At 54.1% G+C, this 56,909-nt stretch carries 58 protein-coding genes and 1 tRNA gene (1 of these 59 running past the window's edge); 24 read left to right on the top strand and 35 right to left on the bottom strand.

Annotated features, from left to right (window positions below; all coding sequences use genetic code 11):
• Positions 1–207 carry the 5' portion of a glutamine-hydrolyzing GMP synthase gene (guaA, locus tag Q0683_RS05020; protein ID WP_298976582.1) on the bottom strand. 1,401 nt of this gene lie to the left of the window's left edge, so 207 of the gene's 1,608 nt are visible here — the first part of the coding sequence; the start codon lies at positions 205–207; its stop codon lies off the left edge, out of view.
• A 210-nt stretch (positions 208–417) separates the two neighbouring features.
• Between guaA and Q0683_RS05015 the strand changes: the two genes are divergently transcribed.
• Entirely contained in the window at positions 418–1,497 is a 1,080-nt protein-coding gene (locus tag Q0683_RS05015; protein ID WP_298611830.1) for an Mrp/NBP35 family ATP-binding protein, read from the top strand.
• A complete protein-coding gene (gene lspA, locus Q0683_RS05010; RefSeq protein ID WP_298617076.1) occupies positions 1,494–1,970 on the top strand; it encodes a signal peptidase II in 477 nt (158 codons plus the stop codon). The genes Q0683_RS05015 and lspA overlap by 4 nt, the downstream gene beginning before the upstream one ends.
• On the opposite strand, the gene Q0683_RS05005 is transcribed toward lspA, so the two are convergent.
• Positions 1,967–2,698 carry a metallophosphoesterase family protein gene (locus tag Q0683_RS05005; protein WP_298611836.1) on the bottom strand — a complete coding sequence of 244 codons (732 nt, stop codon included), beginning with the start codon at positions 2,696–2,698 and terminating at the stop codon, positions 1,967–1,969. The genes lspA and Q0683_RS05005 overlap by 4 nt on opposite strands.
• A gap of 4 nt (positions 2,699–2,702) precedes the next feature.
• A complete protein-coding gene (locus Q0683_RS05000) occupies positions 2,703–4,370 on the bottom strand; it encodes a DUF3370 domain-containing protein (RefSeq protein ID WP_298976579.1) in 1,668 nt (555 codons plus the stop codon).
• 482 nt (positions 4,371–4,852) lie between these two features.
• Here Q0683_RS05000 and Q0683_RS04995 point away from each other — a divergent pair, with 482 nt between their 5' ends.
• A complete protein-coding gene (locus Q0683_RS04995; RefSeq protein ID WP_298611842.1) occupies positions 4,853–5,590 on the top strand; it encodes a response regulator transcription factor in 738 nt (245 codons plus the stop codon).
• Here Q0683_RS04995 and Q0683_RS04990 read toward each other — a convergent pair.
• From Q0683_RS04990 to Q0683_RS04930, 13 genes are all read right to left on the bottom strand, one after another.
• Positions 5,587–7,452: an NYN domain-containing protein gene (locus Q0683_RS04990; protein WP_298976577.1), complete on the bottom strand. Its 1,866-nt coding sequence runs from the start codon at positions 7,450–7,452 to the stop codon at positions 5,587–5,589. The genes Q0683_RS04995 and Q0683_RS04990 overlap by 4 nt on opposite strands.
• Positions 7,453–7,505: 53 nt before the next feature.
• Positions 7,506–8,519, bottom strand: a complete 1,014-nt coding sequence (gene rlmN, locus Q0683_RS04985) for a 23S rRNA (adenine(2503)-C(2))-methyltransferase RlmN (protein WP_298611848.1) — start codon at positions 8,517–8,519, stop codon at positions 7,506–7,508.
• 139 nt (positions 8,520–8,658) lie between these two features.
• Entirely contained in the window at positions 8,659–9,798 is a 1,140-nt protein-coding gene (locus tag Q0683_RS04980) for a TPR domain-containing glycosyltransferase (protein ID WP_298611851.1), read from the bottom strand.
• Positions 9,799–9,810: 12 nt separating this feature from the next.
• Positions 9,811–10,026, bottom strand: a complete 216-nt coding sequence (sipA, locus tag Q0683_RS04975) for a regulatory protein SipA (protein ID WP_298611854.1) — start codon at positions 10,024–10,026, stop codon at positions 9,811–9,813.
• Between the two features lie 99 nt (positions 10,027–10,125).
• A complete protein-coding gene (locus tag Q0683_RS04970; protein WP_298611857.1) occupies positions 10,126–10,500 on the bottom strand; it encodes a cytochrome c in 375 nt (124 codons plus the stop codon).
• 94 nt (positions 10,501–10,594) lie between these two features.
• Entirely contained in the window at positions 10,595–11,929 is a 1,335-nt protein-coding gene (locus Q0683_RS04965) for a four-carbon acid sugar kinase family protein (protein WP_298976574.1), read from the bottom strand.
• 52 nt (positions 11,930–11,981) lie between these two features.
• Positions 11,982–12,137: a hypothetical protein gene (locus tag Q0683_RS04960; RefSeq protein ID WP_298611863.1), complete on the bottom strand. Its 156-nt coding sequence runs from the start codon at positions 12,135–12,137 to the stop codon at positions 11,982–11,984.
• Between the two features lie 259 nt (positions 12,138–12,396).
• Positions 12,397–13,398: a biotin synthase BioB gene (gene bioB, locus Q0683_RS04955; protein WP_366142483.1), complete on the bottom strand. Its 1,002-nt coding sequence runs from the start codon at positions 13,396–13,398 to the stop codon at positions 12,397–12,399.
• A gap of 21 nt (positions 13,399–13,419) precedes the next feature.
• Complete coding sequence (pheT, locus tag Q0683_RS04950) at positions 13,420–15,882, bottom strand: phenylalanine--tRNA ligase subunit beta (RefSeq protein WP_298611869.1); 2,463 nt, start codon at positions 15,880–15,882, stop codon at positions 13,420–13,422.
• Positions 15,883–15,917: 35 nt separating this feature from the next.
• Positions 15,918–16,565 carry a ribonuclease HII gene (locus tag Q0683_RS04945; protein ID WP_298611872.1) on the bottom strand — a complete coding sequence of 216 codons (648 nt, stop codon included), beginning with the start codon at positions 16,563–16,565 and terminating at the stop codon, positions 15,918–15,920.
• Between the two features lie 2 nt (positions 16,566–16,567).
• Positions 16,568–17,947: a UDP-glucose/GDP-mannose dehydrogenase family protein gene (locus Q0683_RS04940; protein ID WP_298611876.1), complete on the bottom strand. Its 1,380-nt coding sequence runs from the start codon at positions 17,945–17,947 to the stop codon at positions 16,568–16,570.
• A 14-nt stretch (positions 17,948–17,961) separates the two neighbouring features.
• Positions 17,962–18,918 carry a UDP-glucuronic acid decarboxylase family protein gene (locus tag Q0683_RS04935; protein WP_298611879.1) on the bottom strand — a complete coding sequence of 319 codons (957 nt, stop codon included), beginning with the start codon at positions 18,916–18,918 and terminating at the stop codon, positions 17,962–17,964.
• A gap of 105 nt (positions 18,919–19,023) precedes the next feature.
• Positions 19,024–20,337, bottom strand: a complete 1,314-nt coding sequence (locus Q0683_RS04930) for a dihydroorotase (protein ID WP_298611882.1) — start codon at positions 20,335–20,337, stop codon at positions 19,024–19,026.
• 205 nt (positions 20,338–20,542) lie between these two features.
• Here Q0683_RS04930 and nuoH point away from each other — a divergent pair, with 205 nt between their 5' ends.
• The 7 genes from nuoH (at position 20,543) to Q0683_RS04895 (ending at position 27,199) form a co-directional block, all read left to right on the top strand.
• On the top strand, positions 20,543–21,661 hold the full coding sequence (nuoH, locus tag Q0683_RS04925; RefSeq protein WP_298611885.1) for an NADH-quinone oxidoreductase subunit NuoH: 1,119 nt from the start codon (positions 20,543–20,545) through the stop codon (positions 21,659–21,661).
• Between the two features lie 28 nt (positions 21,662–21,689).
• The gene (gene ndhI, locus Q0683_RS04920) at positions 21,690–22,289 is read left to right on the top strand and encodes an NAD(P)H-quinone oxidoreductase subunit I (protein WP_298611888.1); all 600 of its coding nucleotides are present in this window, start codon (positions 21,690–21,692) and stop codon (positions 22,287–22,289) included.
• Positions 22,290–22,300: 11 nt separating this feature from the next.
• Entirely contained in the window at positions 22,301–22,903 is a 603-nt protein-coding gene (locus Q0683_RS04915) for an NADH-quinone oxidoreductase subunit J (RefSeq protein WP_298611893.1), read from the top strand.
• A 9-nt stretch (positions 22,904–22,912) separates the two neighbouring features.
• On the top strand, positions 22,913–23,218 hold the full coding sequence (gene nuoK, locus Q0683_RS04910) for an NADH-quinone oxidoreductase subunit NuoK (RefSeq protein ID WP_011056517.1): 306 nt from the start codon (positions 22,913–22,915) through the stop codon (positions 23,216–23,218).
• Positions 23,219–23,294: 76 nt separating this feature from the next.
• On the top strand, positions 23,295–24,467 hold the full coding sequence (locus Q0683_RS04905; protein ID WP_298976569.1) for an HhoA/HhoB/HtrA family serine endopeptidase: 1,173 nt from the start codon (positions 23,295–23,297) through the stop codon (positions 24,465–24,467).
• 1 nt (position 24,468) lies between these two features.
• Positions 24,469–25,482 carry a DUF3326 domain-containing protein gene (locus Q0683_RS04900; RefSeq protein WP_298611904.1) on the top strand — a complete coding sequence of 338 codons (1,014 nt, stop codon included), beginning with the start codon at positions 24,469–24,471 and terminating at the stop codon, positions 25,480–25,482.
• A gap of 637 nt (positions 25,483–26,119) precedes the next feature.
• On the top strand, positions 26,120–27,199 hold the full coding sequence (locus Q0683_RS04895; RefSeq protein ID WP_298611907.1) for a PIN/TRAM domain-containing protein: 1,080 nt from the start codon (positions 26,120–26,122) through the stop codon (positions 27,197–27,199).
• Between the two features lie 424 nt (positions 27,200–27,623).
• Here Q0683_RS04895 and Q0683_RS04890 read toward each other — a convergent pair whose 3' ends face one another.
• Genes Q0683_RS04890 through Q0683_RS04860 form a run of 7 tightly spaced genes read right to left on the bottom strand, consistent with a single transcriptional unit; the run spans position 27,624 to position 31,521 of the window.
• Complete coding sequence (locus tag Q0683_RS04890; protein ID WP_298617081.1) at positions 27,624–28,283, bottom strand: Na(+)/H(+) antiporter subunit B; 660 nt, start codon at positions 28,281–28,283, stop codon at positions 27,624–27,626.
• Positions 28,280–28,810 carry a DUF4040 domain-containing protein gene (locus tag Q0683_RS04885; RefSeq protein ID WP_298611914.1) on the bottom strand — a complete coding sequence of 177 codons (531 nt, stop codon included), beginning with the start codon at positions 28,808–28,810 and terminating at the stop codon, positions 28,280–28,282. The genes Q0683_RS04890 and Q0683_RS04885 overlap by 4 nt, the downstream gene beginning before the upstream one ends.
• Positions 28,803–29,081 carry a monovalent cation/H(+) antiporter subunit G gene (locus Q0683_RS04880; RefSeq protein WP_366142495.1) on the bottom strand — a complete coding sequence of 93 codons (279 nt, stop codon included), beginning with the start codon at positions 29,079–29,081 and terminating at the stop codon, positions 28,803–28,805. Before Q0683_RS04880 ends, Q0683_RS04885 begins: the two co-directional genes overlap by 8 nt.
• A gap of 15 nt (positions 29,082–29,096) precedes the next feature.
• On the bottom strand, positions 29,097–29,357 hold the full coding sequence (locus Q0683_RS04875; protein WP_298611919.1) for a hypothetical protein: 261 nt from the start codon (positions 29,355–29,357) through the stop codon (positions 29,097–29,099).
• Complete coding sequence (locus Q0683_RS04870) at positions 29,354–29,743, bottom strand: Na+/H+ antiporter subunit E (RefSeq protein WP_298611922.1); 390 nt, start codon at positions 29,741–29,743, stop codon at positions 29,354–29,356. The genes Q0683_RS04875 and Q0683_RS04870 overlap by 4 nt, the downstream gene beginning before the upstream one ends.
• Positions 29,740–31,170, bottom strand: a complete 1,431-nt coding sequence (locus tag Q0683_RS04865; protein ID WP_298976565.1) for a cation:proton antiporter — start codon at positions 31,168–31,170, stop codon at positions 29,740–29,742. The genes Q0683_RS04870 and Q0683_RS04865 overlap by 4 nt, the downstream gene beginning before the upstream one ends.
• A 9-nt stretch (positions 31,171–31,179) precedes the next feature.
• Complete coding sequence (locus Q0683_RS04860) at positions 31,180–31,521, bottom strand: NADH-quinone oxidoreductase subunit K (protein WP_298611925.1); 342 nt, start codon at positions 31,519–31,521, stop codon at positions 31,180–31,182.
• Positions 31,522–31,853: 332 nt separating this feature from the next.
• Between Q0683_RS04860 and Q0683_RS04855 the strand changes: the two genes are divergently transcribed.
• From Q0683_RS04855 to Q0683_RS04835, 5 genes are all read left to right on the top strand, one after another.
• Complete coding sequence (locus tag Q0683_RS04855) at positions 31,854–33,455, top strand: NAD(P)H-quinone oxidoreductase subunit 4 (RefSeq protein WP_298976563.1); 1,602 nt, start codon at positions 31,854–31,856, stop codon at positions 33,453–33,455.
• Positions 33,456–33,686: 231 nt separating this feature from the next.
• Positions 33,687–33,914: a Calvin cycle protein CP12 gene (locus tag Q0683_RS04850; RefSeq protein ID WP_298611930.1), complete on the top strand. Its 228-nt coding sequence runs from the start codon at positions 33,687–33,689 to the stop codon at positions 33,912–33,914.
• Between the two features lie 11 nt (positions 33,915–33,925).
• The gene (locus Q0683_RS04845) at positions 33,926–34,792 is read left to right on the top strand and encodes a fructosamine kinase family protein (RefSeq protein WP_298976560.1); all 867 of its coding nucleotides are present in this window, start codon (positions 33,926–33,928) and stop codon (positions 34,790–34,792) included.
• Positions 34,793–34,924: 132 nt separating this feature from the next.
• Complete coding sequence (gene lepB / locus Q0683_RS04840) at positions 34,925–35,572, top strand: signal peptidase I (RefSeq protein WP_298611936.1); 648 nt, start codon at positions 34,925–34,927, stop codon at positions 35,570–35,572.
• A complete protein-coding gene (locus Q0683_RS04835) occupies positions 35,569–37,308 on the top strand; it encodes an FAD-dependent oxidoreductase (RefSeq protein WP_366142494.1) in 1,740 nt (579 codons plus the stop codon). Before lepB ends, Q0683_RS04835 begins: the two co-directional genes overlap by 4 nt.
• Positions 37,309–37,334: 26 nt before the next feature.
• Here Q0683_RS04835 and Q0683_RS04830 read toward each other — a convergent pair whose 3' ends face one another.
• From Q0683_RS04830 to rpsN, 3 genes are read right to left on the bottom strand one after another with little or no spacing between them, the layout of a single operon-like run.
• Positions 37,335–37,517 carry a hypothetical protein gene (locus Q0683_RS04830; protein ID WP_298976558.1) on the bottom strand — a complete coding sequence of 61 codons (183 nt, stop codon included), beginning with the start codon at positions 37,515–37,517 and terminating at the stop codon, positions 37,335–37,337.
• A 14-nt stretch (positions 37,518–37,531) separates the two neighbouring features.
• Complete coding sequence (locus Q0683_RS04825; RefSeq protein WP_298611944.1) at positions 37,532–37,819, bottom strand: 4a-hydroxytetrahydrobiopterin dehydratase; 288 nt, start codon at positions 37,817–37,819, stop codon at positions 37,532–37,534.
• A gap of 42 nt (positions 37,820–37,861) precedes the next feature.
• Positions 37,862–38,164 (bottom strand): 30S ribosomal protein S14, encoded by a 303-nt coding sequence (rpsN, locus tag Q0683_RS04820; protein WP_298611946.1) that lies wholly within the window; start codon positions 38,162–38,164, stop codon positions 37,862–37,864.
• 98 nt (positions 38,165–38,262) lie between these two features.
• Here rpsN and cysS point away from each other — a divergent pair, with 98 nt between their 5' ends.
• On the top strand, positions 38,263–39,729 hold the full coding sequence (gene cysS / locus Q0683_RS04815) for a cysteine--tRNA ligase (protein ID WP_298976556.1): 1,467 nt from the start codon (positions 38,263–38,265) through the stop codon (positions 39,727–39,729).
• Between the two features lie 14 nt (positions 39,730–39,743).
• Positions 39,744–40,346, top strand: coding sequence for an orotate phosphoribosyltransferase (gene pyrE, locus Q0683_RS04810; protein ID WP_298611952.1), 603 nt, complete (start codon positions 39,744–39,746; stop codon positions 40,344–40,346).
• On the opposite strand, the gene purB is transcribed toward pyrE, so the two are convergent.
• The 4 genes from purB to ftsH all read right to left on the bottom strand — a co-directional run bounded on the left by purB (position 40,314) and on the right by ftsH (position 46,865).
• Positions 40,314–41,609 carry an adenylosuccinate lyase gene (gene purB, locus Q0683_RS04805; protein ID WP_298976553.1) on the bottom strand — a complete coding sequence of 432 codons (1,296 nt, stop codon included), beginning with the start codon at positions 41,607–41,609 and terminating at the stop codon, positions 40,314–40,316. The two genes, pyrE and purB, sit on opposite strands and share 33 nt — an antisense overlap.
• 63 nt (positions 41,610–41,672) lie before the next feature.
• Positions 41,673–42,761, bottom strand: coding sequence for an LOG family protein (locus Q0683_RS04800; RefSeq protein ID WP_298611958.1), 1,089 nt, complete (start codon positions 42,759–42,761; stop codon positions 41,673–41,675).
• A 31-nt stretch (positions 42,762–42,792) separates the two neighbouring features.
• Positions 42,793–44,994: an ATP-binding protein gene (locus Q0683_RS04795; protein ID WP_298976551.1), complete on the bottom strand. Its 2,202-nt coding sequence runs from the start codon at positions 44,992–44,994 to the stop codon at positions 42,793–42,795.
• Entirely contained in the window at positions 44,952–46,865 is a 1,914-nt protein-coding gene (ftsH, locus tag Q0683_RS04790; RefSeq protein WP_298611963.1) for an ATP-dependent zinc metalloprotease FtsH, read from the bottom strand. The genes Q0683_RS04795 and ftsH overlap by 43 nt, the downstream gene beginning before the upstream one ends.
• A gap of 137 nt (positions 46,866–47,002) precedes the next feature.
• On the opposite strand from ftsH, the gene Q0683_RS04785 reads away from it, so the two are divergent.
• Together Q0683_RS04785 and Q0683_RS04780 are read left to right on the top strand one after the other, a co-directional pair.
• Positions 47,003–48,802, top strand: a complete 1,800-nt coding sequence (locus Q0683_RS04785) for an aspartate kinase (protein WP_298976549.1) — start codon at positions 47,003–47,005, stop codon at positions 48,800–48,802.
• Positions 48,789–49,703, top strand: coding sequence for a DMT family transporter (locus tag Q0683_RS04780; RefSeq protein ID WP_298611968.1), 915 nt, complete (start codon positions 48,789–48,791; stop codon positions 49,701–49,703). Before Q0683_RS04785 ends, Q0683_RS04780 begins: the two co-directional genes overlap by 14 nt.
• On the opposite strand, the gene Q0683_RS04775 is transcribed toward Q0683_RS04780, so the two are convergent.
• Positions 49,700–50,050, bottom strand: coding sequence for a hypothetical protein (locus tag Q0683_RS04775; protein WP_298611971.1), 351 nt, complete (start codon positions 50,048–50,050; stop codon positions 49,700–49,702). The two genes, Q0683_RS04780 and Q0683_RS04775, sit on opposite strands and share 4 nt — an antisense overlap.
• Positions 50,051–50,128: 78 nt before the next feature.
• Here Q0683_RS04775 and prmC point away from each other — a divergent pair, with 78 nt between their 5' ends.
• A complete protein-coding gene (prmC, locus tag Q0683_RS04770; protein ID WP_298976546.1) occupies positions 50,129–51,004 on the top strand; it encodes a peptide chain release factor N(5)-glutamine methyltransferase in 876 nt (291 codons plus the stop codon).
• Here prmC and Q0683_RS04765 read toward each other — a convergent pair.
• A complete protein-coding gene (locus Q0683_RS04765) occupies positions 51,001–51,264 on the bottom strand; it encodes a DUF3493 domain-containing protein (protein WP_298611975.1) in 264 nt (87 codons plus the stop codon). The genes prmC and Q0683_RS04765 overlap by 4 nt on opposite strands.
• Before the next feature lie 106 nt (positions 51,265–51,370).
• Here Q0683_RS04765 and Q0683_RS04760 point away from each other — a divergent pair, with 106 nt between their 5' ends.
• On the top strand, positions 51,371–51,949 hold the full coding sequence (locus Q0683_RS04760) for a M23 family metallopeptidase (RefSeq protein WP_298611978.1): 579 nt from the start codon (positions 51,371–51,373) through the stop codon (positions 51,947–51,949).
• Between the two features lie 7 nt (positions 51,950–51,956).
• Here Q0683_RS04760 and Q0683_RS04755 read toward each other — a convergent pair.
• Positions 51,957–52,030, bottom strand: a tRNA-Asp gene (locus tag Q0683_RS04755).
• A 192-nt stretch (positions 52,031–52,222) separates the two neighbouring features.
• Between Q0683_RS04755 and purD the strand changes: the two genes are divergently transcribed.
• Together purD and Q0683_RS04745 are read left to right on the top strand one after the other, a co-directional pair.
• Positions 52,223–53,515 (top strand): phosphoribosylamine--glycine ligase, encoded by a 1,293-nt coding sequence (gene purD / locus Q0683_RS04750; protein ID WP_298611981.1) that lies wholly within the window; start codon positions 52,223–52,225, stop codon positions 53,513–53,515.
• A gap of 8 nt (positions 53,516–53,523) precedes the next feature.
• Positions 53,524–53,817 (top strand): DUF3082 domain-containing protein, encoded by a 294-nt coding sequence (locus Q0683_RS04745; RefSeq protein ID WP_298976543.1) that lies wholly within the window; start codon positions 53,524–53,526, stop codon positions 53,815–53,817.
• Here the strand turns inward: Q0683_RS04745 and Q0683_RS04740 are convergent.
• Positions 53,814–54,500, bottom strand: a complete 687-nt coding sequence (locus tag Q0683_RS04740; protein ID WP_298976541.1) for an ABC transporter ATP-binding protein — start codon at positions 54,498–54,500, stop codon at positions 53,814–53,816. The genes Q0683_RS04745 and Q0683_RS04740 overlap by 4 nt on opposite strands.
• A 26-nt stretch (positions 54,501–54,526) precedes the next feature.
• Entirely contained in the window at positions 54,527–55,714 is a 1,188-nt protein-coding gene (locus tag Q0683_RS04735; protein ID WP_298976539.1) for a TRC40/GET3/ArsA family transport-energizing ATPase, read from the bottom strand.
• 268 nt (positions 55,715–55,982) lie between these two features.
• Here Q0683_RS04735 and psbA point away from each other — a divergent pair.
• On the top strand, positions 55,983–56,909 hold a 927-nt coding region (psbA, locus tag Q0683_RS04730), incomplete at its 3' end, for a photosystem II q(b) protein (RefSeq protein WP_298976537.1).

Here is a 56,909-nt window from a genome sequence, read left to right as displayed (position 1 = left end):
GGAGAGAATAATGCCCTTGGGTGCCAATTGCGCCAGTTGCTCAGCGGTGGTGCGGTAGGAAATGACCTCGGAATAGACCTGGGTTTCCCGAATGCGGCGGGCAATGAGTTCGGAGTATTGTGACCCAAAATCGAGAATGACAATGAGTTGGCGTTGCAGGCCTTGGCCGGCGGCTGTGGCAGGTTGGTGGAGGGTGGAGTGAGTCAACGTTGCAGTCCTTCTGATCCCAAATAGCTAATATTTTCCAGAATACCGCCCTTTTCTGAAATAGTGTAATCCTGTCTGAGAGCCGTTTTAGCTCTCTTAGGCCTATGGCATTCTCGGGCACAGGGCTGTATCACTGCTGTGGTGGGCGGGGGAATCTGCCCAACAGTGGTACGATCGCTATCTAAGTAGCCACTGTAATGAATCATCTGCATGAGTGCCCCTCTTACCGTTGAGTCTGTGTTGGCCGTGCTCCGTCCCGTGGAAGATCCCGAGCTGCGGCGATCGCTGGTGGAGTTGAACATGATCCGCGATGTCGCCATTGAGGAGGGCACGGTTCGCTTTACCTTGGTGCTGACAACCCCCGCCTGCCCTCTGCGGGAATTTATTGTGGAGGATTGCAAAAAAGCCGTCTTTACTCTGCCGGGGGTGATGGATGTGCAAGTGGCGGTTACCGCCGAAACGCCGCAGCAAAAAAGCCTGCCCGATCGCACCGATATACCGGGGGTCAAGAACATCATTGCCGTCTCCAGCGGTAAAGGGGGGGTCGGCAAAAGTACCGTTGCCGTGAATTTAGCCCTTGCCCTTGCCCAAGCCGGCGCAGCGGTTGGCATGATTGATGCCGACATCTATGGCCCCAATGTACCCACAATGCTGGGACTAGAGGAGGCCATTGTCGAAGTACGCAAGGAAGCCAGAGGAGAGGTCCTGGTACCCCCAGTTGCCCACGGCCTAAAGGTGGTCTCCATGGCCTTCCTGATTGAGCGCGATCAGCCGGTGATTTGGCGCGGTCCTATGCTCAATGGCATTATTCGCCAATTTCTCTACCAAAGCGATTGGGGAAGTCTAGACTATCTGATTGTGGATTTACCCCCCGGCACTGGGGATGCGCAACTCACTCTGGCGCAGGCAGTGCCCATGGCAGGGGTGGTGATTGTGACTACACCGCAACCCGTTGCCCTTGGGGATGCCCGGCGCGGCTTGCGGATGTTTCAGCAACTGGGGGTAACGGTTCTCGGTCTGGTGGAAAATATGAGCTACTTTATCCCCCCCGATCTGCCCAATCGTCGCTATGACATTTTTGGCAGTGGCGGCGGCGAAGCCCTAGCGGCAGAGATGGGAGTGCCCCTTTTGGGACAGGTGCCCTTGGAGTTGCCTGTGCGGGAAGGGGGAGATTTGGGTCAGCCGATTCTCATCAGTGATCCACAGTCAGCTTCCGCTCAAGCCCTGCGGGCGATCGCCCAACAGGTAGCAGCACGGGTCTCCGTGGCCGCCCTCAGTGCCGTGGGATGAGTAGTCAGCAACTCAAGATCAAGAACCCCCTCTTTTGGTGGGCTTCTAGCCTTGCCTTAATCAGCGATCGCCTGACCAAAGAGTGGATTTTGGCTACTTATGCCCTAACAGTGCCACCGCAAACAACGCCAATTATCCCCGGTGTTTTTCATATTACTTACGTCGCCAATACCGGCGCGGCTTTTAGCCTCTTTGCCAACGGCAGTCTCTGGTTACGCTGGCTGTCCCTCATTGTTAGCTTAGGTCTGATCATTTGGGCAGTCCTAGGTCCGCGCTTAGATCGCTGGCAGCAGGTGGGCTATGGCTGTTTACTCGGCGGTGCTTTAGGCAACGGTATTGATCGCTTTCTCACCGGCGAGGTCGTTGACTTCTTAGATTTTCGCTTAATTCAGTTTCCTGTCTTTAACGTAGCCGACATTGCCATTAACATCGGCATTGCCTGTCTGCTGTGGTCGGCGTGGCGCCAGCGTTAGCTGGTACTGCAAGAAAAATCCGCTAAATCCACCAAAAACTGGGTCAATTCCCCTTGGCGGGTACCGCCGTAGAGCACATTGACTTGATACACCCACTGATTTGTCCAGTCGAGCGCTGTTAACCAACCACTACGGCGATGGTAGGCACCAGTTTCAATCCCTAACCAGCCGGTACCGCGCACCAGCTGTCCTGGTTCAACACCAGAAAATGTAAATGTAATGGTATGGCCGACAACAATGGTCTTATCCCTAAAGTAGGGCGTCGGGTGAGTGAAAAAGGGTTCGCGGATCCAGCAGCATTCCCGGCGCGTTTGTTGTTCTAGAGGAAGACATGGATGCAGACCCGCATGGACAACAAACACATCCCCTAAATCTTGATAGAGGGGAACCGTATGCAGCCAGTCGAGATGTTGCCAAAGCAAATCGGTGGACGTGTAGCTGGCAAGGGTCGCATCACCGCCACTATTGCACCAGGCAAAGAGCCGCGCAGCATTGATTTGTTTGCCCTCAAAGGTGAGGAGCATCATGTCTTCGTGGTTGCCCCGCACAGCACCATAGCTACACTGACGCACTAATTCCACGACAGAGGCACTACTCGATCCTCGATCCACAAGGTCGCCAAGGAAGTACAGGCGATCGCCCACCCTCGGTGAGAGGAGATCCAGGAGGCGGCACAGCCCTTCGTAGTGGCCGTGGACATCTCCGATCAGGATCAGGCGATCGCCCACTCGCTTACTCCTGAGGTACCGTTGCAGGAGTCAAAGACAGAGATCGAGATGCCGAGGGGACTTGGGTGGTGTTCTCATAGCTAGAGCCGAGCAAGGTAGCCACTGTCAACACCTGGGGCGGAGTTGCATCGGGTGGGTAGAGTAAATCCACCGTTACATCCCGTTTTTCACCTGGACGCATATTTAATGTAACTAATGGTTCTCCCCGCTGACCACGTCGCTGCACCAAGTGGACATAGCGCTCTTGCCTCTGTCCTAAATCATCTACAAAGCGAACCCGCACCGTCCCTCGGAAAAAGACTTGGGGCGGCGGCGGCTCCAAAAACCGGAGGGTGACACTGCGGTGATCTTGCTTGACCGGAGTTTGCAGTGTTAACACCACTGACTGAAATTGGCGGGTCTGATTGATTAAAGGTAAAGTCAAGCTGTAGTGAACCCCATAGTTGCCGTGGGCATAGTAAGCAGTGTCAGGATAGCGCACCAACATGGGGGCACTTTGAATTTGACCGGTGCCCAGTGTGCCTCGGTGGAGCGTACTAATCCCATAGGAGATAGCTCGTCCGGGAGCTGGGATATGCAGAACAGTCCTTTCAGCATCCGTCAGGGTGGCCTGCCATTGAGATCCCTGACTTACTCCAGCAACGCGACCATAAAAGAAGCGGCCAAACTGACTACTCTTCGGGGGAGTGGGTGGGATGTCACGGGGGGTAACCAGTTGACCCCGATGGAGCATCGCCCACCATTCCTCTAGGGTAGGTGCCCGTTCTGTGCCCTGCTCGTTCAGGCGGGCAAACATTGACATTTGTGCCAAGTAAATCGGGCCACTGCTTTCTAAATACATCAAAGTAGAGCGGCCATTGGAGGAGGAGACCTCCCCAAAGGGACTTGGATCCGGAATTAAAGGCAACCTGGAGCCAACCGTGGCATCGGCATTGAGTATAAACTCTGCGCGGGCACGATTGAGTACCGCATTGGGAAATTGAGTAGGCAACGGCAGTGGCAGATTAGCTAGCATCCGCGCTTCGCGAGGGGGAATGGTCACCTGGGAGGGAAAGAAGGTTTGCCGCACCCCCCGCAGCACTTGGTTAGTCACTCGACTGCCGGGTCCTGAGAAGACAAAACCAGTCGGGTTATCGAGTATGGCGGGCAAATTGCGGAAAGGAGCATCCGGAGTACTCAAGAAACTAGCAGCTTGATGAAATCTCACCGTGACATAGTGATTTGTTGGGTTATAGGCCAGCAGCCCCAGGTAGAGAGTGGGCCTACTTACTGCCCGATTGGATTGAGTAATGTGGTGGGCAAAGACATCAAAGCGCCCCTCTAGGGGGTAGTTGAGGTGAGCCGCCGGTTGCCATTTCCCTTGGGGTGGAAATGTTGAAAGGAGAATCCCCTCAGAGCGCACCATCTCTGGACTGTTGCTGTTAAATACCGGCACATTATCTAATTGCCCAGGCAGTGGACGGATGTCTTGGGGAAAATAGGCGAAATTGGTTGGTGTGACGTAGGCTGTTGCAGAGGGGGGCGCAGAGACTCGCGGCGGCACTGCCTTTGCGGGTAGAGCATTGGCTTGAACAACAACATTTGAGCGGGACGAATATTCCTGCACAACGGTGGATGAATGTTGGGGTGGAGTGGCTAAAGCGGCTTGTGCCACAAGAATGGGAGCCAGCATATTCAATCCAAACCACAGCATTACACGAGTGAGCAGTTCGCAAAAGTCAGGACAGGATCATCGTTTCTGCCCAAAAGTTGCATTCCCAAAGTATAGCCCAGCTTTGTAGAAAATCCGCTGAAGACCGCATGAAGGTTGCGGCATGGGCGTCTTTCCAGTCTAGGTGCTTTGTGCGATGCCAGCCTAGAACTGGGTTTTAGACGCTGATAAGGGCTGATTAAAAAGTGGTCTAGGCCAATGTTAGAGCGTTAAGTGTCCCATAGATTGAACACGCCTAACACTGCACAAGCTGATATGAGGACAGTCTTTTATCTCCTAGGTATAGCTCCTATTTTAGAGGAAGGCCTGTATCCGTAGGTTGGCGTCAAATATTGAGAAAATCTAAAGAAACTCAACAAACTCTTAAGGTCTTTGCAAGCATGTTTATAATTCTCTCAGAAGCGGCAGTTCACCGCCCGTGAGGATTGAGTACCGTCTATCCTATGAAGCCCCGCATCTTAATCATTGATGATGACCCTGCGATCGCTGACGTTTTGGCAATTAACCTGCAAATGGCGGGCTACGAGGTTACAAAGTCCTTAGATGGGATGCAAGGGCAAGCCCTTGCTGTGCAACTCTCTCCCGATCTTATTCTTCTTGACTTGATGTTGCCTCAAGTGGATGGTTTTACGATTTGTCAGCGGCTGCGGCGCGATCCGCGTACCCAAGATATTCCGATTTTGATGTTGACAGCTCTCAGCCAAACCCATAACAAGGTGGAGGGGTTTAATGCCGGTGCCGATGATTATCTCACCAAGCCCTTTGAATTGGAGGAAATGCTGGCACGGGTACGTGCTCTTTTGCGACGGGCCGATCGCATTCCGGCGACCGCAGCACACCGAGAAATTCTCAGCTATGGCCCGTTGACGCTGATACCCGAACGATTTGAGGTCTCTTGGTTTGGTAAAATTATTAAGTTGACGCGCCTTGAGTTTGAACTGCTGCACTGCCTGCTGCAACGCCACGGCCAAACCGTTTCCCCCAGTGAGATTCTCAAGGAAGTCTGGGGCTATGACCCCGATGATGACATTGAGACAATCCGCGTTCATGTGCGTCACCTGCGCACAAAACTAGAACCCGATCCCCGCAGTCCTCGCTACATCAAAACGGTCTATGGCGCTGGGTACTGCTTAGAGCTGCCGAGTCATATTGAACCCCCCAATCCCTCTAATGTGTCCTAGGAATGGGAGTCTGGTGCCTTTTCTGGACTTTCTGTGGGCAATTTCAGTGGCTTGAGGGGAACGGCCTCGGCGAAGATCTGCTCATTGATCGTCTCGCCAATCTTGCTGAGGCGTTCTTCCACAGCTCGGCGAAAACAGGTTTGCAGCTCGATGACCAAACTAGAAAAATCTTGGATGGCAGGGTTGAGGCTGAGGGTGTTCGCTGTGCGTGTGAGAATGCCAGCTCTGACGTAGTTAGCGATCGCCCGTTTGATTCCTTGCTGACTAATGCGGTGTTGTTGTCTGTGAGCTTGCTCAAGAATAATGTTGATTATTGGCTCAACAGGAGCATTGCGCGGGCGGTGCTCAATTAACCACTCTCCCACCTGAGTCAGTAAAAAATCCGCCGCCACTTCCTCGGCAAAGATGCCACGGTAAATTGCGACTGTGTGAATGTTTTGGGGACTAGAGGTGCGGAGGGTATAGCCTTGCGGTAGGTTATTTCGCCAGCAGAGAATGGTTTTACCCGACCCACTGTTCACCGCAACGCCAATTTCCCCAATTTTTGATTGATTTTGCGCGGTTAAGTAGGCCACTAATTCAGAGGGCTTGAAAAAGCCAAATCGCAGCGGATCCAATTGGGGTGCTACAGATTTCATTTCTAGAAATACGGTATTGAAAACCATTCCCCGATCCAATTCCCGACGTTTTGCCGGATCGCCGGTGTAGTAGGAGAATAGCTCCAATAGTTTATTGGTTTCCCGTTGGCGAATTTCTGAGAGGGGAATTTGGTCATAATTCAGCGGTTCAATGGGCAGACGCCGAGGTGAGGGTAGTGCTGTGCGACTTTCTGCCCTGGATTGACGAGGTGTGGTGCCGTTTCTACCATTAATTGCGGGTACTGAGTCAATGAAGGGATTTTCAAGGAAAACAAATTGGTGGCACACCCGCTGAAAGCTATCACTGGCAGCGTTACGGTAAGCACAGCCAATCACGGTTTTACCGTAGTCCCGCAAGCGCAAGGCAATGGAGCCAAAGCCACCATCTCCGGAGATGAGTACAAAGGTATTGATATCGGGATGCTGATAGGCGAGGTCAATAGCATCAAGCGCAAGTTGAATGTCCGCTGCATTACGTTGATTGTGATTGCGACCATAGACCCCTATCCGCTCGATTTGCAATTCCTCCAGCTGCGCATTAAGGGCTTGGAGAACTTCATTTTGCCAGTTGCCATAGGCACGCTTGATGGCGATTTCCCCTAGATCAATGGCTTTTTTAATTGATTCAAAAATGTTTTCTAAGGAGACTAGCTCATTTACTCTGGCGGGATCCAGTCGCTGCCCTTGGTTAAAGACTAGGTTCTCAATGTCGTAGAGGACAGCGGTTTTTAGGGTGGTTGCCGGCGGCTGGGGTCTCTGTAGTAAGGTTTGAATGGTTTGCAGAGCAGCACTCTGGGTGTGCAGGGTTGCAATGAGCGTCTCCAATTGTTGTGCCGTCGGCGTGTTAACGGCAGCGTCTCTGAGATTGTCCTTGAGGGTTTGCAATGTCTGTGCTATCTCGTTGCGAATCGGACGCAAGGCTTCGGGAAACACTTGGTGCAGTTGCCGTTCAAAGTCGGTGAGTTGTCGGCGTTGTTGCTCGAGTTCTTGCAGGAGAAGTACCTTGAGTTCTGGGGTCTCTGGGGAGGAAGAGAGGAAGGTCTGAATATCTCGAAGGAGGCGATCGCTCTGGCGTTGGTTCTTTTCAATGAAGGGAGCACTGGCAAGGGCACCGATGCCACTTCCTAAAAGTGTGGCTAAGGGTTGTTGGGGTTGAATCAGGGTGGTAATACCACCGAGGGCGATCGCGCTAACAGGGGCAATAAACCAAAGCTCAGGTTTCATTCAAAATGCAATAGGAATTACAAGAATTAGCAAGTTATGATAGCAAAAAATGTTTAGACACTGAGTTGAGCTTGCCGTAGTTGACCACAGGCAGCTTGACGGTCTAGACCCCGCGATCGCCGGATGCTTGCAGTAACACCCAGGGCTTGTAGTTGTGCCAGAAATTGTCGCAATCGCTGCTCGGTGGGACGCCGGTAGGCCGCCTCGGCAATGGGGTTGTAGGGGATCAGATTCACATGGCTTTGAAATCCCCGCAACAGGTGCGCCAGTTCCTCCGCATGGTGGGGGCGATCGTTCACCGCAGCGAGAACTGTATATTCAAAAGTAACGCGGCGACCCGTTTGCTGTACATAGGCACGACAATCGGCAATTAACTGGCTGAGGGGATAGTGCTTGGCACTGGGAATGAGTTGCTCCCGTAGGCTTTGGTTGGGGGCATGGAGACTGACGGCAAGGGTGGTTTGCAAGTGGTGCTGTGCTAGGCGCTGAATTTGTTGGGGAATGCCTACAGTGGAAATCGTTATGTGCCGCTGACCAATACCAATATCACGGTTGAGGCAGGTGACGGCTTGGAGGACGGCCTTTAAGTTCAGCAGGGGTTCGCCCATACCCATAAACACGACATGGCTGACGCGACGCCCCATTTCACTTTGAATGGTCAATACCTGATCGATGATCTCATGGCTAGCCAGATTGCGGCGATAGCCCCCTTTACCCGTGGCACAAAAATCACAGGCCATCGGACAGCCCACTTGGGAAGAGACACACGCCGTCAGGCGATCGCCACTGGGAATGCCCACCGTTTCAATAGTTTCGCCATCGGCCAGGGTCAAGAGGAGCTTCACAGTGCCATCTTGGGCATCATGGCGATAGCGAAGTTGAGAGCGGCCAATTGCCACCTCAGCGAGGGCCTCACGCCACTGCTTGGGAAAAACCGTAATTTCTTGGAGCGATCGCGCCCCTTTTTGATAGATCCATTGATGTAATTGCTGCCCCCGATAGCCGGGTTGTCCTTGAGCTTCAACCCATGCTTTGAGTTCTGCTGCGGACTGTCCCAGCAGTACCATAGTCTTAAACCAATTAAACTGCCCTTTGATCCTAACAAACTGTTAACCTAACCTCGGACTTCATCCTCGTGAACAAGGCCAACGGCAAAAATTTAACCTCGGCTAAAATGTTCACCATTAGCGGGGGCGGGCACTCGGATTACGATTGATTGACCGATGCCGTCAACAGTTGCTGCAGGTACATCTGAGCGGGGGGATAGTCAGGGTTAAATTCTAGGGTCTTTTGAAAATAGGCAATGGCGCGATCGCGCTCTTGCAAGGTCATGTAGGTATAGCCAAGGCTGTAGGCAGGCTGAGTGGTCATCCACTGGCGATCGAAAGGTTCGGCGCGATCGTAGGTTCCCCCCTCAAAAAGATCTAAACAGCGGTGAAAGTAGGGCAAAGCTCCCCGAGGTAAGCCCAATTCAAAGATGAGTAACCCCGCCACATAGAGCAGAGGCGGATAGCGGTCAAAGAAACGCAGGCCATAGCTGAGGTAGTATTGAGCCGTTTCATAGTCCTTGGCTTCAAAGGCACGGTAGCTGACCCAAAAGAGGAGATGACGCAGCCATGTTGTCTCCTTCGGAAGGATTCCCTGTTCAATGGCAGGGGCGATCTGCTCAAGGGCTTGCTCGTACCAAGCTTGGGCCCGCTCATTATCCCCACAGGCAGCGTAGTGGTCGCCCAGACAGACGAGGGTGAGAAGTCGGCGATCGCCCTGCTGCACCATTTTTTCAAGAATGGGGATATTGCGATCGCGAAGCTTGGCTAGGAACTGTGCTCGGCTTTGCTGACTGTGGTGCAGGAGATAGACCCCCTGGAGTTCCCCCAGAACGGCTGGACGTTCCCGATAATGCAGTTGCTCGTGGAGTGCCCCGACAAAGTGCAGATCGGGGAAGCGGCGGCCAAAGCGGACATTCCAAAACTCGCTCCAGTGGCGATCCTCTGCCTGTTCACGGCGCAACAGACTCCACTGATTGATGGCACCGGCACTCTCGGCGGTCAATTGATCTCGCCATCGGGGATCTGTAACCACCAATTCCTCATCGGCATCAATGTAAAAGACCCACTCCCCCGTGGCGTAGGCTAGGGCGGCATTGCGAGCGGCGGCAAAATCCGCTTGCCAGACAACGGAATGGACATGGGGAGTAAATTCGCGGGCAATGGCGATCGTGTTATCCGTAGAACCCGTGTCCACAATAATTATTTCATCTACCCAAGGCTGAACCGACTGCAAGCAGCGCCGTAATTGATGGGCTTCGTTTTTGACAATCATGCACAGGGAGAGCCACGGAGCCATAGCAGCAAGGCACTACAGCCGCTTCAGATACTTGGCTTCCAGCAAGAAGGCACCCCGCTCTAGGCGCACAACCCAGTAGTTGCCCGGCTGTTGACCTAGGATCACCCCTTCTTCACCAACAGTCAGGATGCTGGATGGACGCAACATTGGCATCGGTTCTGCGGTTTTGACATAGGGGGGCAGTTCCACAAGGCGAACGCGATCGCCCACTGCAAAGGCTTCTTCCATTCCCACCAAAGGATGCTCAAAATTGGCAATGTTGATAACACAATTTCCGCTCTACCGTCTAATATACCGCCTTCACCGCTGGAATTTTTGGCAAAAACTTTAGAGTGTCTTCAAGTAGCTCAATAGGTCGGCCATGTCTTGGGGTTGGGCTTGAAACTTGGGCATGGGGGGGGTATTGCCGCTGATGATTTGTTGAATGAGCTGCACTTGCGATCGCCGGTAACTAATCTGCACAAGACTAGGCCCCACTTCTCCTTTGCCCTCAATGCCATGACAGCCGGCGCAGTTGAGAATAAAAATTTGCTCGCCGCGACTGGGATCGCCCACCGCTGCCCTTACGGATTGGATGTAGGGATCCCGCAGGGGCAATAGGAGAGAAGCCCCCCAACCGCCGCCTACCACCAGCACTGCCAAGATGGGCAGCAGCCAGCGCCATACCGTTGATCTAGCCCCAACCGTGTTGACCAAACCCATTACTTATCGGGAGAGATTAAAAATTGTTTATTATTGTTGCAACTGCATTCTAAACCCTGAACTTAGGGAAATTCAAGCAAGTGAGTAATTATTCCTAAGCTGCTGTACCCCTACCCCGAAAGCGATGATAGACCATACGCAAAGCTTGGCGATCGCCGACATTGCCGGGAAACAGCACCACCGGTAGCTCTGGAAAGCGGGGATGATCGGCGCCCGTACGCACAACGGAGCAGCCGGGAAGGACTTGCCCTAAGAGACGAACCGTGGCTAGGTTTAAGCCCTTGCTCAGAACATCGTTAGAAGTGATGCCTCCTTTACTGATGAGGTAGCGCAAATCGGCGGGTAACTGTTGGACAATTGCCATCAATACCTCAGAGACTCGCTGCCCAAAGGCCAATCGTGTTGCTGCATCCGCGAAGGTTAGCTCTTCGCGACTGGTAAAGATGACGGGGGTTTTCCCACCGGCGATCGCCTGATCCACCGCCGCCAAGACTTTGCCGATGATTTCAGGTTCAGCCGCTGCACTGTCGCGCAATCGTGCTACTGGCACTTCAATGGGCAACACATCGGGTTCCTCCAGCAGGGCGGTCAGTTGCTCAGTGGTTTTGCGCACGTGGGAACCTACTAAAACTGCGCCATAGCGACCTGGGCGGCAATAGGCGGCCATTGCCTCTGGGGGGGTGGGCTGGGGGGGCAATTGGGCGAGGGCAGTCAGTAAACTCGCGGCACTGCGAAACAGAAAGCGTTTGCCTTGACCGGTCACCTGAAGCACCGCCGTTGCAAATTGGTCTAAATCCCCTTGGGTCTCGGCATCCACAACAGCACAGACATTGCCGGTTAACTGAGTCAAGCGCCTGAGCAGGGTCTCTGGATTGCGGACATCGGCAAGGACAAAGCGCTCTACGGCTGTTGCCGGAATCCGCCCTTGGGTCTTTTCGGCTACATAGTCGGGCAAGTAGCTGTGGTTGTAGCCAAAAACGGAATCGCGGGCAAACTCGGTTTCATGGACAGGCACAGGGTGACCGTCAACGAGGAGGTAGTGCCGGCTATCGCGGGTGATCCGCCCCCCCTCCAGAAAGGCAGGCACCAGAAAATGGGCATCAAAGGGGCCCAGTTCAGCGGCAATCACGTCCGTTTCAAGGGGATAGTGGCCGCGGAGCGTAGAGTCGGAGCGACTGACAACAATGTAATCGGTTGTGCCCGTTTGGGCGATCGCTTCCTTCAACTGGCGACAGACTGTGCGCGTTACCTCCGCCGCGATTTCCGGTGCCAAGGCACGGGTATTGGTGAGGATAAAAAAGATAGGCGCAGCATCGGTGAGGCCACGACAGAGGGTATCCACATCCCAGCGGGTCAACAACAGGCAACTGTGCACCGTTTGCGAACCGGTGGGGTCATCATCTAAGACAATAATTTTTGGGCGCGTCACCGAAGGTATCTCCGACACTCTTTCGTTTGCAGTGTATCATCGGGGCGATCGCTCATCGGCACTCAATTGCCGCCAGTTGCCACCGGTGTGCCCATCCCAGTGCAAGGAAATAGTCGGATGATTGCTCCTCACTGTGTCCTTCGCCGTCCGTTTCCCTCACCTGTTCGTATTCGCGGCTAACACGCATGCGCCAGTGGACACAGGGCACTTGCTTCCGCTCGCAGATCAGGGGCTGATCCCCCCAATGCGACCAGAGACTTTCACGTATTCCCGCAGATTGCAATTTGCTGCTACAGATAGGGCAAATCGGCGGTGGTTGAGGGAGTGGCAAGGGTAAGGCTGAGAAGCTTTAGGCGATAGTGAAGAAGACAATCGCCACCACTCGCAAGAGGCCGGCCACAACGCCCCTCGGAGATGCCGCAAAACAGGGTTGCCCATTCCTAGTTTAGGGCTGAGGAGTCTAGAGGTTAAGGAGCGATCGCCTGCCCTTCGGCATCCTCAAGCACAAAGCCGGCATCGGCAATCATTTGCCAGTCTTGGTGGGGGGCTTGGCCGGGGGTGGTGAGGTAGTCGCCAACAAAAATAGAGTTGGCAGCATAGAGACCCAGGGGTTGGAGCGATCGCAGGTGTACTTCGCGGCCACCGGCAATACGAATCTCTTGGCGCGGCAAAAGCAGCCGAAAGAGCACAAGAATCCGTAAACAGTGGCGGGGATTGAGGGTGTGCTGTTCTGCCAGAGGCGTTCCCGCAATTGGAATCAAAAAGTTGACGGGGACACTGGTCACCTGCCGCTGCCGCAACGCAAGGGCAAGATCAATCACGTCGTCATCGGATTCCCCCATGCCCAAGATGCCCCCAGAGCAGGTGGGAATGCCTGCCGCTTGGAGATTGGCCAAGGTCTGGTCGCGATCGCCAAAGGTGTGGGTAGTGCAGATTTCACCGTAGAAGGTTGCCGAGGTATTCAGGTTGTGATTCACCCGATCCACGCCCGCTGCCGCCAGCCGTGCCGTTTGCTCAGGGGTAAGCAGACCCAGACAGGCACAAATTTTTAGGGGGTAGCGTTCCTTGACCGCCCGAATTGCAGCAAGGACCTGCTCAAACACCTTTTCGGTGGGCGATCGCCCGGAAATCACCATGCAAAACGTGCCGGCCTTGAGTTGAGCCGCGCGCTCGGCTGCTGCCAGAATTTTCTCTTGGGAAAGCAGGGGATACTTTTCAATCTCAGCGGCGGAGATTCTTGATTGGGAGCAGTAGTGGCAATCCTCTGGACACAGACCACTTTGGGCATTGAGGAGATAGTGCAGTCGTACGCGATTGCCCCAGTAGTGATAGCGCACGCGGTAGGCTGCCGCCAATTGATTCAGGAGTTCGGTGTCAGGAGCCTGTAGCACTGCACGGGCTTGCTCGCGGCTGAGGCATTCGCCGGCAAGGGCTAAATCGGCAAGGGCTTGCCAATCACTGGTTAACACTGTGCTCATGGGGTCTTTCTTTTAGCTACGCAGGGTAATAGCATATTTTTCCACTAGGCTGTCGCGGATGCGCTGGTGCAGTTCATTCACTTCTGCCTCGGTGAGGGTGCGATCGCTGGCGCGGTACCGCAGACGAAAGGCCAAACTGCGCTGGCCTTCAGGGACGCCTGGGCCACTGTACTCATCAAAAACCTCAACACTCTCAAGGAGAGAGTCGCGCCCCCCGGCAGCTTTCCAAATGGTGCGGCTCAGTTCAGCCACAGTGAGATCCGCTGGCGCAAAGAAGGCCAGGTCGCGATCGCTGGCGGGATAGGTTGAAAAGGGTTGGAAGGTGATTTGGCAATAGCGTTCCTCAAGGCGGCTCAGGAGCACCTCCAAATCCAGTTCAAAGACATACACCGCCGCCGGCAAGTCTAGGGTAGCCGCATACTGGGGGTGTAATTGGCCAAAAATACCGAGGCGTTCTCCATTCAGGCAGAGAGCCGCTGTCCGTCCCGGATGGAGCCGTTCATCTTGGCGATCGCTTTGATATTCCACCTGCAGACCAAACCGCTGAAAAACACTCTCCAGAACACCCTTGGCTTCGTACCAAGTTAAGGGCTGGGGCTGCTGAGAGCGACGCACCCATTTCCCCTGCCAAGGATCGCCACCCATAATGCCACCGAGGCGATCGCTTTCCCACAACCCCTCTTCATCTTGGCCAAAGACACGGCCAATCTCAAAGCCATTGAGAGGCGGGTTCCCCTGTTCTTGGTTGTAGCGGAAGGCCTGTACCAAACCCGTAATTAAATCCGTACGCAGGGATGAAAACTCGGCCACGAGCGGATTCACCACCGTGACTTGGTTGGGCTGTCCCCCCTTGACCCAAGAATAGTGCATCAGTTCGGTGAGACCTGCCCCCCGAAAGGCTGCCCGCAGTTCCCGCAGCAGTGTCAGTTCTGGGGGTAATGCGCCCACCTCTGCTTGCGCTGGCAAGGTTTCCTCAAAGCGGTCGTAGCCATAGAGCCGGGCAATTTCCTCAATTAAGTCCACCTCCCGCTCAATATCACGGAAGCGGTAGGGAGGCACGGTTACAGACCACACCACCTGTTCCTCCCCAAAGGTTTTTTGACGGCTAAGGCGAAACCCCAAGCGGTGCAGCAGCTCTTCTACCGTTGCGGCGTCTAGGTAGGCTAGGTCGTCGCTCTCGTCTTCGGCAATCACTGCCCCTAGGAGGCGATGCACTTGTTCCAGCCGCAGGGTCAGGGTGCGTTCTAGGGGGGGTCGCCGATCCACGAGGGTAGTGTAGGCAACTGTCCCTTGGGCAAGCTCGGTTAGCAGGGCGATCGCTTCTGCGGTGGCGGCCTCCAGTTCTGCGAAATTCACGCCCCGTTCATAGCGAGCGGAGGCTTCTGTGCGCAATCCTTGGGCACGGCTCGATCGCCGAATTACTGGGCTGGCAAAAAGAGCGGCTTCAAGGAATACATTCTTTGTTCCCCTGTAAACCTCTGTGGCTTCACCCCCCATCACGCCCGCAAGGGCAACGGGTACGTCACCAGCGGTAATCAGCAGATGATCTGAGTTCAACAGCCGCTCCTCGCCATCGAGGGTTTTCAGGGTTTCCCCTGCCTTGGCAAAGCGCACTCCCACTGTCACTGGGGTCTGGCCAGCAACGGCCTGGAGGCGATCCCAATCAAAGGCATGGAGGGGCTGCCCCCATTTCAGGAGAATGTAGTTGGTAATATCTACAACATTATTGATGGCACGCAAACCGGCAGCCTCTAGGCGCTGTTGGAGCCAAGGGGGCGAGGGCGCAATCTGAACATTGGTGATGAGGGTGCCACAGTAGGCCGGGCAAGCCTGGGGGTCAGCGATTGCCAGTTGTACAGGCGCCTTGGCACGGGATTTTTTCGGAGCGATCGCCCTTGGGCTAGGGAGTGTCAAGGGCGCACCAGTAAGGGCTGCTACCTCGCGGGCAATGCCCACCATACTCAAGGCATCTGCACGGTTGGCGGTGGAGGTCAAGTGCAAAATGACATCATCTAAGCCAAGAAGGGGACGTACATCTTCACCCACCGTCACTCCATGAGCGAATGTGTGAATACCCTCAGATTCCTTGGCTAAACCCAATTCCGCAAGGGAGCAGATCATGCCCTCAGACTTGACGCCCCGCAGTGTTGTCGGTCGAATTTTCAAATCAATTTTGGCCAAATAGGCTCCCGGTAATGCCACTGGCACATACAAGCCGGCTGCGGCATTCGGTGCCCCACAAACAATGGTGCGGGGTTCTCCTTGACCCACATCCACTTGGCAGACACGCAATTTCTGTGCGTTGGGATGGGGTTCACAGGCCAAAATGTAACCCACAACAACCCCTTCCGCCCATGTGCGTCGATCTTCAATCTCTTCGACTTCAAACCCCGCCATCGTCAGGCGATCGGCCAAAGTCGCCACATCCAGATCAACAGCCACTAATTCCCGTAGCCAGCGAAGGGAAACCCGCATGGAATCCTCAAAAAAACGTCATACTCTGCCATTTTTCAGCCTACTCTCCTCCGATGGCATTGCACAAGTGAGTCGGGATGCAGCAAGGATTTTAAGAAGGATTGCCGATGCCAAGGGGTCGGACCATACTGGATAAGGGCTTGACGGTGTTGGGGGGTTCCATAGCCCACATTGCGTTCCCAGCCGTACTGGGGATAGTGGCGGGCTAGGCCTGCCATAAGGCGATCGCGCCACACTTTGGCAATGATTGAAGCACAGGCAATGGTGTAGCTGTGGCGATCGCCCCCCACAATGGCCGTTACCTTTGCAAAGGGCGCCGTTTTTGTTAACTTGCCGTCAATCAGAGCGTGATCCCAAGGGGCAACCCGTGCAAGGGCACGTGCCATTGCTCGATAGGTAGCTTGCAGAATGTTCACCTGATCAATTTCCCTCACACTAGCACTGCCAATGCCAATAGCGATCGCTTGGTTACAAATTTCTGCAAAGAGGCGCGATCGCTGGCGGCCACTCAACAGCTTGGAATCCCGCACCCCTGGAAGGGGCACACAGTCCACAGGCAGAATCACGGCTGCCGCTACCACTGGCCCTGCTAAACAACCGCGACCCACTTCATCCACACCAACAATACGGCAATACCCCTGCCGCCAGTAGGTCTGCTCATAGATCAAACTGGGCAGCCCCATACCTAGTGGCCAATCCCGACATAGCGAAAGCCCAGAGCTTCTAGCCCCCCACGATCCAAGAAATTGCGGCCGTCAACGATCACAGGTTGGTGCATCACCTTGGCCAATTCCCCATAATCCACCTCTTGGAACTGGGGCCAGTCCGTCACCAGTACTAGAGCATCACAGCCGTCGGCGAGGTGCAGCAGATCCGTTTCCACAATCACATGGGAAAGACCTGAGCGTAGGCCGGACTGGGACACAAGGGGGTCATAGGCCTTCACCTTGGCCCCCAAGCGATGCAGCTCCTCAATCAGATTCAAAGCAGGGGCGTCCCGCAGATCATCGGTGTTGGGCTTAAACGTTAGCCCCAAAAGGCCAATGGTCTTACCCTTGAGGATTTTGAGCACCTGTTGCAGTTTTTCAATGACAACAAAGCGTTGCCGCTGGTTCACTTGAACGGCTGCTTTGAGCAACTGGGCATCGTAGCCGTAGTCCGCCGCCGTGTGAATTAAGGCCGAGACATCCTTAGGAAAACAGGAGCCGCCCCAACCCAAGCCCGCTTGGAGAAATTTCTCACCAATGCGGGAATCTAAGCCAATCCCCTTGGCCACTTGAACCACATCTGCACCCACGCGATCGCAAATATTGGCAATTTCGTTAATAAAGCTGATTTTAGTGGCCAAAAAGGCATTGGCAGCGTACTTAATCATTTCTGCTGAACTGAGATCTGTGACCAACACAGGTACGGGCGGCAAGGTGGGATCAACGGCGTACTTGCGCTCAATGATCGGTGCATAGAGTTCCTGCATGATTTCAATGGCCTTGCGGCTACTACTGCCCAAAACAATGCGATCGGGATTAAAGGTGTCATAGATCGCTGAGCCTTCCCGCAAGAATTCAGGGTTACTGACCACATCAAAATCCAACGGCGGATGGGTGGCTCCAGCTCTAATCGCATCGGCTAACGCCGGTTCTCGCTCCACAACACCATCCAAAATGATCATCCGCACCCAGTCCCCTGAGCCAATCGGCACGGTGGATTTATTGACAATGACCTTGTATCCCAAAGACAAATGGGCTCCAATGCCCCGCGCAACGGCTTCCACATAGCGGGTATCCGTTTCGCCATTCGGCAGAGCCGGTGTGCCGACGGCAATAAAGAGCACTTCACCAAACTCCACTCCAGCGCCAAGATCACTACTGAAGCTGATGCGGCCACTGGCAATGCAACCACGGAGCAACTCCGTCAAGCCGGGTTCGTAAATTGGAGATTCCCCCCGTTGCAGTAGCTTAACTTTATCAATGTTGTTGTCTATGCACAGCACCTCATGGCCGATATGTGCCAAACATACCCCCGTCACCAGACCCACATAGCCGGTGCCAATGACACAAACCCGCATTCTTGGTCACCTCCCTAAACCTCTACCATCATAGGGGTGTAGGGTACGCCCAACCGCTCGGCGAAGTCAGGAATTGTGCGCTGCAGCCCCTCTAGGAGGGGAACGGTTGGCTGCCAGTTCAACACCGTGCGGGCAAGGGTAATGTCGGGACGACGACGCTGGGGGTCATCACTGGGCAGGGGCTTGAACTGAATTTCCACCCCCGGATTAATCAGGGCTTGGATTTTTTGCGCCAGCTCCAGCACGGTGTACTCATCGGGGTTGCCAAGGTTCACAGGGCCAATGTAATCGCTATTCATCAGCCGAATCAAGCCTTCGACCAAATCGCTGACATAGCAAAAACTGCGGGTTTGGGAGCCATCCCCATAGACGGTGAGGGGAACACCCTGTAACGCTTGGACAATAAAATTGCTTACCACTCGGCCATCATTGACCTGCATCCGCGGGCCATAGGTATTGAAAATCCGTGCCACCCGAACATCCACATTATTCTGGCGGTGGTAGTCAAACGTAAGGGTTTCGGCAACGCGTTTGCCTTCGTCATAGCAGGCTCGAATGCCAATGGGGTTGACATGACCCCAGTAGGATTCCACTTGGGGATGCACCAGCGGGTTGCCATAGACTTCTGAGGTGGAGGCAAGAAGAAACCGCGCCTTCACGCGTTTGGCCAACCCCAGCATGTGGAGGGTGCCCATGACATTGGTTTTAATGGTCTTAACGGGGTTGTACTGGTAGTGAACGGGGGAGGCCGGGCAGGCCAAGTGATAGATTTGATCCACTTCAAGGCGAATGGGGTCAGTGATGTCGTGGCGGATAAGCTCAAAATTCGGGTGCCCCAGCCAACGCAGTAGATTGCGCTTTGTGCCTGTGAAGTAGTTATCGAGGCAAACCACCTCGTGACCAGCTTCCATTAATCGATCGACCAGATGGGAACCAATAAACCCAGCCCCCCCAGTAACCAGAATGCGCATTGTGTTGTCTGGTGTTGTCTAAATGCTATACCCTTGCCTCAGATTAGCACGAGTTCACACGAGTTCACAGGAAGCCGGCAATCTCTGATTTTAGGGGGCGATCGCCTAGCCCAAACCAAATTTAAGAGCCTGTCCCCGCACCGCAGTATTCACGGTTCCTTGGCTAAAGACAATCTCCCCATTGACAAAGGTGTAAACAGGCCACCCTGTCAATACCCAGCCCTCAAAGGGACTCCAACCGCACTTGGTCAGCAGTTCTTCACGACGCACAGGGCGATAGGTCTGCAAATCCACCAGGACAAGATCCGCATCATAGCCGGGGGCAATTTTGCCTTTATTGGGAATTTCGTAGGCTGCCGCAACCGCAGTGGACATCCAACGCACCACCTGCGGTACCGTACAACGACCGGCCATAGCTTGGGTCAACATCAGCGGCAAAGCGGTTTCTACCCCTGGCATCCCGGAGGGACTTTGGGGATAGGGCTGCGCCTTTTCCTCCAGGGTGTGGGGGGCATGATCCGTGGCAATAAAATCAATTATCCCCTCCAATAGTCCCTGCCAAAGTTTCTTGTTATCCTCCTCTGTCCGCAGGGGCGGGTTCATTTGGGCAAGGGAGCCAATTTTGGCGTAGGCCTCCGTGGTCAGCAGCAAGTGCTGGGGAGTGACTTCCACTGTGACCCACGGGAGCTTGTGCTGGCGCAGAAAGTCCACTTCAATGCCGGTGGAAAGATGGAGAATGTGCAGGCGGCGCTCATACTTGCGGGAGAGCTGAATCGCGAGCTGGGTGGCGTTGAGGGCAGCCATCTCATCTTGAATTTGCGAATGAACCGCCACATCGGTGATGCCGGCAAACTGTTTGCGACGGGCACGGATCCGCCCTTGATCTTCGGCATGGACGGCAATGAGGCGGTTGCCCTCACCGAAAATGCGGTCTAAAATTGGCTCCTCATCCACCAAGAGGGGGCCGTGCATTGACCCCATGAAAATCTTGATGCCACAGACGGGGTGAACGGTGTTGAGCACAGCCAGGTTGTCCTTGGTGGCACCGATGAAAAAGCCATAGTTCACCACACATTTGGCGGCGGCGCGGGCCAGTTTATCGTCTAGGGTGGCCTGATCAATCGTTGGGGGACGGGTATTAGGCATTTCCAAAAAGCTGGTGACCCCCCCCTTGGCACAGGCACAACTGGCGGTGAATAGATCCTCTTTGTGCTCTAAGCCCGGTTCGCGAAAATGCACTTGGGGGTCAATCACCCCAGGCAGCAGGGTTAAACCCGTTGCATCAATTACTGTATCGCCGGGATTCACGGTGACGGTTTCGGCCACCTCCGCAATGCGATTGCCCTCAAGGCGCACCTGTTGTTGCCGCAGTTCCCCCTCTGGGGTACAAATCACCGCATTTTGAATCGCGATCGCCACCCTGCTCTCCTAGAAAATCCTTTGAAACTTACTTTTTACCCTGTCTTACCGACCGGTCAGACTTGAGGACTGTGGAGAGAATTGTAAACTATAAACATCTGTAATAGCTACTGCGACAAAAACTTGTCTCAGATCTATCTTCTTAACGGAAATAAAACCTTTATACTGTAGAGCGTGTCTGTAGCTGGGGCGCGATCAAATCGCTATGGAATCGGGTATTGACTTACAGGGGCAATTCATCAGTGCATTAGAATCCTTTGGCCTGTCCCATGATTTGGCCAAACTGCTATGGCTCCCCCTGCCAATGTTAATGATGCTGATTGTGGCTACAGTGGGGGTGCTGGTTGCAGTTTGGCTCGAACGGAAAATTTCTGCTGCGGTGCAACAGCGTATTGGCCCTGAATACATCGGCCCCTTGGGGATTTTGGCCCCCTTGGCCGACGGCCTCAAACTAATTTTCAAAGAAGACGTTCTCCCTGCGAATAGCGATCGCTGGCTCTTTACCCTTGGTCCGGCGGTGGTGGTCATTCCCGTCTTTTTGTCCTACATTATTGTCCCCTTTGGTCAAAACCTACTGATCTCCAACTTGGCGATGGGCGTTTTCCTCTGGATTGCCCTTTCCAGTATTGCCCCCATTGGCCTGCTGATGTCGGGCTATGCTTCCAACAACAAATACTCCCTGTTGGGGGGTCTGCGGGCAGCTGCCCAATCTATTAGCTATGAGATTCCCCTTGCCTTAGCGGTGTTGGCGGTGGCCATGATGTCCAATGGCTTGAGCACCGTGGAAATTGTCGAGCAGCAGTCGGCCTATGGCATCCTCAGTTGGAATGTTTGGCGGCAACCCATTGGCTTTTTGATCTTTTGGATTGCGGCTTTGGCCGAGTGCGAGCGTCTCCCCTTTGACCTGCCGGAAGCAGAGGAGGAGCTTGTGGCGGGCTACCAAACGGAGTACGCCGGCATGAAATTTGCCCTCTTTTACCTAGGGGCCTACGTCAACCTTGTGCTTTCAGCGCTTCTGGTGAGTGTCTTGTACTTCGGAGGGTGGAGCTTCCCAATTCCCTTAGAAACGATAGCCCATCTCCTTGGCATTCCCGAAACTAATCCCTTTTTGCAGATTGCCTTTGCGGTGCTGGGCATCACAATGACCTTAGTAAAGGCCTACTTCTTCGTGTTTTTGGCAATTCTGCTGCGGTGGACGGTTCCCCGTGTGCGCATTGACCAACTCCTAGACCTAGGCTGGAAATTTCTACTCCCAGTGGGTCTGGTGAACTTGTTGCTCACAGCAGGCTTGAAGCTTGCCTTTCCCCTTGCCTTTGGCGGTTAAGAAACTCCCTATTTCCATGAGGTGACCCATGAAATTCCTCCATCAGATTACCAACTATGCCAAAGAGGCAGTGCAGTCTGCCAAGTATATTGGTCAAGGCCTATCGGTGACCTTTGATCACATGCGACGGCGACCCATTACCGTACAGTACCCCTACGAAAAACTCATTCCTTCAGAACGATTTCGGGGGCGGATTCACTTTGAATTTGACAAGTGCATTGCCTGTGAAGTGTGCGTGCGCGTCTGCCCCATTAATCTGCCGGTGGTAGATTGGGTCTTTAACAAAGAGATTAAAAAGAAAGAACTCAGGCACTATAGCATTGACTTTGGGGTGTGCATTTTCTGTGCCAACTGCGTCGAGTACTGCCCCACCAATTGCCTCTCAGTAACAGAGGAGTACGAACTGGCCACCTACGATCGCCATGAGCTGAACTACGACAGTGTGGCAATGGGGCGCATTCCCTACAAGGTAACTCAAGACCCGATGGTAACGCCGATTCGCGAATTTGCTTACCTGCCGGCAGGGGTCATGTCTGGCCATGAGTTGCCCCCAGGTGCCCAACGGGCGGGAGAGCGTCCGGAGGCGATCGCCAATATGACCAAGACCTCTGAAACATCTGAGAACTAGGAGTTGCTGCTGTGGACTTAGCCACCCTAACCCAAACGGTTACCTTCTTTGCCCTTGCAGGGGCAGTCCTCTTTGCTGCCCTTGGCGTTGTGCTGCTCGACAACGTGGTCTATTCTGCCTTTTTGCTGGGGGGTGTGTTCTTGAGTATCTCTGGACTGTACATCCTCATGAATGCAGACTTTGTTTCAGCAGCACAAATTCTCATCTATGTCGGCGCGGTGAATGTTCTTATCCTCTTTGCAATCATGCTCGTCAATAAACGAGAAGCCTATACACCCGTGCCGGGTCGTTGGCTGCGTCAGGGGGGCGCGGCAGTGGTCTCCCTTGGGGTCTTTGCGCTGCTGACAAAGATGATTTTGCAAACCCCTTGGAAAATTAGTGCTCTGCCCCCCACCCCCGACAGTATCAAAACAATTGGCCGGCACTTTTTTAGTGACTTTCTCTTGCCCTTTGAATTGGCTTCCGTCTTGCTGCTGATGGCTCTGATCGGCGCAGTGGTTCTGGCACGTCGCGAACTGGTGTTGGAACCTGAACCCATCTTAGGGGAAGAGGTGGTTCCCCCCTTGGAGTTACCGGAACGTCCGCGTGAACCTGTGGCTTTGTCTGAAAAGTAGAGGAAGACAATGCAGTTAACCTATGTTTTAATCTTGGCGGCACTGCTATTTTGTATTGGCATCTATGGCTTGGTTACCAGTCGCAATGCCGTCCGCGTGCTAATGTCCATTGAGTTGCTTCTAAATGCTGTTAACCTCAACCTGATTGGTTTTGCCAACTATCTGGATGGCCAGCAAATTAAGGGGCAGGTCTTTGCGGTGTTTGTGATTACTGTGGCAGCGGCAGAAGCGGCTGTGGGTTTAGCGATTATTTTGGCCATTTATCGCAATCGCGACACGGTTGACATGGAGAAATTCAACCTCTTGAAGTGGTAGGCTAGAAGCTGGAACTTGCTTCCCTCAATTGCCGTCCATACATCAGGAACCAGTGTCAGCAAAAGGGCAATCACCTATGACAGTGCGTCTTGGTAAATCGGTCACTTACCTGTCGTTCATGGCATTGGGGGCAGCCGCTGCAATGTTTGCCACCCACTTGATGCCGGCGTCAACCCCCTTAGTGACCCCCAGCTTGGCGCAGCTGCCGGCACCGCTACCGGCGGCGGGAAATGACATTAATTTTATTGCCCGTGCTGTTGAGCAAGTAGGACCTGCGGTGGTACGGATTGATGCTTCCCGTACGGTACAAACCCGTGTACCGGCCATTTTTAATGACCCCTTCTTTCAAGAATTTTTTGGGCCAATGATGCCTCCCCCTAGTCGCGAAGAACGGGGGGTAGGATCAGGTTTCATTATTAGCAGTGATGGCTTGATTCTCACCAATGCCCACGTGGTGGAGGGTGCCAACCGCGTGCGAGTAACCCTTAAGGATGGCCGCACCTTTGAGGGTCAAGTCCTCGGCCAAGATCGTTTGACTGATGTGGCCGTGGTCAAAGTGAATGCCAACAATTTACCAGTGGTGCGCCTTGGCAATTCTGATAATTTGCGACCCGGCGAGTGGGCGATCGCCATCGGTAACCCCCTAGGTCTGGATAATACAGTGACGGCGGGAATTATTAGTGCCACCGGCCGCTCTAGCGGCGATATTGGTGTGCCCGATAAGCGGGTAGGTTTCATTCAAACCGATGCGGCCATTAACCCCGGTAACTCCGGTGGGCCGCTATTAAACCAGCGGGGGGAGGTTATCGGCATCAACACCGCCATCATTGGCGGCGCTCAAGGGTTAGGGTTTGCCATTCCCATTAATACAGCTCAGCGGATTGCTAAGCAACTGATTGCCAATGGCCGCGTAGATCACCCCTTCCTTGGCATTCGCATGGCCACTCTCAGTCCTGAAATACAGCAACGCCTCAATGCCAATCCCCGTAGCCCGATCCGCCTTCAAGACAGTGTGGGGGTAGTGATTGTTCAAGTGCTCCCTAATTCACCCGCAGCCCGTGCCGGTTTGCGAGCGGGGGATGTGATCCGTCGCATCAATGGCCAAACCATCACCAAAGCAGATCAAGTGCAGCAAATGGTGGAAAACACCGGTATTGGTCGCACAATGCAACTGGAAGTCAGCCGAAACGGTCAAACCCTAACTGTGGCTGTGCAGCCGGCTCCCCTCCCTGCCCAAGCCAGTCGCTAACGTGCTGACCGCAGTGCTAATTATTCCAACGGGAATTGGCGCTGCCATTGGCGGCTATGCGGGCGATGCGATTCCTGTTGTCCGTGCCTTGGCGCAGGTGTGCGATCGCCTAGTTACCCATCCCAATGTTCTCAACGGGGCGATGCTCTATTGGCCACTGCCCAATGTGTGGTATGTCGAAGGCTATGCCCTTGATGAATTTGCTGTGGGCCGTTGGGGGTTATTGCCACCGCGTCCAAATCGCATTGGCCTTTTGCTAGATGCAGCCATTGAACCGGAGCTGCAACTTCGCCATCGTCAAGCGGCGGCGGCCTGTTCTGCCACCTTGGGTTTAACCATTACTGAACCGGTGATTACAGATGAGCCTTTGGGAGTGCAATTACAAACCGCTGCTTCCGGCGCAACATGGGGCACCTTGGCAAACCCTGCCAGTTTATTGCGGGGGGTAGAAAAGCTGATGCAAGCGGCTAAGGCGGAGGCGATCGCCATTGTCAGCCGCTTTCCAGACGATCTAGGCACAGCAGCATTGCACCATTATCGCAGTGGCCATGGCGTGGATCCCCTAGCAGGGGCAGAAGCAGTCATTAGTCACTTGGTTGTCCAGCACTTTGAGATTCCAGCGGCCCATGCCCCAGCCTTGCAACCATTGCCCCTAGAGGAGACCGTGCATCCCCGCGCCCTTGCCGAAGAAATTGGCTACACCTTTTTGCCGTCGGTGTTGGTGGGATTGAGTTGTGCTCCTCGCTACAGCCGAACCACCCCACAGGCGTTGTGGCAACAGGATGTAGATGCTGTGATCGTACCCGCCACTGCCCTTGGTGGACGGGGAGTTCTGGCCTTTGCCCATCAGGGCGTTCCTATCCTAACGGTAGCCAACAATACCACAACCCTCAATGTTACAGGTGCCGATCTAGGGATAGAGACAATTCCTTGCCAGTCCTATGCCGAAGCCATTGGCGTCCTGAGTGCGATGAAGGCAGGGGTATCTTGGCGGAGCGTCACAACAGCAACCTGAAAAAATTTTTGCCTTCTGGGCATAGCCAGCACATCGCCCAAGGGGAACTCCCAGACACGGTGGAGAGGGTGGCTGATAAACGTAACTTGCCCCCATTCGGCACCCTCTAGGTGAACTGAACAAGTTGCAGAATCGCCAGGGGATTACAGCGCACGGATTTGATGAACTCCGGCACAGAATCAATGCGGTGGAGGATGTTTTGGTTCATCTCGGATATGCGGTGCGAGCCAATTCCCAGATTGCCCCTGAATTCACTTTCTAGATAGTGGTGCAGGCGATGCCGCTTCCCCCTTAGCCAACCCCTGCAATTTTAGACAAAACTCAACTAGGGGAAGATCTCGGCCGACGGTTGGTAGAACCATCCCCTGAGGAATCTCCTCCCCCATCCCTGACCTTTTTTTAGAGTGGTGGCTAAAAACCGCTCAGACCTTCACCAAGAAAATGCTGTTGGCCGCCCTCGGCGGGATGAGAGCACGGACGCTCCTCGGTTCTTCGGCTGAAGCAGCGGGTATCCGCGCTGGTACTCAAATTAGTCGTCATCTGGATCTGCAACAGTCCAACACCGCAGTAAGAAAGAAGAAAGTATAATTCTAAGGTAGTGGCCTCTGGAGATGTCCAGCGCGACAGGAGCGAACTAATGCTCGATACCATCTTACTCCTCATTGTCGTCGTGATGGGAATTGCCGTTGGCTTCAACAGCATTGACCTACTCCCGGCAACCGTTCTAGATCAAGTAGCTAACGTTCGTGGATTGCAGTGGGTCACGGCAGGGTTTGGTGCCATTTTAGGTATTGCCTTTGGTCTATTGTTGCAATCCTTTTACCATCGTCTTGAGCGCAATATCCGTCAATTGCCGCCAGAAACACTCTTGTCGCGAGCAGTGGGTCTTGTGGTGGGATTGCTTCTCGCCAATTTGGTGCTGGCACCGATTTTTCTGTTACCCATTCCCAAGGACTTTTCGTTTATTAAGCCACTGATTGCCGTTCTTACCAGCATTCTCTTTGCCTACTCGGGCACCACATTGGCGGATAGTCACGGCGCTGCCCTTCTGCGTCTGATTAACCCCAACGCTGTGGCCAGTAGTCTCTTAGCAGAGGGGACGCTTAAACCCGCCCGTGCCAAGGTACTGGATACCAGTTGCATCATTGATGGTCGCATTGAGGCACTCTTGAATTTAGGAGTACTGGAAGGCCAGATTATTGTGCCCCAGTTTGTGCTTCAGGAGTTGCAACTGATTGCCGATGCGGGGAATGAGCAAAAACGGATCCGCGGCCGGCGGGGGCTGGATGTCTTAAACCGTCTTCAAGCGAGTTTGGGCGATCGCATTGTCATTCACTCGGCAGACTATCCAGAACTAACAACGGTGGATGCTAAGCTAGTACGGCTGTGCCAAGAAATTAACGGCACCCTTGTCACCAATGATTTGAACCTGAACAAAGTTGCCCGCTTCCAAAAAGTGGATGTCTTTAACGTCAACGAGGTAGCGCAAGCTCTCCGTCCCATTTATCTTCCCGGCGATACGCTGGAGTTGAAAATTCTCAAGGAAGGGAAAGAGCCTGCCCAAGGGGTGGGCTATCTTGAGGATGGCACGATGGTGGTTGTTGAAGAGGGGGTTGATCACATCGGCGATCAGCTGTCGGTGGTCGTCACGGGTGCCCTGCAAACCGCGGCAGGTCGCATGATTTTTGCTCGCCTCCAAATGCCCACCATTGCCTAGCATTGCCTGCTTTCGCCCCTAGGGGTATGACATGACCCAAAAGCCACCAAAGGTTGCTTCACCTCGGCAACTGGTTTCTGCGGGGAGATGGGGCTTCTTTGTTTTTAGCCTCCTATTCCTCATAGGCGTGCTATTGGCAACGGTGTGGTAACCGATACTCTTTCCCATTGATCTGGTGAATCCGGATCAGCTACGGCCATTACCGAATTTCTTGCAACTGCCGGCGGATGACCTAAGGGTCTGGTGGCCTGTGGTTCTTGCAGCAGGGGTGGCGATCGCCCTCAACTTTATTCCCAGCAATAATGTCAGCCGCCTCATTGTGATTCTTTTGGGCTGCCGCTATCTGGGGTGGCGTGGCTGGGTAACGTTAAATGATGTCCACTGGCTCAGTTGCGGCTTGGTGAATTTGTCCAGGACTATTGGCCTAAAGCAGGCCGCGATAGCGAATAAACGTCAACACTGCTGCCCACGACCCCAAGGCCACCTTAAGGGCAATGAGAATATTCAGCCAAGGAATCCAACCGCCACTGAGGAGCGTGCCAAACTGACCCGCAGGCAAGGCCACTCCTATCAATAGGCTGGCACCGCAGAGTATGAAAACAATCACAGAGATTTTTTCCCAGGTGGCGGCATGGAAACGCCGATAAATGCTCTCTAACCACTCTGGAGCGGAAGTAATGGCCACAAGGCCAATCGCCGTCCCGCCAGCGACGCCAGCAGCAAATCCACCCCCCGGACTCAGGTGCCCCCGCAGGGCCAATTCAAGACACACAAGGGAGCAAATGGTGGCGCCAAATCTTGCCAAAACAATGGAAGGTTGATCGTTAAAGCGGCTAACGTGGCCAAGGGGTTTTTCATTGCTGAGTAAATACTGCGCCCCCATGATGGCAAGGGTGAATACCACCACCTCAAAAATGGTGTCGTACAAGCGATTGCGCAAAATCACGGCAGTAACGGCATTGGGAATTGCACTTTGGTGAACAAGGGTTTCGACAATGGGAATCGTCGGTACTGTAGGTGGGGTGGGGATCATCAGCATTTTCCCCAGCAGCAGCACTGCCGCAATCCCATAAAGCCAAATCATGCCCTTGACTCCTTTTCAGTAGGCAAAGGGTAATACACCAGTTCTGTGAGATTGGTGAGGTGGGGCTTGAGGAGGGTATAGAGACGTGGAACTCGGGTCATCGTTAATAATTGAGTGGTTTCTTCAGCACAGAGGGCGTGGATCTCGCGATCGCGGAGTGCTATTTTAAGTTGCTCAAACGTAGGATAAATGATCAATTCAACACGCAAATGATAGGGGGCAACGGCTTCACGAATGGCTTCCAGTAAACGATCCAAGCTATCGGTGGAGAGAGCTGAAGCCAGGATGCCCAACCGCAACACAAGGGAGGAGCGCACGGCAACTGCGTAGAGCATAATTGAGAGCATGGTTCCCACAAGGGCCTCGGTCAATGCCACATCAGCAGCACCCAGAATTGCGTAGATCAAGGCGGCTACAGCACCCACAATGCCCCGAATGACCAAGACATGGTAGGGATTATCCTGAAATACCAACATTAAGGCGGTAAGCGGTAGGAGTGCTGTTACCCCAATCATCCAGCTATCCATCACTGTCCTCCCCTTGGGAGCAGTAGGCCAGCACATAGCCCAAAATGGTGTTCCAAAGGGCAAGGGAAATGAGCGCCAAGACGAGAAGCGGCCATTCGCGGGGAATGCGCAGTAACACGCCGATCATGATAGCCATCGAACCCAAGGTATCTGAGACCGACAAAAAATGCAGTTTATAGAGGGGCGATCGCCGACCCACCAGTGGCCATGTGCCCCACAACCAGAGAAATAGACCAAAGCTGATGCAGGCATTACTAAGCCACTGTAGGATCACTTTACCCCCTCCCTAAAGATTGGCGACATCCCGCAGTCGTCGCAGAATCTGCGCAAGGAGCATCAAGGCACCATTGCCCACACTGAGAATGATGATGCCCACAATGCCAATCATCCAATCATCCCGCTGCACCGACACCAGCAAGATCATAATTGCTGCTTTTGTGGCAATACTGGCAAAAGCCAACATCTTCGACCAGATGTGCTCCCCTTTCCAAGCAGCATAGAGGGGAATACCCAGAATCAGCAGCATGATGACTAAAAAGGCCGTCATTTTTCGGGTCTGTGCTCCACGAGTTGATGGACTTCAAACCAGCCCTCCTCGTTGTAGTGCAGTACAATCGTCTTGGGCGTGAAGGTGATCGTAAAAATATCCAGAAAAATCAACCCAGGGGCACGGGTAGGGTCAACGGGTTCACGGACAATCGCTTCATGGGGATGGGGACGCACTATCATTTCAATCGCTTGAATATAGGCACGGGGAACAGCCATCACCACTTTTCCTAGGGTACTCAGCCACTGCCATAGTGTTGCCCTACCCCTTCGGCCTTGAGGCAGCAGGAGCGAAACCAGAATACCAATCGCCAGATTGACCAAACCAAAGTCCGCCGTCAGCAGCAGCCAAATCATCAGGCGCAGGGCAAAGATCAAATAATTCATAGGGCTAATCCCACCAAGCCAAGTAACAGTAATAGCATCACCCCTAGAAGATGCTCTAGGCGCTCCCAAGCCCCCCGCCAAGGGGATTCCCAGCGGGAGACCCCCAAGGCCACCAGACCACACCCCACCAAGGGCAGCAAAAAAGCGCGTAACAAACCCATGCCACTCCTGTAGGCTTCCATGTAGCCGGCATTGGCAAGAAATAGCCCACCCAAGAGCACCATGGTGGCGGTACTGTAGCCCACGGGCAGAGGGGTCTTGCCGGGATAGTGGGGCAAAAAGAGGAATTTGCTGTAAATTGTGGCCGTTAAACAGCCAGCGCCATAGAGCAGTCCCTGCTGCCACGGCTCAAGGTAACTCAGGGTCAAGACTTTAGCGGGAAATCCGGCAAGGAAGGGCACACCGACAATGCCATAACCGGCAATTATCAGGGCGATCGCCACCGGGCGCGGCAGACCCTCTTGGCGCAATTCACTAAGACGATAGTGACGCAGTTGCCCCACACTCAGAAAAAGACTGGCCTTTGCTAAACCGTGCATAAGGGCATACAAACCTGCCGCTGCTGGGGCAATGATCACCCATCCCAGTTGGCCAAGGGTACTGAAGCTGAGCATCCGCCGCACATCCTCGGCCACCAAGGCAAACACTGCTCCAAACAAGATCGAGGCGAGGGCAAAAAGCTGCACAATGTCGGCAATCTCGCTATACAGGAGACTGAGGCGAGCTAGACTAAAAACTCCCGCATTTTCGACAACGCCGGCTAGGAGAGCAGCAACAACAGGAGCGGCAACAACATTCGTTTGGGGTAACCAAAGCCCACTGACGAAAATGGCGCCCTTTGCCAACAATGCCACCAAAATCAGAGCCACAGCTTCTGGCGGTGCTGGCATCAGAGCACTAAAGGCAAAGGTATAGTTTGTCCGATAAACAAGAGCTACCCCTATGAGATAGAAGAGCATGGCCACATTGCTCACCATCAGGTAGCGCAGGGCAATCCAAAGAGAACGATCGCTGGGGGGATAGGCAATCAATAGAAAGACGACAATCCCCAGCACCTCAATATTGACGTAGAGACTGAGGAAATCCGCTGAAATAAAGACGGTGTTGGCACAGCCGTGGAGCAGACACAGCAGAACATAAAAGAACGCCCTATAGCCCTCCTGCCACGTATGTAACAGTGCTGCCAAAATGACGAGGGCATTGGTGACAATAAAGTAGCCACTGAGGGGGTCAATGCTCAAGGAAACGCCAAAGCTATCCAGCAGGATAAAGGAAGTGTTGATTTGGTGGATGATGATGCCTAAGCCGACACAGAGGGAAACCAAGGCGATCGCCAGCGTTAGACCCCGCGCCAAGGGGGGCAGTAGATAAAGCATTAAGCCGGCCACAAATGGCAACAAAATCCAAGCGATCGCCAGCTCTGTCATTGCCACTTCCTACAGATACTTTTGATCAATTTCTGGCGTTTCCAAAGTTGGGTTATCCCGCGCTAGCTTCATTGCCGCCACCAGCATCAGCGTTTGAATTGAAAGACCAATCACGATCGCGGTTAAAATCACCGCTTGGGGCAGCGGATCCGCATAGGCAGTATCAAAGACCCCCCCACGCGCAATAGGTGTAACAAAGCCACTGTGGGTAGCAATCACCACAAACAAAGCCACCACGCCGGTGCTCATGACATCCATTGTCACAATCTTCATGAGTAGATTTTTCTTGACAATCGTGGCTAAAAAACCGACGAGGATAGTGACAAAAACGCTTGCTTGCAAGAAAATCATGACTTTAACCCGCAGACACCCTGATATTTAGAACAGACTTTAACATTCCCTCTTTCCTTTGGGGTGCAGTTTTTTGCGGTAGAACTGCACCGCCGTAGCCAACGGTGGGGAACCTGCCGGCCTCCTTAAGCACGTTAAACCCCATCTTAACTTTATTCAGATCAATGTTAGTTTTCTATTAAATAGGTTTTTGTCAATAGCTATGCCATGAACTTTATAATTTAGAAAAGTGCTTAACAATTTGCAACATTTGGCGAATAGGTATATATTCTTATTGAGGTACTTTAGATACTTAAACAGATCACTGGACTCGTCCCTTGGGGGGTTGTCTGATGAATGTCCAATTTCCTTGGCTGACTGTAGTAACGCTGCTGCCTTTAGGGGCAGCCTTCTTGATTCCCGTGTTGCCCGACCGCGAGGGGAAGACAGTCCGCTGGTATGCCCTGGCGATCGCACTCCTCGAATTTGGCCTTTCGGCAATGGTTTTCTGGCAGCACTACGATGCCCAATCTGCCCAGATGCAAATAGTGGAAACTGTGCCTTGGCTCCCGCAAATTGGCCTGAACTGGTCTCTAGCGGTTGATGGCCTTGCCGTCCCCCTGATTTTACTGACGGGTCTGGTGAATACAGTGGCAATCTTTGCGGCTTGGCAAGTGAAGCAAAAGCCGCGTTTATTTTATTTCCTGATGCTGGCACTCTACAGTGCCCAAATTGGCGTCTTTGCTGCCCAAGACCTGATTCTTTTCTTTTTGCTGTGGGAACTGGAACTGGTCCCTGTCTATTTGCTGATTTCTATCTGGGGCGGCGCCAAACGCCAATACGCTGCAACCAAATTCATTCTCTACACTGCCGTTGGTTCCCTCTTTATCCTCATTGCTGGCCTAGCGATGGCCTTCTATGGCGGTGACTTTACCCTCAGCATGATGGCTTTAGGCCTGAAGGACTATCCCTTGGCGCTGGAACTCTTTGCTTACAGTGGCTTCCTGATTGCCTTTGGGGTCAAGCTGCCGATTTTCCCACTACACACTTGGTTGCCCGATGCCCATGGGGAAGCCTCTGCGCCGGTCTCCATGGTGTTGGCAGGAGTGCTTTTGAAAATGGGGGGCTATGGTCTAATTCGCTTCAACCTGCAAATGCTCCCCGATGCCCACATCTACTTTGCCCCTGTCCTCATTGCCCTAGGCGTGGTGAATATTGTCTATGGTGCCCTGACTGCCTTTGGCCAAGAAAATCTAAAGCGGCGACTGGCCTACTCCTCAATTTCCCACATGGGTTTTGTGCTCTTGGGGATTGGTGCCCTCAACGGCATTGGTCTCAATGGGGCGATGCTCCAAATGCTCTCCCACGGTTTGATTGCGGCTGCCCTCTTCTTCTTGGCGGGGGTGACCTACGATCGCACCCACACCTTGGCCATGGAAAAAATGAGCGGCATTGCTCAATCCATGCCGAAAACCTTTGCCCTCTTTACCGCCGCCGCCATGGCCTCTTTGGCACTGCCCGGCATGAGTGGCTTTGTCAGTGAACTCACCGTCTTTTTGGGCTTAACCAACAGCGATGCCTACTCCACCACCTTCAAAGTGGGGGTGATGTTCCTTGCGGCGGTGGGGGTGATTATCACGCCCGTCTATCTGCTCTCGATGCTGCGCCGTGTCTTTACGGGCAAACAAGCGGGCGATATATTTGACAAACTGCTTTTGGACATCAATCCCCGTGAAACTTTTATTGCCCTCTCCCTCCTGTTACCGATTATTGCTGTGGGGATGTATCCCAAACTGGCTACCCAGACCTACGACGTGACCACAACGGCGATCGCCACTCACGTCCATGCCGCCCTCCCTGCGGTGGCGCAACACCATCTGCCCCTGTATGCTCAATTAACGCAATTTGCTCCCAGTTTGCTGAGTGAGGCAGCAGTTGCCAACAGTACCCTGTAGGGCTTTAGGGAGGGGGATGCAGGTTTGCCAACTGGCAGGTCAAGGCATTCATTAGCTAGAGTGGAGTAACAGCATTCCTGCCCTTGGGCAGATTGCATCCAGCCCTTTTCCCAAAGATAGTACGTGCTTCGCCCTGTGAAAACTAAGATAGAAGAGCAATCCATCTCTTCTGTTGTCTCCATATCCTAGAAAAGGGCTGTAAACTGAATACGGTGATTCAATACAGGCTCTATGAGTAATCTTGAGAAACAAATCGAACAAGCTCGCGAGGAAGCCCATCAAATCTGTGATACCGAAGGGGCAACCTCTGGACAATGCGCCGCTGCTTGGGACGCCCTTGAGGAACTGCAAGCGGAAGCTGCCCATCAGCGCGCTGAACAGCAAGATCACAAAACCTCCTTTCAGCAGTACTGCGATGATAACCCTGATGCTGCTGAGTGTCGCATCTACGACGACTAAGGGTTGAGGCTGTGGGTCGCTGGCAACAGTTGTGGGATCAATTTGCCGCAGCGACGGGTCAGCGGCTCCACGATGGTCAAGCCCTTGCAGTGGGGGGTGGCAGTATTAACACCACCTATGTGTGGCAGCATCCGCAGCAAACGCTTTTTATCAAATTTAATCGCCCTGAACGGCAATCTATGTTTGCTGCCGAAGCCAATGCCTTGCGGGCGATCGCCAAGGTTCAGGCAATTCGTGTTCCCTTGCCCCTGCTGTGGGGAAGTGTGGCGGACGCTAGTTTTCTAGTGTTAGAATACCTGCCGCTGACCAGTTCAGGGGATTGGTGGCAAATGGGGGCACAGCTAGCGCGGTTGCATCTCCAGGGTACAGGCGATCGCTACGGCTGGCCAGAAAATAACACCATTGGTGCCACCCCCCAAATCAACCCTTGGTCAGACAACTGGGGCGAATTTTTCCGCGATGCTCGGCTGCGTTATCAGTTTGATCTGGCTCGCCGTCGGGGTGGGCACTTTCCCAAAGCCGAGAAGTTACTGGCAGCCATTCCGGAACTCCTGAATCATGAGCCAGCCCCTACCCTAGTTCACGGCGATCTCTGGTCGGGGAATGCTGCCTTTTGCCGCACAGGGGAACCTGTGATTTTTGACCCTGCCAGTTACTATGGCGATCGCGAAGTGGACTTAGCAATGAGTGAACTCTTTGGGGGGTTTCCTGATGCTTTTTATCAGGGCTATAACGCCACCTATCCCCTACCCGCCGCCTATGCACAACGGAAAACCGTTTACAACCTGTACCACATTCTCAATCACTTCAATCTTTTTGGCGGTAGTTATGCTGCCCAAGCTCAGTACATGATTGAGCAGATCCTGCAATTCCTCTGAGTCAGGTCCTAGCTCATCCCGTGGAACAGAATGCTTTCCAAAGCACCCGAAGATTAAACAGTAACCTCTAGCCTGATGTCGCTGTAGTATCGTGGAGTGCATAGCTTCAATTTGTTTGCGAGATTCCCTCCTATGTCCGATGGCAAAGTGCCACCCACGAATGCTTCTACGACCGAATCTATTGCAGCCAAGACCAACAAGGCGACAGAACCTTGGTGGCTGGAAATGGCCAAAACCCTAGGATTAGCGGCTGTTCTTGCTATTGGTATTCGTACATTTGTGGCGGAGGCCCGCTATATCCCCACCGGCTCAATGGAAGAAACCCTGCTGATTAACGATCGCCTGATTATTGAAAAAATCAGTTACTATTTTCACTCCCCCCACCGTGGCGACATTATTGTTTTTAATCCAACCCCAGCGCTCCAGCAGGCGGGCTTTCGCGATGCCTTCATCAAACGGGTAGTGGGCTTGCCCGGCGATCGCGTGGAGCTGCGTCAAGGGCGAGTCTATGTTAACAATCAACCCCTACCTGAACCCTATCTTGCGCCTTCATCTTTTACGTCGGTGGATACCTGTGCCGGCATACAGCCCTATTTGGCACAACCGCAAGTCATTCCCCCCAATAGTTACTTGGTTTTGGGAGATAACCGCAATAACAGCTTTGACGGTCGCTGCTGGGGGGTGGTACCCCGCAATTACATTATTGGTCGGGCGGCAATTCGTTTTTGGCCCCCCGATCGCTGGGGGCTGATTACGAATCCCATGGCACCGCAACAGTGAGGCAAACGCTGCGCACTGAAGTACTGGTGGTTGGCGGTGGTACGGGGGGGGTAGCTGCTGCCTTAACGGCGGCTCGTGCCGGTGCGCAAACGGTGCTGGTCAGTGAAACCCCTTGGCTTGGCGGCATGCTCACCAGTGCGGGGGTAGCTGCGCCCGATGGCAATGAACTTATGGCTTGGCAAACAGGACTGTGGGGTCAATTTCTGCGGGCGATCGCCCAGCGACAGCCGGGGGGGCTAGATCATGCTTGGGTGAGTTTCTTTACCTTTGAGCCAAAGGTGGCCGCTGATCTGTTTGCCGAGTGGGTCAAGGCAACCCCTCACCTGACGTGGATTGTCGGCGATCTTCCCCAAGCGGTTTTGCGCCAAGGCGATCGCATCCTCGGTGTAGAATTTACCGGCCTCACCATCCATGCCCAAATCACCATTGACGCCACAGAACTGGGGGATCTCCTTGCCTTGGGGCAGATTCCCCATCGCTGGGGGTGGGAGTGGCAGGCGGAAACCCAAGAACCCTCTGCACCTGTAGCCCCCACCCCTCTGACGCAGACCTATCCCGTTCAAGCCCCCACATGGGTTGTGGTGTTGCAGGACTATGGGGAGGGAGCCACTGCCCCGGAGATTCTCCCTTCGCCGCTGTGGGAGGAGCGCAAATTTAGCGGCGCTTGGGCTGGCTACGACCCGCAGCACTTTCTCAACTATGGCCGCCTGCCGGGAAATCGCTTTATGCTTAACTGGCCACAGCAGGGAAATGACTATGGCGTGGGTCTGGAGCGCCTGGTGGGTTCTCCCCAAGCTCGCCAGGCCTTTTGTCAAGAAGCGCGCTGGCACGCCCAGGATTTTGCCTGCTACATTCAACGCCACCTTGGGCGCCGCTATGGTCTAGCGGAGGAGACCTTTCCCCGATTCCCCGCTAGCTTGGGGGGCGGTGCCTATGCCCTCCATCCCTACTACCGGGAAAGTCGCCGTCTGATCGGCCTTACCACGATTCAAGAGCAGGACATTCTCCCCAATGCTCCACCCCCCGTTGATGCTCAAGGTCACTACACGGGGATTGCTATTGGCAACTACCCGAACGATCACCACTATCCAGGGATGGAACTCCCCCTGATGCCTAAGTCTATCCGTTGGGGCGGTCGCTGGACAGGGACGCCCTTTGTAGTTCCCTATACCTCCTTAATCCCCCAGCGGGTAGAAGGCTTTTTAGTTGCAGAGAAAAATATCTCCGTGACCCACATTGCCAATGGTGCCACCCGCTTGCAACCTTTGGTCATGGGCATTGGGCAGGGGGCAGGGTGGTTAGCTGCCACAGCCATTCGCCAAGGGAAATCTCCTCAAGAGCTGGTGGGTGCCCTTGATCTGAGGCCTTTAATTCAGGCGTGCCAGCAGGGCATTTTTCCCTTCTTTAACCTGCCATTGCAACATCCAGAATGGGAAGCTTGGCAACTCCGAACGTTAGAGACCTTTGATCCTACCCTTCCCCTGCCTTGGACGGTGGCGATCGCCCACCCCACGCCGATGACTGTGACCGCAGGAATGCAAACTCTCAGGGGCGAATTTGTGAAATTAGGAGAGCAAGCCTATCAACTGCATACTGATCGGCGGTTGTGGCCCTTGGTGACGCTCCACCCCACTGTGAACGAGCGCCTGCAAACCTATAGAGATGGGCAGCCGATTACGGTTACAGGCTTCGTGAACCCCTATGCCCCCTGGATACGGGTAGAGCATGTGGCCTAGGTTTCGCAGCTCAGTTCCCCAAGGCGTTAATTAAAGCGTAGATTCTCGCCGTAGTCCACGGAAACATCAATAATGCGGGGGACAGACTCCCCTGAAGCCGTTTTAAGAGTTGGAATAGTAACAATGCCTGATGACCCCATCACTTGGCGTAGGTTATGGATTAACTTCTGCGCTTTGACGGCAAAGCTCTCATTTTCAAGGCATTTCATAATTCAGCCGAAAGTTATCCTGCTGCCAGATCAGAGATCACTTTGGCCAGGTCAATGTCCTTTTGGGTAATCCCACCCGCATCATGGGTGGTGAGGCAGACTGTCACCCGATTCCAAGAAATGGTTAAATCTGGGTGGTGTCCCGCCTGTTCAGCGGGATCCACAAGGCGATTGACAAAAGCAATCGAACCTAGGAAGTCTTTGAAGGTAAAGGTTTGTTCAAGGCGATCGCCCACCAGTTTCCAGCCGGGTAAGCTGGCTAGCTGCCCCTCAATCTCGGCTTGGGATAATCGCTCTGCCATGGTTTTGCCTCAATCCCTTCGTTCTAGGGTAGCAAAGCTAACTTACCAACTGGCCTTGACTACCCCCGGCAGTAGCCCTTGGTGTGCCATTTCCCGCAGGGCATTGCGGCAGAGGCCAAAATCCCGGTAATAGCCCCGCGGGCGACCCGTCAGCCAGCAGCGATTCCGCAGCCGTGAAGGGGCACTGTTGCGGGGCAAGCGTTGCAGTTGACGATGGATGCTCATGATCTCTTCTGGGGTTTCGGCACTGGCCAGTTTGGCCTTGAGTTCTTGGCGTTTACTGGCGTATTTAGCAACGAGCCGTTGCCGCTTTTTCTCCCGTTCGATCATGCTTTTTTTGGCCATGGGGGTGTGTTTGTCCTCGATAATGGTGAATTTGGTATCCTATATCGTATCAAAGAGCGATTTGCCGCTGCAACTGTTGATCCTTGCGGGGTATTCCTGTGCCCTTACATCTGTACAACACACTGTCTCGCCGCCTTGAACCCTTTTCCGCCCTGCACCCAGAGCGGGTGACCATTTATGCCTGTGGGGTCACGGTGTATGACTACTGCCATCTAGGACATGCCCGTTCCTACGTAGCGTGGGATGTACTGCGCCGCTATCTCACGTTCTTGGGCTACTCCGTGTACTACGTCCAGAATTTTACCGATGTTGACGACAAAATTATTCGGCGCGCCCTTGAACAGGGAGAAACCATGGCGGCGGTCAGCGATCGCTACATTGCGGCCTACCACGAGGATATGGCTCGCCTGAACATTTTGCCGGCCAATGCCTATCCCCGCGCCACAGCGGCCATTCCGGCCATCCTTGACCTTATTCAAAGTCTCATTGAGCGCGGCTATGCCTATGTGGTGGACGCAGATGTGTACTATGCGGTGGAGCGGTTTCCCAACTACGGCAAGCTCTCTGGGCGCCAACTTTCTCAATTGGTCGCCGGTGCCAGCGGTCGGGTTGAGGAAGGGGAAGAGCAGCGCAAACATCACCCCCTAGATTTTGCCCTTTGGAAAGCTGCCAAACCAGAAGAAACCCAAGTGTATGAACCGTGGGAAGCGCCTTGGGGCAAAGGCCGCCCCGGCTGGCACATTGAATGTTCAGCCATGGTGCAACAGGTCTTAGGGCCAACCATTGACATTCACTGCGGGGGCATGGATTTAATTTTCCCTCACCACGAAAATGAAATTGCCCAATCAGAGGCGGTGACGCAACAGCCCCTTGCACGGTTTTGGCTGCACAACGGCTTTGTGACCGTTAATGCCGAGAAAATGTCGAAGTCATTGGGCAACTTCACCACTATTCGCGATTTGCTGGGTCAGGGGGTTGATCCAATGGCGTTACGCCTGTTGGTGTTGCAGGCTCAATACCGCAAACCTTTGGACTTTACACCGGAGGCACTTACCGCCGCTACCAAGGGCTGGCAAACCTTGGCGGAAGCCCTGCGCTTGAATCGGCAGATTCCCCTCCCCCCCGCGCCGCCGCAAGACGCGAAAAGCCACCCCAGTGGCCAAGCCTTTTGTCAGGCCATGGATGACGACTTGAACACTGCCGCTGCTTTGGCAGTGATCTTTGAACTGGCGAAAACCCTCAATCGCGAGCAGCATCGCTATCTCCATGGGGGAGACTTGGGGCGATCGCTCACTGAGGTGAGTCGCGATTGGCACACTTTGGTGACCCTTGCTCAGGTGTTGGGTTTAGAGGTCAAAGAGGAGTCAAAAGCTTCGCAGACAATAGGACTAACCGATGAGGAAATTCAAGAGTTAGTTGCGGCTCGTACTGCTGCCCGTCAAGCCAAGAACTATGCCGAGAGCGATCGCCTGCGGGATCTGCTGTTGGCTCGAGGGGTCAAACTCGTGGATCAAAAGGATGGCACCACCCATTGGTTCCGCATACCCGCTGGCTTAACCTCTTGAATTTGGAGTCAATCATGAACGAGTCTCTGCCTGAGCTGCGTCAGGAACTCTTGGCGCTTCTTTGCCGCGATGCTTACCGCAGCGGTGACTTTATCCTTGCCTCTGGCCAAAAAAGCCAATACTACATTAACTGCAAACCTGTGACCCTCTCGGCGCGGGGCGCTTACCTTGTGGGGCGACTCTTCTTGGAGCAATTAGCTCCGGAAGCAGTGGCAGTGGCGGGTCTTACCCTTGGGGCAGACCCCTTGGTGGTGGCCGTGAGCGTGCTCTCCAATTTGCAGGGGCAGGATCGGGCGGCGCTGATTGTACGCAAGGAAGCCAAAGGCCACGGCACGATGAGCTTTATTGAAGGCCCCCCCTTGCCCCAAGGGGCGGTAGTCACGGTGCTGGAGGATGTGATCACCAGCGGCGGCTCTGCCCTCAAGGCCGTTTTACGTCTTCAAGAGGCGGGTTACGTTGTTAATGAAGTCCTTGCCATTGTGGATCGCCAGGCGGGCGGGGAAGCCGCCTTGACGGCTCAGGGGGTACCCCTGCGATCGCTTTTTCGAGTTAGTGACCTTGCAGCCTATCTCAATTCGGCTCAATTAAATCCCCAACCGCTGGTAGATTTCCTCTAGGTGCTTGAGGTGATGTTCAGGGTTAAAGCAAGCTTCGAGTTCCTCTGGTGTAAGGTAGCGCCGAATCTCAGGGTCCCCCTTAAGGTTGGCGGCAAAATCCCCATTGGGTTGATTCCACGCGGCGTGGGCGTGTTTTTGCACCAAGGCGTAGGCGGCTTCGCGACTTAGACCCTTCTCCACCAGTGCCAAGAGCACCCGCTGACTAAAGATCACACCGCCGTAGCAATTCATATTGCGGCGCATATTCTCCGGATAGACCTGTAGGGTTTGCACCAAGTCCGTCATTTCCACCAACATAAAGTGGGCAAGAATCGAGCTGTCGGGCAAAATCACCCGCTCCACGGCACTGTGGGAAATATCCCGCTCATGCCAGAGGGCAACATTTTCCAGAGCCGCCAAGGCATTGCCCCGCAGTACCCGCGCCAACCCCGTCAGCCGTTCAGACCGAATGGGATTGCGTTTGTGGGGCATGGCGGAGGAGCCTTTTTGTCCTTTAGAGAAAAATTCCTCCACTTCTAGAACATCGGTGCGCTGCAGATTGCGAATCTCAACGGCAAAGCGCTCAAGAGTTGCCCCCAACAGGGCAAGGGTCTGGGCATAGTCGGCATGGCGATCGCGGGAAATGACCTGGGTTGAAGCGGTATCCGGTTGCAGTCCCAGTTTTTGGCAGGCGATCGCCTCTACGCGCGGATCCACATTGGCATAGGTGCCCACAGCGCCCGAAATTTTGCCCACCGCCACGGTTCGCTGCAATTGACACAGGCGATCGCGATGGCGCAGCAGCTCCGCCAGCCAACCCGCCAGCTTGAAACCAAATGTAATTGGCTCGGCGTGAATTCCATGACTGCGTCCCACCATCACCGTATAGCGATGTTCTTGGGCGCGGTGGCGCACCGCCTGAATGAGATACTCCAACTGTTCTTGAATCAAGGTCAGACTGGCCACCAATTGCAGCGCCAAACCGGTGTCTAAAACATCGGAACTGGTTAGCCCAAGGTGAATGTAGCGCCCGGCATCACCCACATTCTCGTTGACATTGGTGAGGAAGGCAATGACATCGTGCTTTACCTCCGCTTCAATCTCAGCCACCCGTTGGGGGTCAAACTTGGCTTTAGCTTTGATTTCGGCCACTGCCTCAGGGGGAATATGCCCCAGTTCCGCTTGGGCCTCGCAAACTGCAATCTCAACATCCAGCCATGTTTTGAATTTGTAGGCATCGGTCCAAAGATTCCCCATGGGGGCAAGGGTATAGCGTTCGATCATGGGCGTGTATCTTGACTAAAGGTGATGAAAAACTGCAATCTAATGCAATCGAATGGCGATCGCCTACTTGCGCTCAGGATGGTATGTCGCCTCCGCTGTGGCAAAGCCATTGAGGCGATAAATCAGTTGGTAGAGGCGACTATAATCCCGCTGATTAAAGTGCATGATCAATCGCGGCAAATGGAGCGTGTGCGTCAGGGCAGGGCGGTTAATGGGTTGCTCGTCTTCCACTTCCCGCGGCAGGGGTTCTGTGCGTTCAATCTGCCCCGACACAAGAATATCTTGAAAATCGCGATTGAGTTCTGTCAAAGCAGCCTCACTAATGTCTTGATTCAACCGCAGCACCAAGCGATCGCCCACATAGCGGCTAGAGTGATAGACACGATAGAAGCCACTCAGGTGGGCTAAGCCTTCTTCTACACTGGTGCAGATGCGATAGAGTTCCTGATCTTCGGCGTTAATCAATCCCCTGGCCACCAGTTCTTCGCGAATAAACCGATCCCAGTGCTGCCAGTAGCTGCTACCGGGAACATCCATCAAGACCAGGGGTTTGGGGGGAGCTTTGCCCGTTTGGCAGAGGGTCAAGCATTCAAAGGCTTCATCTTGGGTGCCAAAGCCACCGGGGAAAACGGCAATGGCATCGGTTTCTTTGAGCAAAAAGAGCTTGCGCGTAAAGAAGTACTTAAAGTGAATCAGGCGCGGATCGCCTTCAATATAGGGATTAGCACCCTGTTCAAAGGGCAGTTCAATGTTGAGGCCAAAGGATTGATTGGGACCCGCCCCTTTATTCCCCGCCTCCATAATGCCGCCCCCGGCACCCGTGATAATCATAAACCCCATGGCACTCGCCGCTTGGGCAAAGTGCACCGCCATTTCATAGACTGGCGACGTGGAGGGAGTTCGGGCGGAGCCAAAGATCGAAATTTTGCGGGTATGGCGATAGGGGGCAAAGACCCGTAGGGCTTGGTGCATGTCCCGCAGGCAGGAACGCAAAATCTTCCAATCCAGTCGTTCGAGTTCCTCGTCGGCAATATCGAGAAACAGTTGCAGGGCTTGGTAAATTACGTCGCCGTGGGGCACACTGTCTAAGCGACGAATTAACTGATCCAGATCTTGCTGTAGGCTACTTAAAGCGACTCGCGAAAGGGTCATAGCACCCTAAGAACGTTAGCACCCTATTTTATCAGGCAGCGGGATCACCTGACGCAGTGGGTAGGCTGAGGGTAAAGGTGGTCATGCCCGCTTCACTGCTGGCGCTAATTTCACCCTGCAATTGCTCCACGAGTTTTTGGGTGAGGGCGAGGCCTAAACCTGTGCCCCCCTGTTGCCACGGATCCGCATTGGGAATGCGATAAAACTTTTCAAAGATGCGCGGCAGTTCCTCACCGGGAATCTCTGAGGGATTACTCACTTGAATTTGCAGGCGATCGCCCCCGATTGGCTCAAAACGGACAACAATCTGCGCTCCAGCAGGGCTGTACTTACAGGCATTGTTGAGTAACTCTGCCAAGATGCGGGCTAAAGCATGGCGGTTGGAGAGGAGAGGTGGCAAAGTGGGAGGGCGCACAATCTCAAGGGATTGCTGCCGCTGTTGCATGCGGTTATGGAAGGGTTCGAGGGCTGAGGGCAGCCAACTGTCGAGATCAATCACCTCCTGTTGAATCTGGCTGCGCCCTGCCTCTAGGCGTTGCAGATCCAGCAAATCATTGATCAGTTCCGTTTCGCGGTTGCACTCATGGGCGAGAATATCAAGGTAGCGTTTCTGGCGATCGTCGGTGGCAAATTGCTTTAGCATATAGATGGCCATTTTCATATTGGCCATGGGCGTGCGCAATTCGTGGGAAACAGTGCTCAAGAAATCGTCTTTAATGGCATTGAGGCGCTCCAGTTCCTGCATTTTCTGCTCCAGTTCAGCCGTACGGGCACGCACCTGTCGCTCTAAATCGGCATTGAGTTCTTGTACCTGCTGGTAAAGCTGGGCTTGATGAATGGCAAGGGCACACTGATCGGCAATGGTTTTCACAAGGCTTAAATCCTCGGCTGTCCATGATTTGGGCAGGGTTTGCCGGAAGAGCTGGGGATGATTTGGCGAAATGGATGTTGCTTCAGTCGGCTCCCATTCGCAATCTAAAAGGCTAATTTGTCCTAGGAGTTGGCCAAGGTAAATCAAAGGGGTGATCACCAAGGCATTCACGTCTGAGATTCTCAGATCTGTTTGCAGTGGCTGCGGTAAATCGGGACAACTGGTAGCCAAAACCACCTGTTCGCCGTTGCTGAGGGCTGGTTCAAAGAAGGCGATCGCCCGCTGGTTGAGGGTAATTAAAGACTCAGGTAGATGGAGGACTTGGGGACGGGTGGCGTAGGTGAGCGTATCGGGTGCTGCTGTTTGGGTAATGAGGCACAGGGTTGAACCCAGGGCTTCTAGCAGCAAGTCGGCGGTAATTTGCAGGACTTCTGCCGCCACCATGGTAGTGCGCATGGCCTGAATAATGCGGTTAATGATGGCTTCGCGGCGGGCTTGGTTGCGCAGTTGTTCCTCAGCTCGCTTGCGATCTGTAACATCCATAACATAGCTGCGGATGAGTTCACTTTCATAGATGTAGTGAATGGATTGCTCGTAGATGCGCCCTTGGTACTCCACCTCCCGCACATGGACTTTTTCTTGGGTTTGCTTCATGTAGCGTGCCAGTTCCGGCAATCCCAACAACAGAGGATGAGTCAATTTCTGCTGCTGTAGATCGCGAAACTGCATCAGTGCGGCTGGATTGAGATACGTCACCTTCCCCTCGAGATCCACTTCTAAAATCGGGTTGGGCGTCAACTCAGGATAGGAGGCCAAGCGCACTAAGGCCGCTTCACTAAAATTCTCAAGATTGGTCTCGCCAGGGGGCACCAGCGTCGCAAAGGGATTCGTGCTTTTGGAGAGAAATCCCAGCACATCGGTGCTGCGGCAAAAATCCTCAAACTCCTCATCGGTCATGTTGGTCAGGGTTAGGTAGCGGGCCCGCACCTCCCCCCCAAAGACAATCATGTCGCCACTGCGCAAATCATGGGCAACAATCCGCTGCCCATTGACGAGAATGCCGTTGGTACTCCGCTTGCCCTGCAAATTGCCATCAATAAGGCGAAAAAGATGACTATTGGTCTCCGGACTCGTCACCCGCAACAAAATCCCGTGCTGCCGGGAGACCGTCTTGGAGTGCAGCACAATTGAGTTTGTGGGATCACGACCGATGGAGTAGGTGGCTGCTTCTAGCAAAATGGGTCGCCGTCCCTCACTGTCTTCGAGGACTAAGAGGTGACGGACTTCCTGCCGCTCATGGCTCACCATCGCCTCCTTGCCTAGGACGGTTGGGACACCGCCGGTGTAGCTGTTGCCTTCCACGCGGGTTCTTTGATGGGCAAGGTGGTATATTGCCGCACCAAGGCGCGAAACTCGTCCCCGTCAATGGTTTCCTTTTCTAGGATGAGTTCCACCAGCTTATCAATGGCTGCCCGATGCTCGCGGATGAGTTTGCGAGCGGTTTCATAGCAGTGCATCACAATCTCGCGAACCTGGCGGTCAATTTGCACGGCCACTGCTTCGGAATATTCAGCGCGGGGCACCAAATCCCGACCGAGAAAGACCTCGTTGCTTGGTGTTTCAAGGGCTAAGTGTCCCAAATCTGACATGCCGTAGCGAGTCACCATTTCCCGCGCCAGATTGGCCACCGCTTGCAAGTCACTACTGGCACCAACAGTGACTTCGGCATCGCCAAAAATCTCCACCTCGGCAGCCCGTCCCCCCAATAGAATCGTGATTTCATCTAGGAGCCAGGCACGGGTATAAAGGCCACTATCTACCCGTTCCTCATCAAAAATCTGCTGAGCAAAACCGCCAACGCCACCGGAGCGGGGAATAATGGTCACTTTATTGAGAGGATCTGCGTGTTTCAAGAGGGTCATCAACAGGGCGTGACCCACTTCGTGGTAGGCAATGAGCCACTTTTTCTTGCTATCGAGGAGGGGAGTGAGGGTCATGCCAATGGTTACCCGATCAATCGCATCCTCAATTTCAGTATTGGTAATGGCGGGTTTGCGGCGCCGAACGGTGAGGATTGCGGCTTCATTGAGTAGGTTGGCCAATTCGGCTCCGGAAAAACCGGGGGTACGGCGGGCGATCGCCTCCAAGGACACTTCGGGTGCAATTTTTTTGTCACGGGCATGCACTTGGAGAATTTGCAAGCGCCCCTTGTAACTGGGCAAATCAACGGTAATTTGACGGTCAAAGCGGCCGGGGCGCAGGAGAGCAGCATCCAAGACATCGGGGCGGTTGGTTGCGGCAATCACAATGATCCCTGTATTCCCCTCAAAACCATCCATTTCTGTGAGCAGTTGGTTGAGGGTTTGTTCTCGCTCGTCATTCCCACCGCCAATGCCAGTACCCCGTTGGCGGCCGACCGCATCAATTTCATCAATAAACACCAAACAGGGCGCATTTTCCTTGGCCTTTTTGAACAAATCCCGCACGCGGGAGGCACCGACGCCCACAAACATTTCCACAAATTCAGAACCAGAAATCGAAAAGAAGGGAACCCCCGCTTCGCCGGCGATCGCCTTGGCTAGGAGCGTTTTCCCCGTCCCTGGGGGGCCAATCAGGAGCACCCCTTTGGGAATACGCGCCCCGATGGCGGTAAATTTCTCTGAGTTTTTCAAGAAAGTTACCACTTCTTGCAGCTCTTCCTTGGCCTCTTCAATCCCGGCCACATCCTCGAATGTCACTCCTGTTTTGGCTTCCATCTGGAAGCGGGCACGCGATTTACCAAAGTTGAGAATCTGCCCAGGGCCGCCGGGGGCATTACTGACTCGTCGCAAAATCATCAAGAACAAAATCAGTAGCACAAAGCCCAGGATCAAGTTGGAAATGACGCCGATAACCGCCCCATCACTGCCTGAGGGAACCACCCGCACCGCCGTGTTATGACGGGAACTTGCTTGGCGCAGGAGTTGAATTAATTCAGGGTTGCGATCAAAGAGCCGCACCTGGTGGGGGGGAGATTGTTCTGGCTGATCTTTGCGGCGAAACTTGGCTAGACCTTGCTCCTGATAGAGTTCCACAGAGCTGACTTCACCGGCTTTGAGGGCATTGAGAAATTGACTGTAGGAAACGGTGTTATTGCTCGACTGGGCTAAACCAATGTTTGTGGGGGCTAACGAGAGACCCACGACTAAAGCCAATTGACTTAGCCGTTGGGAAAGGCGTTGAGCGTATTTCATCGGCAGCCGTTTCCGAAATTTAGTTCTGATTTCCAGTTTAACAGCGATTTTTTTAGTTCCTTAGCCTAGTAGATAAGACACGGCCAAGAATCATCCCCCCGAATATAAAATAGGACAGCATTCTCTTTAGAGCGTCCATGGGACTGATTGTACAAAAGTACGGTGGTACCTCCGTCGGCAGTGTCGAGCGCATCCAAGCCGTAGCCCGCAGGGTCAAAGCAACGGTGGCAGCAGGACATCAGGTGGTGGTGGTGGTTTCAGCCATGGGTAAAACCACAGATAGCTTGGTGCAACTGGCCTATGCCATTAGCGATCGCCCCAGTCAGCGGGAAATGGATATGCTGCTTTCGACGGGGGAGCAGGTCGCGATCGCCCTGTTGACAATGGCGCTGCATGCCTTGGGGGAACCTGCCATCTCCCTCACTGGCGCACAAGTGGGGATTGTCACTGAACCTGCCCACACCCGTGCCCGCATTCTCCACATTGAGACTCAGCGCCTCGAACGGCACCTCAAAGAAGGCCAAGTGGTGGTTGTAGCGGGCTTTCAGGGGATTACTGCCGCTGCCGACTTTGAAGTGACCACCCTTGGGCGTGGGGGTTCCGATACCTCGGCGGTGGCCATAGCGGCGGCGCTGCGGGCAGATTGCTGTGAGATCTACACCGATGTCCCCGGCATTTTGACTGCCGATCCACGCCTGGTGCCCCATGCCCAACTGATGAGCGAAATTACCTGCGATGAAATGCTGGAGTTGGCTAGCCTAGGGGCAAAGGTTTTGCACCCGCGGGCGGTAGAGATTGCCCGCAACTATGGTGTGGACTTAGTGGTGCGCTCCAGTTGGACGGATGAGCCTGGCACACGAGTCATTGCACCAGCTCGGCCACCGCGTCCTGTGGAAAATCTTGAACTAGGTAAACCCGTGGATGGTGTGGCGCTGGACACCGATCAGGCAAAGGTGGCACTGCTGCGGGTGGCCGATCGCCCCGGCATTGCGGCACAGCTTTTTGGCGAACTGGCGCGGCAAAACCTAGACGTGGATTTGATTATCCAATCCATTCACGAAGGGCAAACAAATGATATTGCCTTCACGGTGCAAAAGAGTGTTCTCAAGCAAGCCGAAGCCGTTGCCGTGGCCTTTTATCCCCGTTTGCATCCACGGGTCGAAGAAACGGAGGTGCTCGTAGATGCCGATATTGCCAAGGTGAGTATCACAGGGGCAGGGATGATTGGCCGACCGGGGGTAGCGGCTCAGATGTTTTCAGCTTTGGCGGCGGCGGGGATTAACCTGCAAATGATCTCCACATCGGAAGTAAATGTCAGTTGTACAGTGGCCGCAGCAGATGCAGGCCGCGCGATCGCCGTCCTCTCCCAAACCTTTGATGTGGAAGCAACCGCCGCAGTCCCCCAAGCGACCCCTGACTCCCCACCGGTGCGGGGTGTTGCCTTGGATGCAAAGCAGGCGCGGATTGCAATTCGGGATGTGCCCGATCGCCCCGGCATGGCGGCAGCAATTTTTCAGACCCTTGCCGATGCAGCCATTAGCGTAGATATGATTATCCAATCGCAGCGATCGCGCTCCTTGGGGGGGGTAATCACCCGGGATATTGCTTTTACAGTGGCCTCTGCCGATGCTGAGCAAGCTATGGAACTTCTCAAGGGGGTTCAGGCCAAATTGGGCTACGGTGATCTCCTTGTGGATACGGCGATCGCCAAAGTGAGCATTGTCGGGGTAGGGATGATCCAGCGACCGGGGATTGCCGCTCGCATGTTTGCTGCCCTTGCCCGCGAGAATATCAACATTCAGATGATTGCCACCTCGGAAATTCGCGTTAGTTGTGTGGTGGCAGAATCAGAAGGGGTGCGGGCACTGCAGGCGGTGCATACGGCCTTTGGTCTCGATGGAGAGACCCCCGTTGTCATTCCCGATGTCGGCAAATAGACCGTCCCCTTGGCAAATCGCCTTTGTGCTCGGGGTGGGTGTCCTGGCGGTTTCCACGGCGGCTGTGCTAGTGCGCTGGGGAGTTGCTGGTTTACCCAACCATTCCCTGGGAACAACCGTGGGATTGAGCATTTTCCTAGCCAGTGGTCGGCTGAGTTTAGCTGCCCTCTTTTTGGTACCGCAACTGTGCACTTGGCCATGGCCAGAGGTGACCCGACAAAATCTGCGCTGGGCAGTGGCTGCTGGGGTTGCCCTAGCGGCGCACTTTAGTCTCTGGTTTACCTCCCTGAATTACACCTCGGTGGCAGCCTCGACGACATTGGTGACCACCACCCCGATCTGGTCAGCCCTTGTGGGTTACCTTTGGCAGCAACAATCCCTCAAGCCCCGTACTTGGCTAGGCATGGCGATCGCCCTTGGGGGAAGTGTCCTGATTGGAACGGGGGAGCTGAGGAGTGGGGTGGCCACGCAACCGCTGTTGGGAAATACCTTAGCGATCGCTGCGGCGTGGGCGGTCAGTGCCTACTTTATTTGTGGTCAAGCGGCTCAAAAAGCGGGTCTTTCGATTCACCACTACGCCTTTATTGCCTATGCCACTGCCGCATTGGTTCTCCTACCCCTACCGCCCCTCCTTGGGCTGGGCTACACGGGTTGGCCACCGAAGCTCTATGCTGCCATTCTCCTATTGGCGTTGCTTCCCCAGTTGGTGGGGCACACCAGTCTCAATTGGGGGGTGCGTTGGCTCTCTCCCACAGGGGTTACCCTGCTGGTGTTGGCTGAACCCCTTGCTGCGAGTCTCTTTGCTTTCCTGCTCTTTGGCGAGGTGCCGACAACTGCGGTGATCACAGGGGGGAGTCTTGTGCTCGTGGGTCTAAGCGTGGCACTGTGGCCCAGTGCCTAGGGTGATTTGGGCGATCGCCGCCGCTGTCTGAGGGCCTCCAAAGCATCCCCCAAGGCCGTAATGAGTCCCTCCCGGGTACGGGCATGGTTCTGGCGTTCTTCTTCGAGGGCGCGCCGCAGCCGTGCATTCTCTAGGAGAGCCTCAATCAATTGAGCCTGAAGTTCTGCAACTGAGGTTTCGCTGCGCACACGGGCTTCAATGCGTGCCCGTTCATCCAGCTCTGGCGGCGCTGCGGTCTCCACAGGCGGCGGCGGTTCAGGAACCAAGGGCGGCAGTTCATTCGCTCGCGCCTGTGCCCGTTGCAGTTGCTCTTGCAGACGTTGAAGCTGTTCCTGAAAATCTGCCACAGTGGAGAAGGCACAGCTAGGAATTCTAGGGCTATTTTGATACGAGTATTCTCAGAAAACAAGGGTCAAGATATATGCGTGAGTGGTGAGGCACTCCAAGCATGGTGGCACTGGGCACAGGGAATCATTCCTGCCCCTGAGCGCGAGAGTGGCCTACGGGAGTTAAAACAATTTCTCGGTGCCTTCACCGCACTGAGTCCCCTTGAACTCACATTGCGCCGATTCCCATCCCAGATTTGCCTAAAACTTTCCCTTGCAGAACTCCAAGAGCGTTGGCAACGCCGCTGGCAAGAGCGAGTCCCCCTACAATATCTGATTGGTACGGTTCACTGGCACGATCTGGAATTAGTTGTTGCCCCCGGTGTGCTGATTCCACGGCCAGAAACGGAGGAGTTACTAGAAGTGGTGGCGGCAACGGTGCCCCCTGGGCAACAACAGGGTCATTGGCTGGATTTGGGCACGGGTAGTGGGGCGATCGCCATCGGCTTGGCGCGGTTATTTCCTGCCGCTTTTGTGCATGCTGTGGATTGCAGTCCTGAAGCCCTAGAGATAGCGCACCTCAATATTGAAAAGCACCGTTTGGGCGATCGCGTACAGTGCTACGTTGGGAATTGGTTTGCCCCCATAGCGCATCTTCAAGGACAGGTACAGGGCATTGTCAGTAATCCCCCCTATATTCCCACCGGCCTTGTGGCCACTCTCCAGCCCGAAGTGCAGTACCACGAACCCCGCTTGGCCCTCGATGGGGGTGCGGATGGCCTGCAGGCAATTCGCCAGATTGTGCAGACGGCGCCAAAATATCTTCAGCCCCAGGGCTGGCTCTTTATCGAATTAATGGCGACCCAAGGGGCGGCGGTGGCGGCGCTGGCAATGGCAACCCAAGCCTATGAACGGGTGGAGATCCTTAGGGATCTCAGTGGCCACGATCGCTTTTTGCTTGCGCAACGAATTTAGCCGCGATCCCAACGCCAGAGGGTAATCATCAGGACAACCACCCCAATTTGCAACGCCAGATTCTGCGCCAAATCGTCACCTGCGGTGCCCGCCAATCCCTTGAGGCCAAGGATAAAGGCACCCATGAGGCCGGAAGCAGCAAAAACAGCATAAAAAACACGCCGTAGTCCTCGGTAGGGTGCTTTTGCTTCGGCTTGGAGGCGATCGCGTAGGGTAGGTTGAGTCACTTCAGCCTGTTCCTTGGGGTTGTTAGCAGCCATCTGGATTTTCTTATCACCTGAAAATATCCTACGTCCTTACAATAGGGAACGGTGTATCTCAATAACGGTCGAAGGCCGTAGGCAAAAAAGATGTGAGGAGTTGGATATGCATTGGCAGCGCATCAGTCTGGCACTGGCGATCGCCTGCGGTAGCACAGTCGCCATTCCCCAACTGAGTCAACCCTCCCAAAACACAGGTGCAAGGACGCTTCGCTGGAGCGACGCTTCGTTTCCTGTGGAAAATTTTCAGGGCTATACTTCTCCCTTTGGCTACCGGCGATCGCCCACGGGCGAACCTACAACTGAATTTCACAACGGCCTTGATTTTGCCGCCCCCCAGGGGAGCTACATCCGCAATTGGTGGGCCGGTCAGGTGATTGAAGTTTCCGATCACACCGCCTGTGGCACACTGGTACGGATTCAATCGGGAGCTTGGGAACACGTTTACTGCCACATGATGGGGCGGGTTGAGCAGACCCCCCAAGGACGAGCTATGGTTGATCGGGCTGGCGGCATTGTGATCCTGGAGGGGCAGCGGGTGCCTACAGGGGCGCGTATTGGTCGCGTGGGCATGACAGGGCGCACTACAGGGCCTCATCTTCACTGGACGCTCCGCCACCGAGGGCAACTCGTCAATCCGGCCGTGGTTCTCCAGGCGATGTACGGCAGCCAAGCCCAGCGTTAAGGATTAGCGGGACTGACGGGGCTCGAACCCGCAACTTCCGCCGTGACAGGGCGGTGCTCTAACCGATTGAACTACAGTCCCAATTTTTGACCGATCCTTAGAGTATCAGGAAAATCATGGCCCTGTCAACTAGGGAACTCATGTCTTGCCAGGCGATCGCCGCCTGTCGTTTCTCGTTGCCTTTGGAGAGACCATTGCTACTTAACCGGTAAACTTGATAAGCTCCTGAAGATTGATTTCAAAAATGATCGCCTATCTTTTTGGAGCGCATCTGTGAAGGTCGTTGTCATTGGCAGTGGTGGTCGGGAGCACGCGATCGCTTGGAAATTACTGGATTCTCCCCAGGTGAGCCAAGTCTATTGTCTCCCCGGTAATGGCGGAACAGCTTGCCTAGAGCGGTGTGAAAATGTTGCCATTGCAGCCACCGACCTCACCGGCATTGGGGACTTTGCCAAAGAGAATCACGTTGATTTAGTGGTTGTTGGGCCAGAAGCACCCCTTGCTGCGGGTTTGGCCGATTACCTCCAAACGCTAGACATTCCCGTCTTTGGCCCAACCCAAGCAGGGGCACAGATTGAAGCCAGTAAAGCCTGGGCAAAGGCGCTGATGGAGTCGGCTGAGATTCCTACAGCCAAGGCGGCTGTGTTTGAGAATTATGAAGCAGCTTCTCGCTACGTTCAAACCCAAGGGGCACCCATTGTCATTAAGGCGGATGGTCTAGCGGCGGGTAAAGGGGTAACAGTTGCAGCCACAGTAGCAGAGGCAATTGCTGCCCTAGAGCGGATTTTTGGGGGTGAATTTGGCGCCGCCGGTCAACGGGTGGTCATTGAATCGGTACTGGAGGGGCAGGAGGTCTCGGTACTCGCCGTTACGGATGGTCAAACAATTGTGCCGCTCTTGCCTGCCCAAGACCACAAGCGCGTTGGCGAAGGGGATACCGGTCCAAATACTGGGGGAATGGGAGCGTATGCCCCAGTTCCTTGGGTAACGTCAGAATTGATGGAACGGATTCAAAAAACAATTCTCGAACCTACCCTCAGAGCCTTACAGGAGCGGGGGATTCACTACTGTGGGGTACTCTATGCCGGTCTGATGATCACGCCTGCAGGCGATCCCTACGTGGTGGAATTTAACTGTCGCTTTGGCGATCCGGAAACCCAAGTGGTGCTGCCCCTTTTGGAGACCCCCCTGATTGAGGTGCTCTTGGCCTGTGTCGAGGGGCGGTTGGCTCGTTTGGGAGCGTTGCAATGGCGCCATGAAGTGGCGCTATCGGTCGTAATGGCGGCGGGGGGGTATCCGGGGAGTTACCGTAAAGGGGATGTGATTCAGGGGATTCCCGACGCAATCGCCCAAGGGGTACTCGTTTTCCATGCGGGAACGCACTGGCAAGACGGGCAGTGGTACACCAATGGGGGGCGCGTACTGAATATCACCGCCTTGGCTCCTGATTTTGCCACTGCTCAAGCCAAAGCCTATGCCGGCGTGAAAGCCATTCAATTTGCCGATTGCTACTATCGTCGTGACATTGGCTACCGTATTCTGGAATCATCGGCTCATAAAGGTTAGTGCTTTCCATGACGGTTCTCCCCCCGCAAACCAATCCATTGCGCTGTTTAACCGGTGCGCTAATTGCTGGCACACTTGGAATTCTTCTACATCGGCTCACAGGGGCGATCGCCTATGTCTTTGCTACCCACGCGGTGAGCTACCACAATCAACTGGTCTATAGCTTGGCAGTGGCTGTGCGCACCCTCGTGGTGGGTCTATGTACCTTGGCAACGGGTGTCTTTAGCATTATTGCGCTAGGTCTAGTGGCACTGACACTGCAACTCCTCTGGGAATGCTGGGTGCAGGGTGAGCAGAGTTAGCCCTCGCTGAGCTTGCCATCCTCGATCTTGGTGATGCGATCGGCAATGGCCATAATTCGTGGATCGTGGGTCACAATCATGACGGTGCAGCCATTTTGCTTTGCCAGCTTTTTGAGAATAGTAATCACCTGTTGGCCGTTTTGAGAATCGAGGGAAGCAGTGGGTTCATCGGCAAAAATAATTTTCGGTTCACCCGCGAGGGCACGGGCAATGGCAACCCGTTGTTTCTGCCCCCCAGAGAGGTGGGCGGGCACAAAGTCGAGGCGATCGCCTAAACCAACTGCCGCTAAAAGAGCTGCCGCCTGTTCCTTTGCTTTTTTACCTTTAATGCCCTTGAGATTGAGAGCAATTTCGACATTCTCCAATGCTGTCAAGGCGGGGAAAAGATTAAAGCTCTGAAAGATAAAGCCAATATTTTGCAGACGAAACTTTGCCAGTGCGGCCTTCGAGAGTCGGGTAATCTCTTCGCCTAAGACAACCACTTGACCACTGGTAGGGGCAAGAATGCCGGCTAAAATCGAGAGTAGTGTGGTTTTACCCGACCCCGAAGGTTCCATCAGCAGATGGATATGGCCGCGCTCGATTTTCAGGTTAATTCCCTGAAGAACCGATGTCTCCTGATGGCCAGAATGATAAACCTTGGTTAGGTTTGTAGTGGCGATCGCCAGCTCAGTTGAGGTCACACAGGAAAATCTCATCATACTTGTTGTTAACTATTGGTGACGCTGGCAAAACGGATTTTTAGATAGTCCGCCTCCATTTTCGCGCCTACCGGTTGCAGTGCCGCCAAGCCTTGGGGCAGCACCATATTGCGACGATGGTTGCCAATGCGAATGTTCAACTCATCAGCAGTTTTATTGAGTTCAATTTTTTCCTTGGGCACCCCCGGTAAATAGAGTTCAAGGCTGTACTGGCCATCCCTGGGCACTACCCGAATCGTTTGCTCTTGGTAATAAACTTGAGCCGGATCCTCATCGGCATAGAGGGTTTCCTTGAGGCGATGCAGTGCCGCTAAACCACAGAGTTCCTCCGCAAAGAGAGGCACTTCCTTAACGGGGAGGGGACGAAAATTATCGTGAATCTCTTGCCGATACCGTTGCTGGGTTTCTCTCCAGCGGGTAAAGAAAGGATCATGAACAGTCTCGGGGAGAATGCGGTTGGCCACCACTAAATCCGTGGCCACATTGTAGAGGCTGAGATAGGCATGGGCGCGCAGGGATTCCTTGATCACCATCTTTTCGGGATTGGTTACCAAGCGCACAGAAGTTTGGGTGTTGTCGGTGAGGACTTTTTCCAGGGCTTCAATCTGCTCATAAAATTCATAGGGCGCATCCATCACCTCTTGATCGGGCAAAGAAAACCCCGCCAAGGGTTTGAAAATTGGCTCCACAATGGGGCGTAGGGCCATGGACATCCGCTGCAACGGCTTATAGAAGCGGCGCATATACCAACCGCTCACTTCCGGTAGACTCAACAACCGCAATGCCGTGCCGGTGGGGGCAGAGTCAATGATAAGAACATCGTACAGGCCTTCGTCATAGTGGCGTTTCATGCGCACAAGGGCAAAGATCTCATCCATCCCCGGTAAGATTGCCAATTCCTCAGCTTGAACCCCTTCTAAGCCGCGGGCCTGTAAGACTTGGGTAATGTAGCGCTTGACAGCTCCCCAGTTGTCTTCCAACTCCATCAGGGCATCCAGTTCTGCCCCCCAAAGATTTTTGGCGACGGGAACAGGGACATGCCCCAATTCGAGGTCAAAACTATCGGCAAGGGAGTGGGCAGGATCCGTGCTCAGGACCAGCGTTTTATACCCCAATTCTGCACAGCGTAACCCCGTTGCTGCTGCCACTGAAGTTTTACCAACGCCACCTTTGCCAGTCATTAAAATTACACGCATGGGAAAGCTCTGCCCTAAACACGGTTGCTTAATATATCTTAACCCTTGAGCTTGCCCTCAGGGGGGCGATCGCCGGCAATGAATGGAGATAAAAACATCAAGAAAAATAAATAAACATAACTACCTATTTAGCTTTACTAACAATAATTTAGACCTTCCCCAATCCCTTAGGGCAAATATTAACTTAATGCTTAAGCCCTTGCAGTTTGCAACTGCTTTCAAGGGTTTGTAAATGGAAAGAAAAGATATATCTGGACTTATCACGCCTATGACTACGACTCTCCAACGTCGCGAAAGCGCGAATTTGTGGGAGCGGTTTTGTAACTGGGTAACCAGCACCGATAACCGCCTCTATGTGGGCTGGTTTGGTGTAATCATGATCCCTACCCTGTTAGCCGCAACCATCTGCTTTGTGATCGCCTTCATCGCTGCTCCCCCTGTGGACATTGATGGCATCCGTGAGCCGGTTTCTGGCTCCTTGCTCTACGGCAACAACATCATCACCGGTGCGGTTGTCCCCTCCAGCAACGCCATTGGCTTGCACTTCTACCCCATTTGGGAAGCGGCTTCCCTCGATGAGTGGCTCTACAACGGTGGCCCTTACCAACTGATCATCTTCCACTTCTTGATCGGTGTCTTCTGCTACATGGGTCGTGAGTGGGAACTCAGCTACCGCCTTGGCATGCGGCCTTGGATTTGCGTGGCCTACTCCGCTCCTGTGGCTGCTGCTACCGCTGTGTTCTTGATCTACCCCATCGGTCAAGGCAGCTTCTCCGATGGCATGCCCCTTGGTATCTCCGGTACCTTCAACTTCATGCTTGTGTTCCAAGCGGAGCACAACATTCTCATGCACCCCTTCCACCAACTGGGTGTGGCCGGTGTCTTCGGGGGTGCGCTGTTCTGCGCCATGCACGGTTCTCTCGTGACTTCTAGCTTGATCCGTGAAACCACCGAAACCGAGTCTGCCAACTACGGCTACAAGTTTGGTCAGGAAGAAGAGACCTACAACATCGTGGCGGCCCACGGTTACTTCGGTCGCTTGATCTTCCAATATGCCAGCTTCAACAACAGCCGCTCGCTGCACTTCTTCCTCGCCGCTTGGCCTGTGATCGGTATCTGGTTCACCGCACTGGGGATCAGCACCATGGCCTTCAACCTCAACGGGTTCAACTTCAACCACTCCGTTGTGGATGCT

This window comes from uncultured Thermosynechococcus sp. (genome assembly GCF_938074695.1).
Classification (GTDB): Bacteria; Cyanobacteriota; Cyanobacteriia; order Thermosynechococcales; family Thermosynechococcaceae; genus Thermosynechococcus.
Note: the sequence above shows the minus strand (reverse complement) of the source record. Positions and strands in the feature narration are given on the sequence as shown.

What these genes read in the sequence shown, in the direction of transcription:
- lepB (WP_298611936.1), top strand. Translation starts at nt 34,925, where the DNA reads ATGTCCGATGGCAAAGTGCCACCCACGAATGCTTCTACGACCGAATCT.
- ftsH (WP_298611963.1), bottom strand. Translation starts at nt 46,865, where the DNA reads ATGAAATACGCTCAACGCCTTTCCCAACGGCTAAGTCAATTGGCTTTA.
- Q0683_RS05000 (WP_298976579.1), bottom strand. Translation starts at nt 4,370, where the DNA reads ATGCTGGCTCCCATTCTTGTGGCACAAGCCGCTTTAGCCACTCCACCC.
- Q0683_RS04735 (WP_298976539.1), bottom strand. Translation starts at nt 55,714, where the DNA reads ATGCGTGTAATTTTAATGACTGGCAAAGGTGGCGTTGGTAAAACTTCA.
- Q0683_RS04895 (WP_298611907.1), top strand. Translation starts at nt 26,120, where the DNA reads ATGCTCGATACCATCTTACTCCTCATTGTCGTCGTGATGGGAATTGCC.
- sipA (WP_298611854.1), bottom strand. Translation starts at nt 10,026, where the DNA reads ATGGAAGAAGCCTTTGCAGTGGGCGATCGCGTTCGCCTTGTGGAACTG.
- rpsN (WP_298611946.1), bottom strand. Translation starts at nt 38,164, where the DNA reads ATGGCCAAAAAAAGCATGATCGAACGGGAGAAAAAGCGGCAACGGCTC.
- ndhI (WP_298611888.1), top strand. Translation starts at nt 21,690, where the DNA reads ATGAAATTCCTCCATCAGATTACCAACTATGCCAAAGAGGCAGTGCAG.
- Q0683_RS04970 (WP_298611857.1), bottom strand. Translation starts at nt 10,500, where the DNA reads ATGGGTTTGGTCAACACGGTTGGGGCTAGATCAACGGTATGGCGCTGG.
- Q0683_RS04765 (WP_298611975.1), bottom strand. Translation starts at nt 51,264, where the DNA reads ATGGCTGCTAACAACCCCAAGGAACAGGCTGAAGTGACTCAACCTACC.
- Q0683_RS04760 (WP_298611978.1), top strand. Translation starts at nt 51,371, where the DNA reads ATGCATTGGCAGCGCATCAGTCTGGCACTGGCGATCGCCTGCGGTAGC.
- Q0683_RS04830 (WP_298976558.1), bottom strand. Translation starts at nt 37,517, where the DNA reads ATGAAATGCCTTGAAAATGAGAGCTTTGCCGTCAAAGCGCAGAAGTTA.
- Q0683_RS04825 (WP_298611944.1), bottom strand. Translation starts at nt 37,819, where the DNA reads ATGGCAGAGCGATTATCCCAAGCCGAGATTGAGGGGCAGCTAGCCAGC.
- Q0683_RS04785 (WP_298976549.1), top strand. Translation starts at nt 47,003, where the DNA reads ATGGGACTGATTGTACAAAAGTACGGTGGTACCTCCGTCGGCAGTGTC.
- Q0683_RS04870 (WP_298611922.1), bottom strand. Translation starts at nt 29,743, where the DNA reads ATGAATTATTTGATCTTTGCCCTGCGCCTGATGATTTGGCTGCTGCTG.
- Q0683_RS04980 (WP_298611851.1), bottom strand. Translation starts at nt 9,798, where the DNA reads ATGGCTCCGTGGCTCTCCCTGTGCATGATTGTCAAAAACGAAGCCCAT.
- nuoK (WP_011056517.1), top strand. Translation starts at nt 22,913, where the DNA reads ATGCAGTTAACCTATGTTTTAATCTTGGCGGCACTGCTATTTTGTATT.
- Q0683_RS04745 (WP_298976543.1), top strand. Translation starts at nt 53,524, where the DNA reads ATGACGGTTCTCCCCCCGCAAACCAATCCATTGCGCTGTTTAACCGGT.
- Q0683_RS04935 (WP_298611879.1), bottom strand. Translation starts at nt 18,918, where the DNA reads ATGCGCATTCTGGTTACTGGGGGGGCTGGGTTTATTGGTTCCCATCTG.
- Q0683_RS04995 (WP_298611842.1), top strand. Translation starts at nt 4,853, where the DNA reads ATGAAGCCCCGCATCTTAATCATTGATGATGACCCTGCGATCGCTGAC.
- Q0683_RS04850 (WP_298611930.1), top strand. Translation starts at nt 33,687, where the DNA reads ATGAGTAATCTTGAGAAACAAATCGAACAAGCTCGCGAGGAAGCCCAT.
- rlmN (WP_298611848.1), bottom strand. Translation starts at nt 8,519, where the DNA reads ATGGTACTGCTGGGACAGTCCGCAGCAGAACTCAAAGCATGGGTTGAA.
- Q0683_RS04855 (WP_298976563.1), top strand. Translation starts at nt 31,854, where the DNA reads ATGAATGTCCAATTTCCTTGGCTGACTGTAGTAACGCTGCTGCCTTTA.
- Q0683_RS04780 (WP_298611968.1), top strand. Translation starts at nt 48,789, where the DNA reads ATGTCGGCAAATAGACCGTCCCCTTGGCAAATCGCCTTTGTGCTCGGG.
- Q0683_RS04990 (WP_298976577.1), bottom strand. Translation starts at nt 7,452, where the DNA reads ATGAAACCTGAGCTTTGGTTTATTGCCCCTGTTAGCGCGATCGCCCTC.
- Q0683_RS05015 (WP_298611830.1), top strand. Translation starts at nt 418, where the DNA reads ATGAGTGCCCCTCTTACCGTTGAGTCTGTGTTGGCCGTGCTCCGTCCC.
- Q0683_RS04890 (WP_298617081.1), bottom strand. Translation starts at nt 28,283, where the DNA reads ATGATTTGGCTTTATGGGATTGCGGCAGTGCTGCTGCTGGGGAAAATG.
- Q0683_RS04940 (WP_298611876.1), bottom strand. Translation starts at nt 17,947, where the DNA reads ATGCGGGTTTGTGTCATTGGCACCGGCTATGTGGGTCTGGTGACGGGG.
- Q0683_RS04885 (WP_298611914.1), bottom strand. Translation starts at nt 28,810, where the DNA reads ATGGATAGCTGGATGATTGGGGTAACAGCACTCCTACCGCTTACCGCC.
- Q0683_RS04905 (WP_298976569.1), top strand. Translation starts at nt 23,295, where the DNA reads ATGACAGTGCGTCTTGGTAAATCGGTCACTTACCTGTCGTTCATGGCA.
- Q0683_RS04860 (WP_298611925.1), bottom strand. Translation starts at nt 31,521, where the DNA reads ATGATTTTCTTGCAAGCAAGCGTTTTTGTCACTATCCTCGTCGGTTTT.
- pyrE (WP_298611952.1), top strand. Translation starts at nt 39,744, where the DNA reads ATGAACGAGTCTCTGCCTGAGCTGCGTCAGGAACTCTTGGCGCTTCTT.
- lspA (WP_298617076.1), top strand. Translation starts at nt 1,494, where the DNA reads ATGAGTAGTCAGCAACTCAAGATCAAGAACCCCCTCTTTTGGTGGGCT.
- Q0683_RS04875 (WP_298611919.1), bottom strand. Translation starts at nt 29,357, where the DNA reads ATGACGGCCTTTTTAGTCATCATGCTGCTGATTCTGGGTATTCCCCTC.
- Q0683_RS04865 (WP_298976565.1), bottom strand. Translation starts at nt 31,170, where the DNA reads ATGACAGAGCTGGCGATCGCTTGGATTTTGTTGCCATTTGTGGCCGGC.
- Q0683_RS04800 (WP_298611958.1), bottom strand. Translation starts at nt 42,761, where the DNA reads ATGACCCTTTCGCGAGTCGCTTTAAGTAGCCTACAGCAAGATCTGGAT.
- purB (WP_298976553.1), bottom strand. Translation starts at nt 41,609, where the DNA reads ATGATCGAACGCTATACCCTTGCCCCCATGGGGAATCTTTGGACCGAT.
- nuoH (WP_298611885.1), top strand. Translation starts at nt 20,543, where the DNA reads ATGGAATCGGGTATTGACTTACAGGGGCAATTCATCAGTGCATTAGAA.
- Q0683_RS04945 (WP_298611872.1), bottom strand. Translation starts at nt 16,565, where the DNA reads ATGGGGCTGCCCAGTTTGATCTATGAGCAGACCTACTGGCGGCAGGGG.
- pheT (WP_298611869.1), bottom strand. Translation starts at nt 15,882, where the DNA reads ATGCGGGTTTCCCTTCGCTGGCTACGGGAATTAGTGGCTGTTGATCTG.